Annotated in this window: 46 protein-coding genes, 2 tRNA genes, 1 pseudogene and 1 riboswitch; of the genes and pseudogenes, 7 read left to right on the top strand and 42 right to left on the bottom strand. The window is 45.6% G+C overall.

Features of this window, described 5'->3' with window-relative positions:
• Positions 1-58: 58 nt before the first annotated feature.
• On the bottom strand, positions 59-745 hold the full coding sequence (locus D081_RS11180; protein WP_085024253.1) for a flagellar brake protein: 687 nt from the start codon (positions 743-745) through the stop codon (positions 59-61).
• A gap of 378 nt (positions 746-1,123) precedes the next feature.
• Between D081_RS11180 and D081_RS11175 the strand changes: the two genes are divergently transcribed.
• Complete coding sequence (locus D081_RS11175) at positions 1,124-2,062, top strand: hypothetical protein (protein WP_085024252.1); 939 nt, start codon at positions 1,124-1,126, stop codon at positions 2,060-2,062.
• A 68-nt stretch (positions 2,063-2,130) separates the two neighbouring features.
• Here D081_RS11175 and D081_RS11170 read toward each other — a convergent pair whose 3' ends face one another.
• From D081_RS11170 to D081_RS11110, 13 genes are all read right to left on the bottom strand, one after another.
• A complete protein-coding gene (locus tag D081_RS11170; RefSeq protein ID WP_085024251.1) occupies positions 2,131-3,402 on the bottom strand; it encodes a hypothetical protein in 1,272 nt (423 codons plus the stop codon).
• A 135-nt stretch (positions 3,403-3,537) separates the two neighbouring features.
• On the bottom strand, positions 3,538-4,152 hold the full coding sequence (locus D081_RS11165) for a TetR/AcrR family transcriptional regulator (RefSeq protein ID WP_085024250.1): 615 nt from the start codon (positions 4,150-4,152) through the stop codon (positions 3,538-3,540).
• A 142-nt stretch (positions 4,153-4,294) separates the two neighbouring features.
• The gene (locus D081_RS11160) at positions 4,295-4,909 is read right to left on the bottom strand and encodes a 4'-phosphopantetheinyl transferase superfamily protein (protein WP_085024249.1); all 615 of its coding nucleotides are present in this window, start codon (positions 4,907-4,909) and stop codon (positions 4,295-4,297) included.
• A gap of 101 nt (positions 4,910-5,010) precedes the next feature.
• A complete protein-coding gene (locus D081_RS11155; RefSeq protein WP_085024248.1) occupies positions 5,011-6,696 on the bottom strand; it encodes a methyl-accepting chemotaxis protein in 1,686 nt (561 codons plus the stop codon).
• Between the two features lie 228 nt (positions 6,697-6,924).
• Positions 6,925-7,848, bottom strand: coding sequence for an RluA family pseudouridine synthase (locus D081_RS11150; protein WP_085024247.1), 924 nt, complete (start codon positions 7,846-7,848; stop codon positions 6,925-6,927).
• Positions 7,849-7,852: 4 nt separating this feature from the next.
• Entirely contained in the window at positions 7,853-9,859 is a 2,007-nt protein-coding gene (ligA, locus tag D081_RS11145) for an NAD-dependent DNA ligase LigA (RefSeq protein WP_085024246.1), read from the bottom strand.
• A 3-nt stretch (positions 9,860-9,862) separates the two neighbouring features.
• Positions 9,863-12,229 (bottom strand): DNA helicase PcrA, encoded by a 2,367-nt coding sequence (gene pcrA / locus D081_RS11140; RefSeq protein ID WP_085024245.1) that lies wholly within the window; start codon positions 12,227-12,229, stop codon positions 9,863-9,865.
• Positions 12,230-12,317: 88 nt separating this feature from the next.
• The gene (locus D081_RS11135) at positions 12,318-13,244 is read right to left on the bottom strand and encodes a manganese-dependent inorganic pyrophosphatase (RefSeq protein ID WP_085024244.1); all 927 of its coding nucleotides are present in this window, start codon (positions 13,242-13,244) and stop codon (positions 12,318-12,320) included.
• Positions 13,245-13,277: 33 nt separating this feature from the next.
• Positions 13,278-13,760 carry a tRNA (uridine(34)/cytosine(34)/5-carboxymethylaminomethyluridine(34)-2'-O)-methyltransferase TrmL gene (trmL, locus tag D081_RS11130; RefSeq protein WP_085024243.1) on the bottom strand — a complete coding sequence of 161 codons (483 nt, stop codon included), beginning with the start codon at positions 13,758-13,760 and terminating at the stop codon, positions 13,278-13,280.
• A 16-nt stretch (positions 13,761-13,776) separates the two neighbouring features.
• A complete protein-coding gene (gene ilvD, locus D081_RS11125; protein ID WP_085024242.1) occupies positions 13,777-15,435 on the bottom strand; it encodes a dihydroxy-acid dehydratase in 1,659 nt (552 codons plus the stop codon).
• Between the two features lie 111 nt (positions 15,436-15,546).
• Positions 15,547-16,083, bottom strand: coding sequence for a cob(I)yrinic acid a,c-diamide adenosyltransferase (cobO, locus tag D081_RS11120; protein ID WP_085024241.1), 537 nt, complete (start codon positions 16,081-16,083; stop codon positions 15,547-15,549).
• Positions 16,062-17,426: an MATE family efflux transporter gene (locus D081_RS11115; RefSeq protein WP_198941999.1), complete on the bottom strand. Its 1,365-nt coding sequence runs from the start codon at positions 17,424-17,426 to the stop codon at positions 16,062-16,064. The genes cobO and D081_RS11115 overlap by 22 nt, the downstream gene beginning before the upstream one ends.
• Position 17,427: 1 nt before the next feature.
• On the bottom strand, positions 17,428-20,727 hold the full coding sequence (locus D081_RS11110; protein ID WP_158087663.1) for a DNA translocase FtsK: 3,300 nt from the start codon (positions 20,725-20,727) through the stop codon (positions 17,428-17,430).
• 188 nt (positions 20,728-20,915) lie between these two features.
• Here D081_RS11110 and D081_RS11105 point away from each other — a divergent pair, with 188 nt between their 5' ends.
• Positions 20,916-21,869 carry a metallophosphoesterase gene (locus D081_RS11105; protein ID WP_085024238.1) on the top strand — a complete coding sequence of 318 codons (954 nt, stop codon included), beginning with the start codon at positions 20,916-20,918 and terminating at the stop codon, positions 21,867-21,869.
• A 62-nt stretch (positions 21,870-21,931) separates the two neighbouring features.
• Here the strand turns inward: D081_RS11105 and D081_RS11100 are convergent, their stop codons facing one another.
• The 6 genes from D081_RS11100 to D081_RS11075 form a co-directional block, all read right to left on the bottom strand.
• Entirely contained in the window at positions 21,932-25,114 is a 3,183-nt protein-coding gene (locus D081_RS11100) for an efflux RND transporter permease subunit (RefSeq protein WP_085024237.1), read from the bottom strand.
• Between the two features lie 13 nt (positions 25,115-25,127).
• Positions 25,128-26,327 carry an efflux RND transporter periplasmic adaptor subunit gene (locus D081_RS11095; protein WP_233127482.1) on the bottom strand — a complete coding sequence of 400 codons (1,200 nt, stop codon included), beginning with the start codon at positions 26,325-26,327 and terminating at the stop codon, positions 25,128-25,130.
• A 3-nt stretch (positions 26,328-26,330) separates the two neighbouring features.
• Positions 26,331-27,677, bottom strand: a complete 1,347-nt coding sequence (locus D081_RS11090) for a TolC family protein (protein ID WP_158087662.1) — start codon at positions 27,675-27,677, stop codon at positions 26,331-26,333.
• 194 nt (positions 27,678-27,871) lie between these two features.
• The gene (locus D081_RS11085) at positions 27,872-28,453 is read right to left on the bottom strand and encodes a viroplasmin family protein (RefSeq protein WP_085024235.1); all 582 of its coding nucleotides are present in this window, start codon (positions 28,451-28,453) and stop codon (positions 27,872-27,874) included.
• A complete protein-coding gene (locus tag D081_RS11080; RefSeq protein ID WP_085024234.1) occupies positions 28,453-29,736 on the bottom strand; it encodes an amidohydrolase in 1,284 nt (427 codons plus the stop codon). The genes D081_RS11085 and D081_RS11080 overlap by 1 nt, the downstream gene beginning before the upstream one ends.
• Before the next feature lie 14 nt (positions 29,737-29,750).
• A complete protein-coding gene (locus D081_RS11075; protein WP_198941998.1) occupies positions 29,751-30,377 on the bottom strand; it encodes a M15 family metallopeptidase in 627 nt (208 codons plus the stop codon).
• Between the two features lie 233 nt (positions 30,378-30,610).
• Between D081_RS11075 and D081_RS12975 the strand changes: the two are divergent.
• Both D081_RS12975 and D081_RS11065 read left to right on the top strand, forming a co-directional pair.
• Positions 30,611-32,185, top strand: a pseudogene (locus D081_RS12975) (peptide ABC transporter substrate-binding protein).
• A gap of 6 nt (positions 32,186-32,191) precedes the next feature.
• Complete coding sequence (locus D081_RS11065; protein WP_085024233.1) at positions 32,192-33,328, top strand: amidohydrolase; 1,137 nt, start codon at positions 32,192-32,194, stop codon at positions 33,326-33,328.
• A gap of 69 nt (positions 33,329-33,397) precedes the next feature.
• Here the strand turns inward: D081_RS11065 and D081_RS11060 are convergent, their stop codons facing one another.
• From D081_RS11060 to D081_RS11000, 13 genes are all read right to left on the bottom strand, one after another.
• Positions 33,398-34,216 (bottom strand): M15 family metallopeptidase, encoded by an 819-nt coding sequence (locus D081_RS11060; RefSeq protein ID WP_085024232.1) that lies wholly within the window; start codon positions 34,214-34,216, stop codon positions 33,398-33,400.
• 55 nt (positions 34,217-34,271) lie between these two features.
• Positions 34,272-35,237, bottom strand: coding sequence for an ABC transporter ATP-binding protein (locus D081_RS11055; protein ID WP_085024231.1), 966 nt, complete (start codon positions 35,235-35,237; stop codon positions 34,272-34,274).
• Positions 35,230-36,219: an ABC transporter ATP-binding protein gene (locus D081_RS11050; protein ID WP_085024230.1), complete on the bottom strand. Its 990-nt coding sequence runs from the start codon at positions 36,217-36,219 to the stop codon at positions 35,230-35,232. The genes D081_RS11055 and D081_RS11050 overlap by 8 nt, the downstream gene beginning before the upstream one ends.
• Before the next feature lie 17 nt (positions 36,220-36,236).
• Positions 36,237-37,112 (bottom strand): ABC transporter permease, encoded by an 876-nt coding sequence (locus tag D081_RS11045; RefSeq protein WP_198942000.1) that lies wholly within the window; start codon positions 37,110-37,112, stop codon positions 36,237-36,239.
• Between the two features lie 44 nt (positions 37,113-37,156).
• Positions 37,157-38,086: an ABC transporter permease gene (locus D081_RS11040; protein WP_158087661.1), complete on the bottom strand. Its 930-nt coding sequence runs from the start codon at positions 38,084-38,086 to the stop codon at positions 37,157-37,159.
• 22 nt (positions 38,087-38,108) lie between these two features.
• Complete coding sequence (locus tag D081_RS11035; protein WP_085024228.1) at positions 38,109-39,389, bottom strand: serine hydrolase; 1,281 nt, start codon at positions 39,387-39,389, stop codon at positions 38,109-38,111.
• A 13-nt stretch (positions 39,390-39,402) separates the two neighbouring features.
• Positions 39,403-40,080, bottom strand: coding sequence for a L,D-transpeptidase family protein (locus D081_RS11030; protein ID WP_085024227.1), 678 nt, complete (start codon positions 40,078-40,080; stop codon positions 39,403-39,405).
• A gap of 80 nt (positions 40,081-40,160) precedes the next feature.
• A complete protein-coding gene (locus D081_RS11025; RefSeq protein WP_085024226.1) occupies positions 40,161-41,402 on the bottom strand; it encodes an adenosylhomocysteinase in 1,242 nt (413 codons plus the stop codon).
• 65 nt (positions 41,403-41,467) lie between these two features.
• Positions 41,468-42,241, bottom strand: a complete 774-nt coding sequence (gene surE, locus D081_RS11020; RefSeq protein ID WP_085024225.1) for a 5'/3'-nucleotidase SurE — start codon at positions 42,239-42,241, stop codon at positions 41,468-41,470.
• Between the two features lie 64 nt (positions 42,242-42,305).
• A tRNA-Lys gene (locus tag D081_RS11015) sits at positions 42,306-42,381 on the bottom strand.
• Positions 42,382-42,418: 37 nt separating this feature from the next.
• A tRNA-Lys gene (locus D081_RS11010) sits at positions 42,419-42,494 on the bottom strand.
• A gap of 92 nt (positions 42,495-42,586) precedes the next feature.
• Positions 42,587-43,384: a molybdopterin-binding protein gene (locus D081_RS11005; RefSeq protein WP_085024224.1), complete on the bottom strand. Its 798-nt coding sequence runs from the start codon at positions 43,382-43,384 to the stop codon at positions 42,587-42,589.
• Between the two features lie 14 nt (positions 43,385-43,398).
• The gene (locus tag D081_RS11000) at positions 43,399-44,289 is read right to left on the bottom strand and encodes an AraC family transcriptional regulator (RefSeq protein WP_085024223.1); all 891 of its coding nucleotides are present in this window, start codon (positions 44,287-44,289) and stop codon (positions 43,399-43,401) included.
• A 129-nt stretch (positions 44,290-44,418) separates the two neighbouring features.
• Here D081_RS11000 and D081_RS10995 point away from each other — a divergent pair, with 129 nt between their 5' ends.
• Positions 44,419-44,616 (top strand): hypothetical protein, encoded by a 198-nt coding sequence (locus tag D081_RS10995; RefSeq protein ID WP_085024222.1) that lies wholly within the window; start codon positions 44,419-44,421, stop codon positions 44,614-44,616.
• 189 nt (positions 44,617-44,805) lie between these two features.
• Here the strand turns inward: D081_RS10995 and D081_RS10990 are convergent, their stop codons facing one another.
• The 9 genes from D081_RS10990 to D081_RS10950 all read right to left on the bottom strand — a co-directional run bounded on the left by D081_RS10990 (position 44,806) and on the right by D081_RS10950 (position 54,124).
• Positions 44,806-46,851 (bottom strand): TonB-dependent siderophore receptor, encoded by a 2,046-nt coding sequence (locus D081_RS10990; protein WP_085024221.1) that lies wholly within the window; start codon positions 46,849-46,851, stop codon positions 44,806-44,808.
• A 93-nt stretch (positions 46,852-46,944) separates the two neighbouring features.
• Positions 46,945-47,937, bottom strand: a complete 993-nt coding sequence (locus D081_RS10985) for an ABC transporter substrate-binding protein (protein WP_085024220.1) — start codon at positions 47,935-47,937, stop codon at positions 46,945-46,947.
• Positions 47,938-48,124: 187 nt separating this feature from the next.
• A riboswitch (cobalamin riboswitch) is annotated at positions 48,125-48,310 on the bottom strand.
• Positions 48,311-48,450: 140 nt separating this feature from the next.
• The gene (locus tag D081_RS10980; protein WP_085024219.1) at positions 48,451-49,479 is read right to left on the bottom strand and encodes an iron ABC transporter permease; all 1,029 of its coding nucleotides are present in this window, start codon (positions 49,477-49,479) and stop codon (positions 48,451-48,453) included.
• Positions 49,476-50,330 (bottom strand): ABC transporter ATP-binding protein, encoded by an 855-nt coding sequence (locus D081_RS10975; protein WP_085024218.1) that lies wholly within the window; start codon positions 50,328-50,330, stop codon positions 49,476-49,478. Before D081_RS10975 ends, D081_RS10980 begins: the two co-directional genes overlap by 4 nt.
• A 198-nt stretch (positions 50,331-50,528) precedes the next feature.
• Entirely contained in the window at positions 50,529-51,452 is a 924-nt protein-coding gene (locus tag D081_RS12845) for a YgcG family protein (protein ID WP_085024217.1), read from the bottom strand.
• Positions 51,452-52,009 (bottom strand): LemA family protein, encoded by a 558-nt coding sequence (locus tag D081_RS10965; RefSeq protein ID WP_085024216.1) that lies wholly within the window; start codon positions 52,007-52,009, stop codon positions 51,452-51,454. Before D081_RS10965 ends, D081_RS12845 begins: the two co-directional genes overlap by 1 nt.
• Before the next feature lie 260 nt (positions 52,010-52,269).
• Positions 52,270-53,082, bottom strand: coding sequence for an ion transporter (locus D081_RS10960; protein WP_085024215.1), 813 nt, complete (start codon positions 53,080-53,082; stop codon positions 52,270-52,272).
• Between the two features lie 120 nt (positions 53,083-53,202).
• Positions 53,203-53,403 (bottom strand): hypothetical protein, encoded by a 201-nt coding sequence (locus D081_RS10955; RefSeq protein ID WP_085024214.1) that lies wholly within the window; start codon positions 53,401-53,403, stop codon positions 53,203-53,205.
• Positions 53,404-53,470: 67 nt separating this feature from the next.
• The gene (locus D081_RS10950; RefSeq protein ID WP_085024213.1) at positions 53,471-54,124 is read right to left on the bottom strand and encodes a lipoprotein; all 654 of its coding nucleotides are present in this window, start codon (positions 54,122-54,124) and stop codon (positions 53,471-53,473) included.
• A gap of 248 nt (positions 54,125-54,372) precedes the next feature.
• On the opposite strand from D081_RS10950, the gene D081_RS10945 reads away from it, so the two are divergent.
• Complete coding sequence (locus D081_RS10945) at positions 54,373-55,713, top strand: GHKL domain-containing protein (RefSeq protein WP_085024212.1); 1,341 nt, start codon at positions 54,373-54,375, stop codon at positions 55,711-55,713.
• Positions 55,707-56,600 carry a hypothetical protein gene (locus D081_RS10940; RefSeq protein ID WP_085024211.1) on the top strand — a complete coding sequence of 298 codons (894 nt, stop codon included), beginning with the start codon at positions 55,707-55,709 and terminating at the stop codon, positions 56,598-56,600. The genes D081_RS10945 and D081_RS10940 overlap by 7 nt, the downstream gene beginning before the upstream one ends.
• Positions 56,601-56,628 lie beyond the last annotated feature (28 nt).

Here is a 56,628-nt window from a genome sequence, read left to right as displayed (position 1 = left end):
TTTTACCAAAAACAAATAAAAAAGCACCAGACTAATTAAAGCCCAGTGCTTAAACAAATCAATGTCTGATTGTATGCTTGGAAGCCTTCCGCTGCAAATCAAAAATGAAATTAACAATCTTATCCTGAATCTTTGGGTTAAGACGGGTAAACTTGGCACCAATATGATACCCGATGTTTCCATTGTCCTCAAATTCTGCATATCTGACAACTGATGCTGTGGATCTGAATAATCCTATCCCCGGGATATCATCCAATTCAACAGAAATCTGTTTGCCCACCTCAAGCGGCTTGTCAAGAAGGAAGCATATTCCGCCACCACTTAAATCCACGGTGGTCGTGAACAGCATGGATTCCTTGGTATCCTCCTCATCCACAAGGTGGACAACCAGTGGCTGTTCAATCTTCATACGTACAAATTCCCTGTGCTGAATTTTCTGCACCTTTAACGGCTTATCAGTATGCCATACAGGTATAACCTCATTTGCCCGACGCTCCAGATTTACCACAAACTTATAATAACTGTTCCCATCAAAGAAATTACAGGTCAGGTTTGTTCCCGGAGAAATAATCAGCGGGCATCTGTCCTCATCATAGGGTACTGACAAAACCAGACTGCAATCAAAAATGTCTTCAATTTTAGTGACGAAAGTCCTATCGTCATCCGGCAATGAAATGTTCATTTTCTGTCCCAGCTTCAGGATACTATCCGATCTGACAAAAATCTCCTGTGATGTATTTTTCATATATTCAACGCACCCCTTCTATCTCTGCATATAGTTTTCCCCAACAACAATATGCCATATTTTGAGATTTTTTTCAATAGTTTGACAATTACAGAACAAAATTCCATGATTTTTTATGAGGAATTAGTACTAGTTTATCAAGTATTAATCTAATTTTAATATTTCACCTTAAGATGAATGGTAAAATAATCCTATTTTATTACTCCATAAATATTATTTTTTAAAAACATATACATATTGTCCTATTTTTTACTCTCCAGAAGGAATTTGGAAGGCTATATTGAATACTTTACACCGTGAGGTGATGTTTTATATACAGGGGAAGATATATGGAGCATCACAATATTTACTTTTTTATTAGTTTGGAGGGGTTTTACAATGAAAAAGAAAGCATTAACCGCAGCAGTGTTAGGACTGGCATTGAGTGTGTCAGCAACAGCCATGGCAGCCACCGGCATGTCCGGACTGTCACCTTTGGAGGGCCGTCCTGAGACCAATGCCAAGCAGATGCTGCCAAAGGCTACCTACACGTTGGAGTCTGTACATCAGGTTGAAGGCCGTCAGGGTGTTGCTTCCGAGGGTGATTTCTTCTGGGTTTCCGGTTCCAAGACTCTTGCAAAATATGACAAAAACTGGAATCTGATTGAGATTAACAAGAATCCATTTGAGGGCTACAGCATTCCATCAAATCATATTGGTGATATTGATGTTTACAACAATGAAATCTATGTGGGCGCAGAGAACTTTATGGATGGTGTTGGCAAGGACATTCAGATTGCCATTCATGATGCTGATACCCTGAAGCTGAAGAGAACCTTCTCCTTTGAGCCTGCATCCGGGCAGGAGGAATGCTCCGGCATAGCTGTAAATCCAGATACCCAGACCGTGTGGATGTGCTCCTGGGTAGGTGAGGAATCCGGACGCTATCTCTATGAATATGATTTAAAGACCGGCAAATATCTCCGCAAGGTTCATCTCCAGTGTCCTCCACAGTGGGTACAGGGTATGGCATACTATAATGGTTCCTTCTACCTTACTGCTGATGATGGTACTGCTGACGAGGTTGAGCCGGATCATGTTTATCGTGTAGACATTCAGCCAGGTGTGTCCAATGCCACCGTTGTTCTTGAGAGAACCTTGGATGACGTTATCTTCCAGGGCGAAATTGAGGGCATTACCTTCAACAAGGCCAAGAAGCAGATGCTGGTTCACTACAACCGTGGTTCCCGTATCGTACTCGGTATGGTAAAGGGCTTCTATCCAGGCTACGACAAGGAAATTTCCGAAGTATTCTGCTATGACATCAAGAAAAAATAAGCACTAAAAAAACTATGGGAGTCGCATGGCGGCTCCCATTTTTATTGGCATTATGAATTTGTTATCCCTTATACAGCAATTTTGGCTTCACCTATCACTTCACCCCTGCCATCCTTTATGATGCCGTCCATCTGATAGGTGCGAATGATTTTATCATCAGTGGTGACCAATATCTTGTCACCATTGGCATTTTCCCGTATACGGGCCATGAGCTTGCCGTTGCTGTCCACTATGGTGCCGGTCATATTATTAAAAATCAGCTCCGTACCGTTTTCCAGCAGAATCCGTTCAGTATCGCTGTCAGCATCGTAGTAGATTTCAGAGATATTTTCTCCCATTTCGTTGGTAATAACCGTATGCTCCTCTTCCTCTTTGGTAATGGTCTGCACTCCACCCTTAAACAAGGTCTGGAAGCCTGTCTGGCCATCAAACCGCTCAGCACCGGCATATACGCCCCGTACCGCCACCGTAGCTATTGATGACTCGATGGCCGGGGATAAGCCGGCAGCATTTTCCACAAACCATCCGGATACATCCAAATTGGCTGCGTCAAATACTGTAGTTACCTGACTTGGCAGCTCTACTGTAGGAACATTAATGGTGTTATTTACCCCGTCAATTCCGGCAACGCCGTCTGTCCCGTCTGCCAAAGAACCGGCAAACAGGGTATCTCCCGCCAAATCGATTTTCAGGAATGGCAGCAGCATGGCCATAATTACCAATGGTGTCAGGCCAATAACATAAAAGGCCTTGTCCGTAGTATAGCCGTGGTCATAGAGCCACCCAAGAAGCCTATGGAAGAAGAAGGCCAAAAACAGCGGCAATACATAGGAGCCAACATGAAGGGCCTCCTTGACGAAGCCTGTGGTGGCATTTACGGCGTCCACACCCTGCTGGCCAAAGGTTTCTACTGCGGTTTCCCCACCGGCATTGAAGAATTCCACGACTCTGAGGGTGGCCTGCACTACAACTGTTTCATAAAAGAAGGAGTTAAATATTACCACCAAAAGATATATGCCGTAGGCGTACAGGCCCACTGCAATGGCCCGCCAATTATCAATGACAAAGGTTATTCGCAGCAGGAAAAATATCAGGGCCAAAAAGGCCACGGCCAGTCCCAGTGGCGGAAAAATGGCTGTCAGTATAAATACCGCCAGCATGATAAGAATGGATTTTTTCAATACATTCATGGCTGTCAGGGCAAAGAACACAAAGCTGAGTACCAGGCCCAAAAGGGCTGAATTGGTATCCAGGGTAAAGCCCAGGGAAAGCCACCATACCAGCAAAAATAAATAATGCTTGAGAGTAAAGGTTCCGGATTGTTTTGCACTATCCTCCATTTAAGTCACCTCACATAAAGTTGTTTGGATTATTCTTAAATTATAATATTAGGCAATTACCGGACTTTTTCCTTCTTTTCAAACAAAAAGACCGGTACAACGTGACCATTGTACCAGCCTTTAATAATTATTAAGTTAGTCAAAATAAAAAATCCAAAATTGATGCAGATGCTCACGCAAAAAATTCAAGCCCTTTTTTTCATAGGTAGGATCACAGTAACACTTGTTGATAACATTGGTAGCAGGGTGTGTTAAAACATTCGTCATGTAATCAATATCCACGTCTCTTTTTGGATTTCTCAGTTTAACAAGACGTTCCACCAGATGACGGGTGTGCTGCTCCGGTATCTCATAGCATTTTTCAAGATACATGAGGCGCATACGCTCGTTGCGGAACTGTTCAATGGTAAGCAGCTTCTTGATACTCTTTAAAGTCTTGTCGTGAAGCACATTCTCCACAAAAGGCATCAGATAATTGACAAAGGCATCCTCGTCCATTTGTTCAATATCTATATCATCCAATTCAGCGACAGAAAGGCTATGCTCCTCGTAGAGCTCCTCAACCATATCGCTGATAGCCTCAACAATTTCCTTCTTGCCGGAAAAATGTTTATATAAAGAAGGCGGCGTTACCTTGACTGCCGCAGCAATCATTTCCACACCAACTGCTTCATAGCCGAATTCCGAAAATAGCTTTAAAGATTCATTTAATATTCTTTGTTTTGTATCCGTGCGTCTTATGATAATCAAACCCTTTCATAAATTAATCACAAAAAACAAACAAAATTTAACAAATTATTACTATTAAATTATACTTTAGTAAATTAAATAACACAAGGAAAATAACAAAAAATATTTATTAAAGGTAAAGGGTTTAACTATTAATTTTAAATTATTTTGTAAAATCGATAATTATCATATTTTCAGAAGGTACTTTAGTACGGCAACATACATTATATTTATAGTTGTCATCCAGCTCCGGATGAGAAAAAATAAAACCAGGAATAACAGAAGCACTGCCATAAAATAGACTCTCCATATCAGATTGGGTAGCTTTGGCATAGCTTTCCAGTCTTGTCCACATATCGGCAGTCATATTATATTCATCAAGATACTCAGCCAGCTCCTTGGTGTTTTCCTCCACGTCACAGCCTATTTCAGCCCCCAGTGGACCATCTGCCACAGCCAGGGCACACATCGCCCTGTCCCCGGAATAAGCCAGACTAAAATCCAGCTCCGGATGCTTTGCAAAAAAAGGCTTGCCGTTATTATTAAACTGCAAATCCAATTCAGATTCTTTATAGCCAGCCTCTGTTAAAGCTCTGCTTAACAGGGCACCGGCTGCCAATACAGCCTGCTTTTCCCGCTTCTCTTCCGCCTTGTCTACCTTCTCTCTGCGGTAATTGGTGGCGGTATCATATAAACGCTGAAACAAAGCCGCATCACTGAGCTTGGAGCTATCCGCAATATATACCTTTACATTAAGATTATGAACCATATCTGACATTATCAAATCCCCCGCTTAATTTAGTTACCTCAACATTAAGTATTCTACCACATTATAATACGCCTGGGCAAAAGCCCAGGCGCATCAATATACTTAAAATCTTAAAGTTTAAACTTGGTAACGTAATTCTGCAGGGACTGGGAAAGCTCAGCCAGGGATGTACTTGCTCTGGCAATTTCATCCATCATGGCTGCCTGCTCCTCGGTGGAAGCACTTACACCCTGTGCTTCATCAGCGGAACGGTTACCCAGCTGAACCACATTTTCCATTATACCCTGAATATCGTTGCAGACAACACCAGTCTTTTCAATAGCCTTCAGGGAAACATCAATCTGATTGTTCATATCGTTAATCAAATCAGAAATCTGATCAAAGGCTTCGCCGGCCTCGGATACAATCTTTGTACCCTCCTGAACACCCTCGTTGTTTTCCTTCATGGCCTGAACTGCCTTGATGGTATCAGCCTGAATGGTGGTAATCATTTCAGAGATACTCTGAGCGGCAATCTCAGACTGTTCAGCCAGCTTTCTAACCTCCTCGGCTACTACGGCAAAGCCACGACCGGCCTCACCGGCACGGGCAGCCTCGATAGCAGCGTTGAGAGCCAGCAGATTGGTCTGGCTGGCAATATTGGAAATGGTTTCAATAACCTGCACAATGCTGGCAGAACGCTCACCCAGGGCTTCCACAATAACGGAGGAAGCATCTATCTGCTGGGACATATTGTGCATGGTATCAATAGCTTTACGAACGGTTACCTGACCATTGGAAACACCCTTAAGACTGTTATTGGCTGCAGTCTTCATCTCATTGGAGCAGTGGGTCAGTTCGCCCATATCGTTGTTCATATCGCTGACCTTGGTATGAGTGTTTTCCAGCTCCATAACCTGACTCTGATTATTTTCTGCCATCTTAACAGCACTGTTTGCAACTGCACGGATACTGTCACCGGTCTGGTTGGCAGTGGCAGTCAGCTCCTCACTGGCTGCAGCCACCTGCTCAGCCGATTGGGCAATGTTGGACATCAGGGTCCTGATGGCATTCTTCATGCCATTTGTATCATGGGCCAAAAGCGCAATCTCATCAGAACCATCAATCTCCAGATCAGGAATACTGAGGTCACCGTTTGCTACATGCTCCAGTGCACTCTGAACCTGCTTGAGTGGTCTCAAGGTACGACGTACAGCAAGGGTCACTACAATACCCATTATTATGATAAGGATAACGGTAGCCACAGCCTGATAAGAGATAAATATGCCGGCCATAGCCTCCAGCTCTGTAGCCGGAACACCTACGAACAGCATACCAATAACGGAGCCGCTGGCATCCTTGATTGGCTTATAGCAAACAAAATAAGGCTTGCCCAATACCTGGGTCTGCATATTAACCTGCTCACCCTTGTTAAGAACCTTATCAGCTACCTCAGGAGTAGACTTGGTGCCTACAGCACGGTTGCCATCATCCTTTTTCAGCGTGGTGGTAATACGGGTATCTCCCTGGAATATGGTAATGGCATCTCCGGTCTTTTCACCCAGCATATCGATGGTAGTAGTCTTGCCATTGATAAGTGTATCGCCCTTGTAGAGCTGGTCATTCTTGATATGCCAGTCCCCTGGATATCTGTTGGCCAAAACCTCTTCCAAATAGCAGGCATCACCTTGAACCTGATCGGTCAAGGCATTACTGAAGCCAGATACAGCATTCCTGTAACCGATAAAGCCCATAGCCACACAGACAACTATCAGACAGATACTGAAAAATAAAATTGCCTTTTTTTGCATGTTCATAAATTACCACTCCCTTTAATCTATTCTCCTCCTCAACATGCCTAAGAAAAAGTCAGATTGCAATTTGCTTAAAATTCCTTTGCTTTACAACTTATTCTAATTCAAGTTAAGTTTTCTACACAAATAATAAAAATCCTTTTTTTTACCCTAAGAAAATTATATTTTTAATAAACGACCGCCATTTATATTTTTATCGACAAAAAAAGACTGCCAAAACAGTCTTTTTTCTTATTTCCAATATGATTTTAATTTTTCCATGCACTCCTGCATATCCGCCGGCATAGGTGCATTAACCTCCACCATTTGCCCGGTAACAGGATGCTGGAACTGTATGCCGCTGGCGTGAAGGGCCTGACGGGTAATTAATCTTGATGGAGTGCCATACATCTTGTCCCCCAGTACAGGGTGTCCCACATAATCCATGTGAACCCTTATCTGATGGGTGCGTCCTGTTTCCAGCCATAACTCCAGCAACGTATTGGGACCCATTTCCTCCACCAGCTTAAAATGAGTCACCGCCGGCTGTCCCTTGGTATCCACCCGCCGCCTGTTGGCCATGCCTGGCACCTTGCCAATATTTTCCCGAATACAGCCATCAGGATATACCTCCATAATTCCGGTCCCCATAACAATAGCCTGATAAAACCGATGCATGGTATTGGCCTTTAGCTGGGCCTCCAGCCTGGTCTGATACTCCGGCTTTTTGGCAAACAGCACACAGCCTGTGGTATCACGGTCAAGACGATGCAGGGGGCGGATAGTAATTGTCTGCCCCTTCTCCTGAAAATATCCCGCCAAAAAATTGGCCAGGGTAAAGCTGTCTGTCTGACCCGCCGGATGTACCAGCATACCCGCTGGCTTGTTCAGCACTATAACTGCATCATCCTCATACAGCACATCCACCGGTCCAATCTGTGGCTTTACCCCATAGGTATCATCGGCAAACTGGCGAATAGCCACCATGTCACCACCCTTGATCCGTTGCTTGGAATGAACCGGACGGCCGTTTACAAAGACATTCTTGGAGCGAAAAAGGCGCTGACGGTTGCGGCTGGACACCTTCATCACAGACTTTAAATAGTCCTCTGCAGACATATCACCATATTTGTCAGCCACTATATATTTTTTTAGACTGTTTTGATTTTTCTTCATTAAATTACTGTCCTATCATTTTCAGGAACTCTGCCTCATCAATAACGGTTATGCCCAGCTCCTGGGCCTTGGTCAGCTTGCTGCCGGCGGCTTCTCCTGCCAAAACATAATCAGTTTTCTTGGACACACTGCCTGCGGCCTTGCCACCGTTGGCTTCAATAAGATTTTTGGCATCGTTGCGGCTGAGGGTTGGCAGGGTACCGGTAACCACCACTGTTTTGCCCGCAAGAATATCACTGGTTATGCCCGTATCCTCCAGCACCATATTTACGCCCTGTGCTTTCAGACGTTCCATAATACCAATATTTACTTCGTCAGCAAAATAATCACAGATAGCCCGGGCACTTATATCACCAATGTCCCGTACTTCCTTTACTGCCTCAAAATCAGCTGCAGCCAGCTCATCTATACTGCCAAAGTGCAGCATAAGCTCACGGGCAGCCGCCTTGCCGATACCGGAAATGCCAAAGCCTGTCAGCAGGCGCTGTGGCTCATTGTTTTTGGCCTCATTAATGGCAGCCAGCACCTTGTCGGTGTTCTTCTCCTTACCAATAAGCCCCTTTTCAATAAGCTCATCACGATACTGTTTCAAAGCGAAAATATCGGCAATATCCTTGATATAACCAGCTTCAATAAGGGCCTTGATATTCTGCTCACCGATGCCCTTTATGTTCATGGCATCACGGCTTACAAAGTTAATGATGTGATTTTCCAGCTGTGCCGGGCAGGAAGGATTAATGCACTTGATATCGGAGGTATTTTCCTCGCGAATTGCCCTGGAACCGCAGGCCGGACATATATTGCCTATGGCAAATCTGGTAGCCCCGGCAGGACGCTTGGACTTCACTACCTCACGGACCTTCGGGATAATCTCCCCGGATTTAAATACCTTGATAGTATCACCAATGCAGATATCCAGATCATCAATATAATCCTGATTATGAAGGGTAGCCCGCTCCACTTTGGTACCGCAAAGCTGCACCGGCTCAAAGATGGCTGTTGGGGTGATACGGCCAGTACGGCCTACGGACAGCTCAATTTCCTTCAGGACAGTTTCCTTTTCCTCCGGTGGATATTTATAGGCCACGGCCCACCGTGGAACCTTGGAGGTTGCGCCCAGCTGTTCACGCTGTGCCAGGCTGTTGAGCTTTACCACTGCGCCATCAATATCATATTCCAGCTCTCCCCGGGACTCACCAATGGCATCAATGGCGGCAATAACCTCTTCTTCAGTATGACACACCCGATAATTGTGAATGACCTTGATGCCCTGCTTCTTCATAAAGTCGTAGGCTTCTGTATGGGTGGCGAACTCAATTCCCTCGGCAGTCTGCAAATTAAAGACAAACATGGAAAGGTCCCGCTCCTTGGTAATACGGCTGTCCAGCTGTCTAAGGGTGCCGGCCGCACAATTCCGGGGATTGGCAAAGGTCTTCATGCCCAGCAGCTCCTGCCGTTCATTGACCTTTTCAAAGGCAGAGCGGCTCATATAAACCTCGCCCCGCACCTCAAAATATGGAATTGGCTCCTTTAATTTCTGCTTTATATCCTTAATCACACGGGCATTTTCAGTTACGTCCTCACCCTGCACCACACCATCACCTCTGGTAATGGCCTGGGTAAGCTCTCCTTCACGGTAGCGAAGGGCAAGGGAAAGTCCGTCTATCTTTTCCTCCACCACAAACTCAGGATTATCCAGCTGCTCCTGCAGGGAGGTCACAAAGGATGTAACCTCTTCCTTGGAAAATACATCCTGCAAGGACAGCATTGGCACATCATGGGCCACCAGCACACCAGCCTCACGCTTGGCCATACCGCCTACCATCTGGGTTGGTGATGTCTTGGTAATAAGCTCCGGATATTCAGCCTCAATTTTTTTGAGCTTCAGCATGAGCTGGTCAAATTCATAGTCGGAGATTTCCGGCGCATCGTTATTATAATAAAGGTTGCTGTGATATTTAATTTCTTTTCTGAGAGCGGCCAGCTCTTTTTTTATTTCCTTAATATCCATAAATCAACCCTTCTTTAGTGGAGCGTATTTCAGCGCAAGGCTCTTTACCCCTTTATTTGGAAATGCGATTTTTAGCTGGGTGTCATCACCGCTGCCGGTAACCGCCACTACGGTGCCTGTACCAAACATGCTGTGTACTGCCTTGTCACCGGCCTTCCAGCTGATGCTGGTATCCGGCATAATAACCCCACTGGATCTATTTGTAGCGGCTGAAGCGGTGGAATTGGTTACAATGCGGGCTGGACCAGTGGTTCCCCGCACAGTTTTAATCGCGTCCATGGCTGACATAGCCTGTCCCTGACGGCCACTTTGACTGCTGCCCTGGGAGAAGCGCGGCATATAAGTACTGCCTGGCCCCCGTTCACTGCTATAACTGCCACCATAACTGCCCGTATAGCTGCCAACCCCGAAGGTCCGTCTGGCAGACAGCTCCTCTTTATATTGGGCCGGTATTTCCTCCAGGAAACGGGATGGGTCGTAGGCTCTGGTCTGACCATAGATAGTACGCATAATTGCATAGGTCAAAAACAGCTTTCGCTCTGCCCGGGTAATGCCCACATAGCAGGTGCGGCGTTCTTCCTCCAGCTCCTCCTGACTTTCCAAGGTACGGGAATGAGGGAACATGCCCTCCTCCATGCCAGCGATAAATACCACCGGGAACTCCAGTCCCTTGGCGGCGTGCAGGGTCATCAAGGTAACCCGGTCAGTGGCCTCAATGGTCTTGTCCAAATCCGTAATCAGCGAAATATGCTCCAAAAAGTTTTGCAGACTAGGTTCTCTTTCCGTTTTTTCAAAATCCTTGGCCACACCCACAAATTCCCGTAAATTCTCTATGCGGGAGGTATTGTCCTCCCCTTTCTTTTTATCTGCCTTTAAGGCCTCAATATAACCAGTTTGGTCTATAATGGCCTCCATCAGCTCCGATACAGACATAGAATCCTGCTGATTCATAAGATTTAACAGCAGCGTTGAAAAGGCACCCAAGGGATTCTTGGTCCGGGCCGTAAGCCCCGGGATTTCGTTAAGAATATCCGGGCTGCCAATGACCTCAAACAGACTTATTTCCCGTTCATTGGCATAAGATGACAGCTTATTGACTGACGTATCACCAATACCACGGCGGGGCACATTGATAATACGGGAAAGGCTGACCGAATCAAATGGATTGGACAGCACCCGCAAATAGGCAATAATATCCTTTACTTCCATGCGTTCATAGAATTTTAGCCCTCCCACGATGGTATAGGGCATGCCCTGACGCATAAAAGCCTCCTCCAAAATACGGGACTGGGCATTGGTACGGTACAGTACCGCCATATCACCATACGGAGTATTAAAGATGGTCTTTTGCTTGACGATGTTATCCAAAATAAAGCGGGCCTCATCCCGTTCGTCGGAAGCCAGATAGGTGGTGATAGGGTCTCCCTCGGTATTATCCGTCCACAGCACCTTTTTCTTGCGGTTGGCATTGTGCTCAATAACCGCATTGGCCGCTGCCAGAATCTTCTTGGTGGAGCGGTAATTCTGCTCCAGCATAATGGTTCTGGCCTCAGGATAGTCGCTTTCAAAGTTCAGGATATTCCGCATATCAGCCCCACGCCAGCCATAAATGGACTGGTCTGCGTCACCTACTACGCATAAGTTGTGATGGCCCCCGGCCAGCAGCCTGGTCAGCTGATACTGGGCTCCATTGGTATCCTGATACTCGTCCACCATGATATAACGGAACCGACGCTGATAGCGGGTGCGTACTTCCTCATTTTCCTCCAAAATGGACACCGCCACCAGCAGAAGATCATCAAAATCCAGGGCATTGTTGTCCCGCAGCTTTTTCTGATACAGAGTATAAATCTCAGAAACCTTCTGATCGTAGAAGGTGCCATTGGCCCGCACATGCTGGGCAAAAGCCTGGGGCCCCATCATCTGGTTTTTGGCACTGGAAATCGCCCCCAGCACCCCGCCGGGAGTATATTGCTTATCATCCAGATTCATTTCCTTCAGACACTTTTTAATTACGGACTGGGTATCACTGGTATCATAAATAACAAAGTTTTTCTGATATATTCCCGATGCCTCAATTTCCCGGCGTAAAATACGGGCACAGAAGCTATGGAAGGTGCTGAGCCAAATATCCCTTGAGCCCTCACCAATCATTCTGTCCACACGGTCCCGCATCTCTGCAGCCGCCTTGTTGGTAAAGGTAATGGCCAAAATGCTGTATGGCGATACACCATGAGCCAGGAGATTTGCTATGCGATGGGTCAAAACTCTGGTTTTTCCGGAACCGGCTCCCGCCATTATCAGAAGCGGCCCCTCAAGGCACTCCACGGCGTCACGTTGGGCCGGATTTAATCCACTGAATATATCCAAGGTTATCCTCCTAATTATTCCTTAAAAGAAATAACCCCTCCAGCGCCCCAAAAGGGCAATATAAACGTGCTGAAGGGGTAAAAATCACTTAGAACTTTGCAGCGGCCTCAGTAAGTGGAGGTACAATCTGCTTTTTGCGGGACATTACACCTGGCAGATGGATGCAGTCACCGGAAGCATCCTGCTTGAAGGCATCAGCAATGAGCTTCTTTGGCTCACCGTAGAATACCAGGTCAGTAGACTCCTCGATAATATCGGTAACCATGAGCATAATCAGGTTATAGCCTTCCTTGTCGCAGATATCCTTCATAGCTGCGGTAATGTCAGCCTTCATATCCAAAACTTCAGCAGTATCCATTACGGAAATCTGGCTTACAAGAGCCTTGTAGTTGCCGAAGCTGAATGGCTTGGAATCAGTCTTGGCAATCTCTTCAGGAGTCTTGTCACCAACACCGGCACCAGCCTTGAGCATAGCCATAGCATATTCATGAAGATCAACCTCAGCCAGCTCAGCCAGCTTCTCAGCTGCATCATGATCCTTGTCAGTGCAGGTTGGAGACTTGTAAAGAACGGTATCGGACATAATGGCAGACAACAGCAGGCCTGCAATATCCTTAGGAATAGTGATGTTGTTGTTCCAGAACATATTGGCAATAATGGTGGAAGTACAGCCAACCGGCTCAGTGTGAACGAAAATAGGGCCGGCAGTGTTCAGGCCACCAAAACGGTGATGGTCAACAATTTCAATAAGCTCTGCATCAGCAAGGCCATCGATAGCCTGGCCTACCTCGTTGTGGTCAACCTGGATAACCTTCTGGCCAGCCTCAACCTTGGTAGCCAGAATAGGTGCTGCCACATCAAAATAATCCAAAGCGTACTGGGTTTCCTTATTAATCTCACCACAACGGATAGCAGTTGCATCCTCGCCCATAGCCTGCTTGAATGCTGCATAGCTGATAGCAGCGCAGATGGAATCGGTGTCCGGATTTTTGTGTCCTACAACATAAATACTCATTTAATATAATCCTCCTAAAATATATGAATTGTGTCAGCTCCGTGGGCCTGGTCCAATTTGCTGAAGATTTACATAATCTAGCTGACGCATGGCCTCATAGGCTACAATGGCCACTGCATTGGACAGATTCAGGGAACGGGCACCATCTATCATTGGAATACGAATACACTTTTCCCAGTTGGCCTTTAAAATAGGCTCCGGGATACCAGCAGTTTCCTTGCCAAAGACCAGCATGTCATCCAGCCCGAACTGAGCCTCCGAATGAGCCCTTGGTGCCTTGGTGGAACAATAATGGAAATTATTGTCCGGATATTTATCCAGAACCTCCTGGAAATTTTCATGGACATGAACCTTGACCAAATGCCAATAATCAAGGCCAGCCCTTTTTAAGTGCTTGTCATCAATGGAAAAGCCCAAGGGCTTTACCAAATGAAGCTCAATACCGGTTGCCGCACATAACCGTGCGATATTTCCGGTGTTGCCGGGAATTTCCGGCTCAATAAGAACAATATGCATTACAAAACCTCAAAATTTAATCAGCTGTTACCACTGCACCCTTTGAAGCAGAGGTTGTCAGCTTGGCGTAGCGGGCCAGATAGCCATGCTTAATCTTTGGCTCCGGCTTAACCCATGCAGCCTTACGCTTGGCAAGGGTTTCCTCATCTACACGCAGCTCCAGCTTACGGTTTGGAATATCAATATCAATAATATCCCCGTCCTCAATAAAGGCAATCGGACCACCGGCCATGGCCTCCGGGGATACGTGACCGATGCAGGCACCACGGCTGGCTCCTGAGAAGCGGCCATCGGTAATAAGACCAACCTTCAGGCCACGGCCCACAATAGCTGCGGTAGGATTCAGCATTTCCTGCATACCAGGACCACCCTTAGGGCCCTCGTAGCGGATAACCACTACATCACCATCGTGGATGTCACCATCCATAATGGCATTTACAGCATCCTCCTCAGAGCTGTAGCACTTGGCCTTGCCGGAATATACCAGCATGTCCTCAGCCACTGCAGAAGCCTTGACAACTGCATTTTCCGGACAGAGATTGCCGGAAAGAATAGCCAGACCACCCTCCGGACGATATGGCTCCTCAACAGTCTTGATAACATCAGGACGAAGGATCTTGGCCTTGGCAATGCGTTCTTCCACTGTGCCGCAAACAGTCAATGCATCAGTATGGATAATGCCCTTCTTGGCCAACTCCTTCATAACAGCGGAAATACCGCCAGCCTCATTCAAGTCCACAATATGGTGATGGCCGGCCGGACTCAGGCAGGCAATATATGGAGTGTTGTGGCTGATTTCATCAAACTTCTGGGCTGGCAGCTCAATGCCTGCTTCATGGGCAATGGCAGTAAGATGCAGAACTGTATTGGAGGAACCGCCAATACCCATATCAACGGTAATGGCATTCTCAAAGGCCTTCTGGGTCAAAATATCCCGTGGCTTAATATCCTGCTTTACCAGCTCCAGAATACGCTCACCGGCCCTCTTTGCCAAAAGCTTACGGGCACCGGTATATGCAGCTGGAATTGTACCATTGCCAGGAAGGCCCATGCCCAGTGCCTCAGTGAGGCAGTTCATGGTATTGGCAGTAAACAGGCCCGCACAGGAACCACAGCCAGGACAGGCTGCTGCTTCAATATCAGTCATATCCTCTTCACTGATTTTGCCGGCAGCAAACTCACCGGCCGCCTCAAAGGACTGGCTTACGCTGATGTCCTGCCCCTTATAACGGCCCGGCAGCATAGCGCCACCGCTTACCACGATACAAGGAATATTAAGACGGGCGGCGGCCATAATCATGCCTGGAACAATCTTGTCACAGTTAGGAATCAGCACCAGACCGTCAAAACCGGTGGCTGTAGCCACTGCCTCAATGGAGTCAGCTATCAGCTCACGGCTGGCAAGTGAATATTTCATGCCGGTGTGACCCATGGCAATACCATCACATACACCAATAGCCGGAAACTCCATTGGAGTACCGCCGGCAGCGGCAACGCCCAGCTTGGCAGCCTCAGCGATTTCCCGCAGGTGAATGTGACCCGGAATTACCTCATTGAAGGAATTGCAGATACCAATCAATGGCTTCTTCAAATCCTCTGGGCCAAAACCCATGGCATTAAACAGTGATCTGTGGGCACAACGGGTTGCGCCTTTTTTTACAACATCTGATCTCATAATATACACCTACCTAAATATATTTCCTTAATCGGATATTTACACAGTTACACGCATTTAATTTTACCGCAAATCGAATAAATATACAACAAACATTCGATTTAGACAGTATTAAAATTCAATTCCTTTTTGAGCCTTTATCCCCTGCTGATATGGATGCTTTATTAGGGTCATTTCCGTCACCAGATCCGCCATGTCAATAACTTCCCGGGCTGCCTCCCGGCCGGTCATTACCACATGCAAATCCTTGGGACGGTGGGCCAGCAGCTCCTTAACCTCGTCAACAGTAATAAGACCGAATTTAACGGCATAATTTATTTCATCCAAGATAATTAAATCGTAATTATTGGACTCCATGGCTGCTGCGGCCTCCTTTAAAGCCTCATGACAGGCCTCAATATGCTCCGTCTTATCCTCTGCACCACGCTGAAAGCCCTTGCCCAGCCTGCGAAGCTCCATCCGTCCGTCTATTTCATTTAACTTATTAAGTGCAGTTATTTCACCATACTTCCACTGCCCCTTAATGAATTGCAGTATTAGTACCCGCAGGCCATCACCCCAGGCCCGGATTGCCAGCCCAAGGGCAGCAGTTGTCTTCCCCTTGCCATTTCCAGTATGGACAATGATTAAGCCATTCTTTTCTTCCATAGTATTTTTTTCTCCACCCGGTTAAATACATAGATATACAACCCGACTATTACAAACACGGTAACGCTCCAGCTGATCGGATAAACCGCCATCAGCACCTCAAAGGTTGGATACTCCGCAAAGATGGTATAAACATAAAATACTCTAAATACACAAACACCCAGCATACAGGCAATGGCCGGAACCAGAGAATAGCCCACGCCACGCATGGCACCGCTGAGGGTTTCTATAAATATGTTGATTACCTCGAAGGTAAGGATATATCGAATACGGATAGCGGCATATTCCAGCACCTCCGGGTCCACCGTAAAGATTTCCGCCAATGGGTAGGCAAAAATGGCAAAGGCAATACTAATAGAACCGGTTACCAGGGTGCTTATACCAAGGGTTACCTTGATAACCCTACGGCAACGGGCAATATTCTTGGCCCCGTAATTCTGTCCCACAAAGGTGGTTGCCGCCTGGGAAAAGGCCTGCAATATAAAGAAGCCCGCAAATTCAAAATTAAGGGCGACAGCCGTGGCCGCCACCACCTCTGCCCCCAAATTATTCAAGGCAACCTGAATTACTACGTTGGAAAAGGAGAATACCATACCCTGAAAGCCTGTAGGCAGACCCACCTTGCAGATGTGAATCAGTACGGATTTATCCACCCACAGCTTGTCGAAACGCAGCTGCATAGGCCCCTTTTCATTGTGAAGCCAATAAACCATCAGGCTGGCACTGGCACAGCTGGCCATTACAGTAGCAATGGCTACACCCTCTACTGCCATCCCCAGCTGGGTAACAAAAAACAGGTTCAGCAGCACATTGATGGTGCCGGCACAAAGCATGGCATACAGTGGCCGCTTGGTATCACCCTTACTGCGCAACAATGACGCGCCGAAATTATACACCAGCATAATCGGCACGCCACCCATGAGTATACGCAGATACAATACCGCACTGTCCATAATATGCTCCGGCGTATCCACCATTTTCAATATATCAGGGGCAAAAATCACCCCGAAAACAGCCAGAATAATGCCACTGCCAACAGCCAGCACAATGGATGTATGCACGGTCTTTTTTATCCGCAGATAATCCTTGGAGCCGATACGCATGGCACATACAACATTGGCACCAATGGACAGACCAATAACCAGATTCAGCATCAGATTAATGACAATGGCATTGGCACCAACGGCGGCCAGGGCGTCCTTACCAACGAACTGGCCAACAACAGCAACATCAGTGGCATTGAACAGCTGCTGCATAATACTGGTGCAGGCGAGAGGAATAGCAAATTTCAGTATCTTATCCCAAATGCTGCCCTCCAGCATATTTATACTTCCTAAAGCCAAATTACTTCTCTTCCTTTAAATGCTCTTCTAACTTATCCATAATTTCAAAGGCCTGATCCTCTGTTACAAGGATTTCCCGCGGCTTGCTGCCCTGTGGTGGGCCCACAATCTTTAACTGCTCCATGGTATCAAGGAGTCGTCCCGCACGGGTAAAGCCTATATGATAACGGCGCTGGAAGCTGGATGCAGAGGCATTGCCGGTCTGCATAACCAGCTCCACAGCCTGACGAAGCAGCTCATCTACGCTGCTTTTAACCTTGGAATCATCATCACCGGCCTCAGCATCCTGCTCGGCCTTGTTGGTAAAGTCAATAATTTCCTGATTAATCTCAAGCTTATGTCCCTGCTGCTTAATGCGCTCCACCAGCAGCTCCACATCAGCATCACTGACAAAGGCCCCCTGAACACGGGTAGCCTTTGGCTCCGTCTGTGGCTTAAAGAGCATATCGCCCTTGCCCAGCAGCTTCTCGGCCCCCGCAGAATCCAAAATAGTTCTGGAGTCTATCTGGGAGGTTACGGCGAAGGAGATACGGGACGGAATATTGGCCTTGATTACACCAGTAATAACATTTACAGATGGACGCTGAGTAGCCAATACCAGATAAATACCGGCAGCACGGGCCTTCTGGGCCAGACGGCAGATGGCATCCTCCACATCGTGAGGTGCAACCATCATCAGATCTGCCAGCTCGTCAATAATAATCACCACTGAGGACATCTGCTTGTCCTTTTCCTCAGCGTAATACTTGTTATAGGTTTCAATGTTCTTGACACCGGCCTGGGCAATGAGTCCATAGCGTTTTTCCATTTCCTGGACAGCCCAATTAAGCACCGAGGCAGCCTTTCGGGCATCGGTTACCACCGGAACCATCAAATGTGGAATATCATTGTAAACTGACAGCTCCACCATCTTCGGGTCAATCATAATGAACTTAACCTCATCCGGCTTTGCCTTAAAGAGAATACTGGTAACAATTGTATTGATACATACGGATTTACCGGAACCGGTGGCACCGGCCACCAGCAAGTGAGGCATATCAGCCAGATTACCGAAAATAGCCTTGCCACTGATATCCTTGCCGAAGCCTACGGTAAGTCGTGATTTTGCTTCCTCAAAGGCAGGATTTTCCAGTACCTCCCGCAGTGGCACACTTTCCAGCTTGCGGTTTGGAACCTCAATACCAATGGTGGAACGGTTTGGAATCTGTTCAATACGGACTGAGGTTGCCGCCATGCTGAGAGCAATATCATCAGCCAGGCCGGTTAGCTTGTTGACCTTGACACCGGGAGCCAGCTTAACCTCGTAGCGGGTTACTGCCGGGCCGTGGGTGGCCCCTAAAATAGTTGCATTAACCTTAAAATCCTTCAGTGTCTGGGCAAGGACCTTGGCCTTGGACTGGATTTCAGACTCCAGCTTGTCGTCCTTTTCCTTGACAACCTCCTTCAGCACATCCTTTACATCAGGAACCTCATAAGGTGGCAACTCTTCCTTTTCCTCCTGGGCCTGGGCACTTAATGCTGCTGCCTGGGCCAGCTTGTCAACCTCTGCCGCTGCTGCAGCTGCTCCGGCAGCCTTTGCAGCTTCTGTATTAACGGCACTATCAATAGCTGCAGCCACAATGTCATCCTCGTCCTCCGGCAGACTTTGGGTAAAGGAGGACTCACCCTTATGGTCAGAGCTGAAATCAATCTTAAAGTCACTGTCTACACTGTCATCAGAAGCCTCAGCCTCTTCCGCAGCTTCCACAGTGTCAGAGTCTTCACTGCTGTCATTATCCTTAAAGCTGAAGGTTTCAGCTGTAGCATCATCCTCATCAACGGACTCATTCTCTTCATAGAGCAGCTCATCAATGGAAGCGACTACCATAGGCTCGTCCTCATCCACGTTTTCTTCCGCTGCTTCCAGAACAGTATCGGTCTTTTCCGGCTCCTCGGTGGAGGCCTTAACATTTTCCCTCTGCTCCATGAGGAAATCAAGATCTTCCTCAGATTCAGGGGCATCAGCTACTGGCAGAATTTCCTCTTCCCCGTCATCGTCAAAATCTGCTTCCAGATTGCCCTTAAGCCGCCAATTATCAAAGGTCTTTGGACCGATTTTATTGGTCTTGATATTCACATAGCCGGAGGTATCCAGCTTCTTCAGATTTCTGTCCAGCTTGCCCGCCGCCTGATAAGCAAACTCACTGATGTATTTCTCGCCATTGGCAGATGTAATAGTCGTTGCAGCTGTACTTGAGGCTGCTGCCCCACTGCCCTTCATATCAGGCCCGTCAAAGGTGGACTCATAGAGACCTGTACCATTGCTGTTTATCTCAACATTTACTGGCTCGTTATAGACAGGTGCGTTATTGCCCTTATCATTGAAATCAGGCCCATCAAAAGGCTGCTGATTATTCTTTGGAGATGGGGCCTGCCAGGTAGGAGCATTATCCCCCTTATTCAGCTGAATAATCGGCTCGATTTCGTCCACAGAAGCAAAGGAAGTCGCCTGAGACTGACCATAGCTGTTCCCCTCCATATCCGGACCATCCATAAAGGAATCATCTCTTGTCTGATCGTAGAAGGAATTGCGATTTTTGAATTTCTGCACCTGCTCCCCTACGTGCTCCTGAACCTTATTGGTCACCCTGCTGCCCACGGTTTTGGCATTGTCATAAACCACTTCCGCCATATCCATGGCCACATCAGCGCCCTTTTCAGATACTGCCTTGGTGGTAAGAATACCCTGGGCCAGAGACCATGGGGTTGCCAACAAAACAGAACCAATGATGGCCGCAATAAACACAATAACCGTACCCGCATTGCCCAGTGGCTTATGTAAAATAAAGGCCAAAACACCACCAAGCAGTCCGCCACCTTCGGCCAGACTGGTTGGAAGTATCTCAGAGCCCACCGGAATAACCATGTGATGGTATAACCCCAAAAGGGAAATAAGAAGCAGTGCAACACCAATGGAGGTCTTGTTAAAGCCCACCCGCTTATGCTTCATGATATTATAGCCACCCATTACCACAAACAGCAGGGCGGTTACAGCCGAACCAATACCAAAGAAATACTTCAAAAAGCTGGCTACATAGTGGCCAATATAGCCCACATTTAATCCAGCCAGGCCGCACAGGGCAATCAGGCCAAAGGCCACAAATACAACACCCAAAATCTCTGATTTTCTGGTGGAAGGCTCCGCTTCTACAGCCTCTGTTTCAGGGTTCTGCTTCGTAGTTGTTTTCTTATTTTTAGCTTTATTTTTAGTATCCTTTTTCTCCTTCTCCTTGGAGGAGCGTTTAGTTACTTTTTTCTGCAAAATTTTCACCTCATTAATTTGAAACACTAGTTTACATTATAGCAAAAAAAGGCAAATATTAAAAGGCTTGGTTGCCATCAGGCCCTGTGTCTTACAGTAAAAAGTATACGCAAATTCATAATTGCAGGATTTGTATATCCTTATGTCTAATATACTTCGCATAGGCGAATGAAAGCGAGGTTTATTCAATGAAACGCAGAGAATTTTTAAAATCAATAGTGGCCTTGATAGGCCTGGCTACAGTTGGATGTATGCCAACCAAAAAGGAAAATGGGCGGGACTATTACCATATTCTGCTCATCAGTGACCTTCATCTGCCAGTGCGTTCCAAAGAGTTCCCTGACCAGGCGGTGCAGGATGAGATTTGGCAGAAAAAGCAAAACCTTATAAATAATGTAAATGCATGGGGCGATGTGGATGAGGCGGCCCTATTGGGTGATTTGGCGGCCCGCTATGGTAATGAAACAGAATATCGTGTAGTGGACGGATATGTGGGCTCCTTAAACTTCCCCTACTATGCTGTTGCAGGCAATCACGACTACATGTATAGAGACGAGCCTAAGAAAAGTGGTAAAAAGAAAAAGCTTTCCCTGGAGGAAAAGAAGGCCAAGCTGGAGGCCTTTACCAAGCGTTACAAGCTTCCCGCTCTTTATTATGCCCGTACTGTAGAAAACTGCCGTCTGCTGTATATTGCTCCTGATGCCTTTGGAAGCGATGTGGAGCTGTCACAGGAGCAGCTTGATTGGCTGAAAAAAGAAATTGCCGAACATAAAAACGGACCGATGCTTTTCTTCTGTCATGCACCCCTTTACGGAACCCTGCGCCCTTATAACGACGAAATCAACACCGTGAACAGAACGGCCCAGCCAGCCCAGGCCTTGTCAGAAATTCTGGCTGAGGTTCCGCCGGGAAGCCTTTGGATATCGGGCCATACCCACACACCACCTACCAATGACAGCTTCGCGGATGACAGCGTCAACCGGGTGCATAAAAATCTGGTGAACATCCACAACCCAACAATAGATTCCAGGAATACCTACACCAATTCCCTCTACATCTACAAGGACCATATTACCATCCGTACCTTCGACCACAATGCTGAAAAGTGGCTTACTGATTTGGAAAGAACCTATACATTCTAAAATCCAACTAAAGTACACAAAAAAGTTGTCCCAGCCAAATTACTATGGCTGGGACAATTTTATTATTCTGTTTTATCTGTGATAGTATCCTTTTTCTTCTTCAATCTGTCAGACAGCCATACTACACAGCAATAGAGTACAGGAATAAGGAATATTCCCAGACAGGTGGCGAAAAGCATACCGCCAACTACTGCCGTACCCATACTGTTTCTGGCAGCAGCGCCGGCACCGCTGGCCAAAGCCAGTGGCAGACAGCCGATGATAAATGCCAGGGATGTCATGAGTATTGGTCGCAGTCGAAGTCCCGCTGCCTCAATGGTAGCCTTTACAGGCTCCATTCCCGCATCTACACGGGCCTTGGCGAACTCAACTATAAGTATGGCGTTCTTTGCCGCCAGACCCATAAGCATAATTACACCAATCTGCATGTATACACTGTTCTGAAGTCCTCCGTTCAAATGTCCAAAAAGGGCTTCAATATTCAGCAGACCATACTGTACAAAGAAGGCTCCAAATAGTCCGGTAGGTACAGAAAGAAGAACAGCAAATGGTACACTCCAGCTTTCATAAAGAGCAGCCAGACAAAGGAATACGAACACAACAGACAACAGCATAATCTGACCAGTGGAACCAGAGGATTTTTTCTCCTCACGGCTCTGGCCGGACCATTCAACCATAAAACCAGCCGGTGCCTTTTCCTTTACCAATTCCTCCATGGCAGCAATGGCCTGTCCGGAGCTGTAGCCATCTGCTACAGCTCCCTGAATACCAATACTGCGGGCACCATTAAAGCGAGTGATTACTGAAGTGGATGTGGAAAGCTTCGGCGTCAGAAGACTGTCCAAAGGTACCATGGCCCCGTCTTTATTATTAACAAAGCAGAACTTCAGGGCCTCAGATTCACTACGATACTGGGCATCAGACTGCATCATTACCTTGTAGGTTCGACCAAACTGAACAAAATCGTTCACCTGGGTACCACCATAGTTCACCTGCAAAGCAGTAAACACATCTGAAAGATTTACACCCATCTGCTTAACCTTTTCTCTGTCCACATCATATTTGCAAATAGGAGAATCAATAGAAAAGGTACTATATACTTGGGCCAATTCCGGCCTTTGGTTAGCCGCTGCCAAAAGTTCCTTTAAGATAGCATCCAATTCCTGATCTGTGTGGCCCGTAATATCCTGCAGCTGCATACTCCAGCCACCAACCATACCCAAACCAGGGAGAGAAGGAGGAAGAAAACCCATAATTTTGGCTTCTGGATGCTTTCTGCCCGTAATATTGGTCTTTCTGATAATAGAACCAATAGAAAGATCATCAGAGGTACGTTCTCCCCACTTATTAAGACAAACAAACAATGTACCAGCATTGGACTTGGTACCAGATGAAAGTACATCATAACCGGAAACCTTCATAATATGTTCCACACCTGGAATTTCAGCAACTTCCTTGCTAAATTCATCCACGGCATCAAAAGTACGATTTAATGATGTACCCTCTGGCATGGTTAAGGAAACGATGTAATAACCCTGATCTTCGTCCGGAACGAAGGTGGATGGCAATACCTTGAAGAAAAATCCCGCCAATACGGAAATTATCAGCAATGAAGCCAAGCCTACCTTGGCATGATCAATAACCCATGCAACACCACCAGTATAGCGATTTTGGGTGCGTTCAAACCAGTCATTGAAGCGGTCAAAATATTTATCCAGGAAATTTTTCTTGTGTTCATCTGGATTATGTGGCTTCATTATTGTGGCACACAGCGCAGGTGTCAAGGTCAGTGCAATAAAAGCCGACAATGCCATGGACACTACAATGGTCAAGGCAAACTGACGATAAAGCACACCCGTTGTACCCGAAATGAAGGCAACTGGAATAAATACTGCAGACAGTACAAAGGCAATTGCCACTACAGGCCCCTGCACCTCATCCATGGCCTTTTCTGTGGCTTCCACAGGTCCGAGACCATCCCGCTGCATGTGGGATTCAACATTTTCTACTACTACTATGGCATCATCTACAACCAGACCTATGGCCAGTACCATAGCAAAGAGGGTCAGGGTGTTAATAGAAAAGCCTAAAATTATAAAGCTGGCAAAGGTTCCGACAAGGGATACCGGTATAGCCAAAACTGGAATAAGGGTTGCCCGCCAGCTCTGTAGGAAAATAAACACGATGATAATAACCAGTGCCAGAGCCTCTTTAAAGGTCTCAACAACCTCACCGATGGACTCGGAAATAAATTCCGTGTTATCGACGATAGTAACATAAGTCATATCATCCGGAAAATCCTTGGAAGCCTCCTCCAACACTTTTTTAACGGAGCCTATGGTTTCCATGGCGTTGGCATCATCAGTAAGTTTAATACCAAAACCAGCTGCAGGGGCACCGTCAGTATCGCATATTACAGAAGTATACTGGGCTCCAGTCTCTACCCGTGCCACATCCTTTAGATATACACATGAGCCGTCAGAATTTGTTTTTATAATTATGTTCCCAAACTGCTCCGGGGTTACAAGACGTCCTTCCAGGTTGCCCGTATACTGCTTTTCCTGATTGGCTGGGGCTGGAAGCTGACCAATGGTTCCCGCAGGAGCCTGCACATTCTGCTCCTGAATTGCAGCTCTAACATTTGTTATGGTTAAGCCCAATTCAGACAGCTTATCAGGATTAAGCCAAATACGCATGGAATAGGTAGAACCAAAGGTGGAAACCTCACCTACACCAGGGATACGCTTGAGACTATCTACAATGTAGATATTGGCATAATTCATCAAAAAAGTACGGCTAAAGGTACTATTGGGAGAAATCATGGAAAACATGTAGGACATATCACTGGATGATTTTTTAGTGGTAACACCCATGTCCTGTACATCAGATGGCAGATCCGCATTGGCAATGGATACATTATTCTGTACCAATACGGAATCCATATCGCCGTCAGTTCCCAAATTGAACATTACGTCCAAGCTGTATTTACCGCTATCATCGGAAGTGGAATTCATATAATCCATTCCCTGGGTACCATTAACCTGCTCCTCAATAACCTGGGCCACTGTCTGGTTTATGACACTGGCATTGGCACCAATATAAGTGGTACTTACATTGATGGTTGGCTGGCTAATCTGAGGATATTGGGCAACAGGCAGACTTAAGCCCGCCAATGTACCCATGATAACGATTATAAGGGCAATAACAATGGCGAAAATTGGACGATGTATAAAAAATCGAGCCATAACTCCCGCCTCCTTATGACTTGTTTACAACTTCAGTAGATTCTTTCATGGAGAAACCCATATCATCAGCTGTTACCATAGTAACATCCAAATCCTTGCCGGACTGGAGATTGGTCAAGCCTTCCACGATAACAGTATCATCCTTTGTCAGACCCTTTTTAACGATATAATAGCTACCTACTTTCTCACCCAAAACAACATTCTTGGATACGGATTTGCCGTCGTCGCCTACCACCAGCACGAAGGATTCATCCAAAAGCTGCTGCACAGCACGCTGAGGTACAAGAACAGCATCCTTCACAGTAACATCCAAAAACTTTACACGGGCAAACATTCCCGGCAGCAACGCACCATAAGGATTGGAAAACAGTGCCTTTATGGTAAGGGAACCGGAATTATCATTAAAGGATCTGTCAGCAGCAGTGATTTTGCCAACAAGTGGATATTCAAAGCCATTGGAGAGAACAATTTTAACTGGAGGAGTTTCCGCACTCTCATCCTCCTTGCCCAATATACCTTCTTCCATTGCCTTGGCCAAAATATTCAGATACTCTGTCTCACTGACATTGAACTGAGCATAAATAGGGTCCAGGGAACCAATGGAAACCAGCTTGGTGCTGCCTGCTGTAGCGTAGGTGCCCACAGCCACATCATCAACGGAAAGTCTGCCGCTCATTGGAGCATAGACGATAGTATCATCGAGATTTTCCTTGGCTTTTTGTACAGCAGCTCTCTGGGATTCTACAATAGCCTGATTGGCAGCTACATCCTCCCGCTGATTAAAGAGTTCCTGCTCGGAAATAGCCTTTTCAGAAAACAGCATCTCATCTCTGGACAACTCGTCCTTGGCATTTCTAAGGTCTGCCTCTGACTTATGAAGATTGGCCTCTGCCTCTATTACTGAAGATTCATATTGTCTGGAATCAATTCTGTACAAAGGCGCACCAGCCTGAACCGTATCGCCACCCTTAAAATATTTCTCCATAACACTGCCGGAAACTCTGGAATGAACCTCCACATCATCAGTACCCTTTAACTGACCAGGATAGCTATAAGATACTGGTGCATCCTGCTGGAGTACCTTCATGGCCTTAACCGGAACCTTTTGGGAAGCTGCCTGTTCATTTCCCCCACAGCCGGCAAATAAAATACTCGTTGCTAATACAAGGGTGCCTATAATAGCTCCCGCTTTTTTCCCATAAAAACCTGTCACCGGTTATTCCCCCTTCTTCTCGCTGTTTTCGATACTCTGACGATAAGGTGACACATCCAGATCAACCGGAACCCCCATCGCATAATCTAAACTTGCTTTGCTGGTATTGTAGTTAAACAGTGCATTGATAAAGTCGGCCTTGGCGGATACCAGCTTATCCTGTGCATCCATAACTTCAAGGTTGGTTCCTACACCGGCATTATAACGAACAACTTCTATACGATAATCCTCCTGGGCTTTGGCCAGGGCTTCCTTCATGGTTCCTATATTTTCCTCTGCGGCCCGCATATTGAGATATGCAGTACGCACATCCAGCTTTACGATATTTTGCTTGTCCTTCAATTCTGCTTCAGCACGATGTACTGCAGCTTTCTTCTTATTCACTTGAGCCGCCGTTATTCCACTATCCCAAATATCCCAGTTTAGGGTAACTCCGGCACTCCAGCTGTCTGAGGTATCGCTGTCAGTTTTGAAAGGAGAGCTGCCACCAATATTTCTATTCACTGATGCATCCAGCTTCGGCCGCATTCCGGATTTTGCAGCCTCCATCTCTGCTTTTTTCTGTCTGAGATTGAATTGCTTTTGGAAAAGGTCCGGCCGATGAAGCCGGGCATATTCATCGCACTCAGGCAGGGTTATATCGTATGGCTCGTATGAAAGCTCTTCCTTGGCATGGGTTTCTGCTTCCGTTGGCAGGCCCACATCATTATTAAAGGTTGCCACTGCAACATTCAAATCATTAATGGCATTTACCAGCTGCTGTTTTTCCTCAGCCAGGGAAACCTCAGAGCTGAGAACATCCTTTTGTGCCACTACTCCTGCCCTTAATTTGGCATTTACATCATCCAAATGAGCCTGCAGATTGTTGACGGATTCCTGATAAACCCCCACCTGGCTGCGGCATTTTAAAATATTGTAGTAGTCACTTGATACAGTATTGCGAATATTTTGCTTGGTCCGTTCAAGGTCCAGCTCCGCTCCGGAAAGCCCCATTTCAGCAGCTTCGATATTATGCTCTATTTTTCCACCGGAATAAATAGGCATGGACATGGAAAACAGGTTGCCATACAGACCATCATGCTGCCACATCCCATAGGCTTTGCCTCCTACACGATTGGCTGTACTGTTCCAGCTTACCTTAGGTCCACCATTGCGCCGGGCCTCTCTTAAGCCCCAATAAGCACTGTCCAAATCAGCAACACTTTCTTCAATGGTATAGTTCCGTTCAAGGGCCATCTGTATTCCTTCATCAAGAGTCATATCCACACGCTCTGCCGAAGAAGTACCACAAACTGCAAGCATCAAAAGCCCCAAAGCTACAGCTCCTGCCTTTTTCCTTCTGGATTTCATATATAACATCCCCCCATGTTTGACCAGGCAGAATAAAAAGCTTATTACTCCTACCTAAAATAAAATAGAAAAATCCATTTTTTATATTTCTACAGTAAAAAAAATAAATCCTGCAATATTTTGAAAAAAAACAAAAAAAGGCCCAGCTCTTCAGCTGGACCTTTTTCGAAATTCAATGATAAAACAATATTATTTTAAATTTCCAAAGCCGCCTTGGCCAGCCTGTCAGCCAGCTCGTTGCCCTCTACGCCGGTATGGCCTGCTACCTTTACAAAGGTAACCAGCTTGCGCCGTTCCTTCATAAAGGCCGCATATTGGGTGGTAAGAGGCGTATTGGTTTTCCAGTGACCAAGAGCCCACTCGGAAATTCCCACATAATCATGACAGATAGTAATGTGGTCTATACCCTGGGCCTCAGCCCACAGCACTGCCTCCATGGCTCCTGCCACTTCGCCGGCCACATTGTGGAGCTTGGCCGCCTCCTCGGAGGTCCCCTTGCCATTGGCCTTAAATATCAGCTGGTTGTTTTCATATATGGCCATCCCCCAGCTGTATTCCCCGTTAAAATAGGAGCCATCCACATAGGCTACTACACCTTCCGCCGGAGCCAGCAAAATTTCCTCGTCGTTCAAGTATGCCTCAGCCTCTGCCCTGGTGACGAAGCCCTTGAACTTGGCCCCCTTAAAGCCTACTGTCTGCTTCTGGCACTCAGCCCAGGTGGTATATATCCCCGGCTGACGCCCCTGCTTTACTGCATAAAATTTCTTCTGGGCCATTATCTGTTCACCAGATCCATGGCTACATCCTGAGCCTCACGAAGGATTCTTTCCTCATCCATGGTCAGCACACTGCCCTTCTCCATGATGACCTTGCCATCACAGATAACCCCGTCAACAGAGCTGGAGCTGGCAGAATATACCAGCAGTGATACCAAATCATGGCGTGGGCACCAGTCTGCCCGGTTCATGTCATAGAGAACGATATCTGCCTTATAGCCAGGAGCCAGCTTGCCCACCTTATCCAGGAGCAGGGCCTTGGCACCATTTTCAGTACCCAGCTTCAGGGCCTCCTTGGCAGGAACCGCCAATGGATCCAGCTCGTTAACCTTGTGGAGCATTGCTGCCAGACGAACCTCCTCCAGCATGTCCAGATTGTTGTTGCTGGAAGCGCCATCGGTACCCAGGGCCACATTTATGCCCTCCTTAAGGAGGCGAGGCACCGGAGATACACCGCTGGCCAGCTTCATGTTGGAGCCCGGGTTATGGATAGCGGAAATATTGTGCTTCTTCATAATGGCAATATCTTCATCGTCCAGCCATACACAGTGAGCCGCAACGGTTGGCAGCTCAAACAGGCCGGTGTCCTCAATATACTTGAACGGACGCTTGCCATACTGCTCCTGAATCTGCTTGATTTCCGCCTGGGTTTCATTCATGTGAATATGAATCGGGATATTGTGCTTTACAGCCAGCTCTCTGGCATATTCGCAAAATTCCGGTGGACAGGTATAAGGTGCATGAACACCCATCATAATGGTAATAAGGCCATTGCCGGCACCATTATAATTTTCAAATAACTGTACATTGTCCTCCAAAATCTGACGGCCGGCCGGGAACAGGCCAATGGCACCGCGGGCAATAATACCACGAATACCCGCCTTGATGGTGGCTTCAATAACAGACTCCATATGCGGTCCGTACATATCTGCATAAGCTGTGGTACCGGACTTGATCATTTCCAACAAAGCCAGCTCACCGCCAACACGGATATCCTTTTCCACCATCTTGGCCTCTGTTGGCCAGATGCGGTTGTTGAGCCAGTCCATCAGCTCCATATCATCGCCATAGCTTCTCAGCATGGTCATGGAGGCATGGGTGTGACCATTGACAAAGCCTGGTGCAGCAAAGTGATCCTTACCCTCTACAGTACGGTCAGCCTTAAAGTCAGCCGGAATATCGCCAATAGCCAAAATCTCCGTATCCTTTACAGCAATATCTGCTACCTTGACCGTATAATCCTCCATCAGGACGTGAGCGCCCTTAATCAGTAAATTACTCATTCTTTATCCCCCATTCAAATATTCGCCTCAAAATCCGGATACCACTTTATTATCTGTGACGCAGGAATTTCAAAATGCTGGTAATCCTTCTGTTCCTCCCAGTCACCGCCCCATTCAAAGCCGTTATCCTCAAACAGGCGGCAGCAAAGGTCATCCTTGACTATCTTATATGGAAAGTCCTTCTCCCGGTCACAATATTGCCTGCCATTTTCCGGCACAATATACATCCCGCCATTCAAAGGCTTCATATAAGGATTATACAATGGATTAACATCCACCGCCAACCCCAGCCCGTGTTTGGAAATGCGATTTGTATGGGCTATCACACGAAAATTAAAGCTGGAACCGTTATTATCCGCCATGGATAAATCATCATCACCATTGTATTCATCAATAAGACGGAATTTCTCCATAGGATACCCCGCCTCATAAAGCTTTTTAAAAATATCCATAAGCCGCTCCGCAATATGAAAGTTGCAGACCATTTCTCCTTCCAGGGTTTCCCCCGCAAGATTCTTATGCAAAAAATGTAAATACTTAAGCTCTGTTACCGGCAAGGGACAGCCTTTGGAAAAGGATTTTCCTTCCATTTTGGCAAACAGCTCCGGCGATATGTCGCTAATATAAAAATTCTTATCCATATTCCACTCTTCCTTAGATTCTATTAACTGGATACATCCAGCATTTTTTATTTATTGGAAACCCAGCATTATAATAGCTCTTAACTATTATTAATAGCAATAATAAATTTATTAATTGCCCCAAAGAACCCCATCCAGATCTGAAATATCTATCCATCATGGACTAATAAGGAAAGATATATTAGAATTTAATAGTATTTCGAAATAATTACACTTTGAAAGGGGTGTGGAATATGAAGTTCAAATCCGTTTTTATACTACTTATATGTCTCACCTTGCTATTAACGGGCTGCGGCAAGGAAAAGCAATATAACCCTGACAGCACTATTTCAATGGCTTTGTCCACTGAACCTGCAACGCTGGATCCGGGTATGACCTATGGCTTGTCAGAAAGCAATGTGGAGCTGCTACTGTTTGAGGGCTTGACCCGTATCGATGAAAACAGCGTGGCCCAGCCCGCTTTGGCAGACAGCTGGGAGGTATCTGCCGATGGTCTTACCTATACCTTCCATTTGCGTAAGGATATTAAATGGTCCGATGGTACCCCAATTGTGGCCGATGATTTTGTGTATTCCTGGCTGCGGGTGCTGGATCCTGATGTAGGCTCCAGCAATGCTTATATGCTCTTTAATATCAAGGGTGCTGAGGATTATAACAGTGGTGATGCCCAGGCAGAGGAGGTAGCTCTGAAAGCCCTGGATGCTCATACCCTACAGGTGGAGCTGTCAGAGCCGGCGGCTTATTTCATTGATCTTACAGCCTTTCATGCTTTTTATCCTGTACCACGGCATATAGTGGATGGACAAAGTGACACCTGGGCCAGCAACCATAGTTCCATTGTAGGCTGCGGACCATTTAAGATAGTTAAGTGGGCTCATTCCAGTGAAATCATTTTGGAGAAAAATGAAAATTACTGGAATCCTGGTGTAGTGGCCTCTGAATGTATAAAGCTGCCTATCAGTGAATCCAAAAGTACCCGTCTTACTATGCTGGAAAGCAAGCTGACGGATATGATCGTGGACCCACCACCGGCTGATGAAGACCGTCTAAAGGCGATGGGGCTATATAAGGTTGAACCACAGCTTGGTACGGCTTATTATGAATTTAATGTCACCAAGCCGCCATTTGATAATCCTGAAGTACGCAAGGCCTTTGCCATGGCTGTTACTCGTAAGGATTTAATTGAAAAGGTAATCCGAAACGGAAAGCAGGCGGCTACAACCTTTGTACCACCGGGAATTGTTTATAATGGCAAGGATTTTGCCGCTTAAACCGGTTCATTGGTGGTTGAGGACCCAATTCAGGCCAGAAAGGTATTGGATGCTTCCGGTTATAAGGGCGAAGCAGTAACGATTTTATATAATACCAACGAACAAAATAAAGCCATTGCCGAATCAATACAGACCATGTGGAGCAACGCTTTAGGGGTAAACGTGGACTTGACCAATCAGGAAACCAAGGTCTTCTACGACACAAGAGAAAAAGGCGAATACCAGGTGGCCTGTGCCAACTGGATAGCTGATTTTGCCGATCCAGTGAACTTTTTGGATGTGTTTACCACCAAGGATAATGACGCCCAGTACCATAAGCCGGAATACAATGCTTTGGTGGCGGCCGCCCACAAGGAAGTGGACCCATTGAAGCGGTGGGCTATATTGCATGAGGCAGAAAAGATGCTCTTTGACGACTATGTAATCATTCCGCTTTACTATACCACGCAGGTTTTGGTGGTAAATCCGAAGTTTAAAGGCTATTTCTGTTCTCCAATGGGAACCATTGACCTCATTAAGGCATACAAGGAGAAGTAAAAAGTTATGTCTGATTTGAAAGAAAAAATCTGTCAGCTGGCAGATGACCATAAAGAAAGCTTAAATAATATAGCTGATTATATCCATGCCAATCCTGAATTGGGCTGTCAGGAAGTAAAGGCCTCTGCTTATCTCCAGGAGCTTTTAAAAAACGAAGGCTTCACGGTGGAGGATGCACTGAAGGACCAATTCCCCACTGCCTTTAAGGCTTCCTATGGAAATGGTGATATTCATATTGGCTTTTTGGCAGAATACGATGCCCTGCCGGAAATCGGTCACGGCTGTGGCCACAATCTTATTTCTGCCATGAGCACTACCGCGGCCATAGTCTGCGGAAAGGCATTGAGAGATAAGATTACAGTTCATCTCTTTGGCTGTCCCGCTGAGGAAACTATTGGCAGCAAGGTTATGATGAGTGAACAGGGAGTTTTTGACGGGCTGAAGACGGCTCTTATCTGCCATCCTGGCAGTGAAACCTCCTTTGGAGGTACCTCCTATGCCACCCATCCCCTGCAGTTTACCTTCAAAGGCAAACCCGCCCATGTGGCAGATCCGGATTATCATGGAATCAATGCTTTGGATGCCCTGGTGGATTTTTATCAGCAGCTTAAAACATTGGAACATACCTTTACTGAACCATATATCCTGGGAAGAATAATCACCGAGGCTGGTACGGCGCCCAATATAATTCCCGACAAGGCAGTGATGAAGGCCACCATCCGGGCCCTGCGGGTGGAATATCTGGAAGAAACCATGCTGCCACAGATCAAGGAGCTGGCCCGAAAGGTATCTGACCGGCACGGCACTGAATTAGAGCTTTTCCACTACGAGCCATTATTCAAGAACATGCTTAATCATAAGCAGCTGCAAGCATACGCCATGGACAATTTTCAATCACTGGGTATGAATGATATAAAAACCTACCCGGATGACTATGCTGATGGCTCCACTGATGTGGGCAATGTAAGTCATGTGGTCCCAACCATTCAGCCGGAAATCAAAATCGGTGATGATATTGCAGCCCATACCCCGGAATTTGCCGCAGCTGCCGGCAGCCAATACGGAAAGGACATGGCCTTAAAAGCAGTAAAAGGCATGTGCATGACTGTTATTGATATACTTGAACGCGGCTTACAAAAATAACAAAAAATATACTATCCAAAAAGAGGGATATGACCCCAGTGGTCATACCCCTCTTTTAATATTTACACATTATTTTTTCATATCATCAATAGTGAAGTTGAAATAAGTCTTTGGATATGGCTCATTCTTCAGGAAGAAATGCCACCACTCGGTATCAATAGGCTCAAAGCCATGCTTCATCATTACTTTACGCAGCTTCATTCGGTTATCAAACTGCTCTTTGGTAATCTTTCCCTTTTTCGGTACTGATTTCCCTTCAAATTTTCCGGTGTATTTGCCCGTATCAGGGTCACCGCACCAGGTTGGATGGCTTTCCAGCCCGAAGTGGTCAAAGGTGCCGCCCATGTCCACTTCCTTGCCCGTTTTCATATCAAACAAGGTCAAATCAATAGCAGACCCACGGCTATGGCCGGATTTGGCATCAATATAACCATCCTTAAAGAGTCTGTTCTTGTTCACTTCAGGATAAAAATAATCCTTCATGCGCTTATCATCTAAATTCTCAGCCCAGGCCACAAAATTATCTACGGCCCTCTGCGGACGATATGCATCAAATACCTTCAGGCGATAGCCCTGCTTAATTACCTCGTCGGATACCTCCTTTAAGGCCTCCGCAGCTTCTCTGGACATTAAAACACTGGGCTGGGTATAACCATTTATGCGGTTTCCCACAAAATTATAGGTGGAAAAATAACGTACCTCCTGGATAATATCAGGCACCACATCAGAAAGCACCACAAATCCTGTCGGGTCATTTACATCCACACTTTTGGCAGTATTTGTGGCCACCTGACCTGCATTCACATCAGCAGCCTGACAATGAAGCGGCATAAATACAGTGGAAGCCAACAGCATTCCACCCACAAGTCCTAAAAGCTTTTTGTTCATGAAAATCCCTCCTGATGTACTCTTATTCTATATTTATATCATTTTTCCTTCACAATCAAATTAAATGACAGGCGATTTGATGATCCTCAACATTTTTGATTGCCGGCATTTCCTTGAAGCATTTATCACTGGCCTTATTACACCGCGGAGCGAAAGGACAACCAGTCATATCACCGGCTCCAATTTCTCCCTTGATGATGGAAATATCCTGACGAACATCCGGATCTGGCACCGGAATAGCCGCCAACAGTGACTTAGTATATGGATGCAATGGATTCGCATAAAGCTCTTCTGCAGCTGCCAGCTCCATAATAGCTCCCATATACATAACAGCCACCCTGTCACTGATGTATTTTACCATGGCCAAATCATGGGCAATGAAAAGATATGTCAGTCCCAATTCCTTTTGTAATCTTCTCATAAGATTAACCACCTGGGCCTGAATGGAAACATCCAAGGCTGAAATAGGCTCATCGCAGATTATAATATCCGGATTTACTGCCAAAGCTCTGGCAATGCCAATTCGCTGTCTTTGCCCGCCACTAAATTCATGGGGAAAGCGATTAGCCTGCTCCCTGCTAAGGCCCACCAGCTCCAAAAGTTCATACACCCGCTGCAGCTTTGCCTTGTTATCATCATAAACATGATTAATTTCCAGTGGCTCACCGATGATTTCACCCACGGTCATGCGGGGATTAAGGCAGGCATATGGATCCTGAAAAATCATCTGAATACGTTTCTCCGGCCCCTTGGATAAATCCAGCTTCTCACCATGGAGATAAACCTCGCCGGCAGTAGGCTTGTATATACCCATTATAGTTCTGCCGGCTGTTGTTTTGCCACAACCGGACTCGCCCACCAGTCCCAGGGTCTCACCCTTATTAATATCAAAGGATATACCATTTAATGAATAGGCGTATTCCTTTGGATGACCGAAGAAATTCTTCTTGGTAACAAAATGCTTCTTTAAATTTTTAACAGAAAGCAGGGGCTCGTTATTTGGGATTTCTATATTATTCATGGTGCCCCTCCTCTCTGTCACGGGCTGGAAGCCAACATTCCACACAATGCTCCTTACCCATATTTTCATTATTTGGGCGACAGGCAGCACAAACCTTCATAGCATCGCCACATCTAGGGGCAAAGCTGCACCCCTTAATATCATATAGCAAATCAGGAGGATGCCCCTCAATAACAGGCAGCTCAGTATCATCCACCTTATCCACTCTCGGCAGGGAGTTTAGAAGTCCTCTGGTATACGGATGCTGTGGGTTATGGAAAATTTCATCTACCGGGCCGGACTCCACAATACGGCCAGCATACATAACATTCACCCTATCACAGATACGGGCAATAACTCCCAAATCATGGGAAACCAATACTATGGACATCTTCATTTCACGGCGAAGCTCATCCAGTAATTCCAATATCTGGGCCTGTATTGTTACATCCAGGGCTGTGGTTGGCTCATCTGCAAACAACAATTTTGGCTTACAAATAAGTGCCATGGCTATCATGACACGCTGACGCATACCACCGCTGAATTCATGGGGGTAAGCCTTCATCCGCTCTTCCGCTTTGGTAATCCCAACACGCTTTAGCAGAGTAACGGCCTCCTCATATGCCTCCTGCTGACTGAGTCCTTTAATATGAATAATCCCCTCAGTCATCTGCTGACCAATAGTCAGTACAGGATTAAGGGAAGTCATGGGGTCCTGAAAAATCATGGACATGTCACTGCCCCGATACTGTCGCCGCTCTTCATCAGACAGATGGGTAATATCCTGGCCCATAAACCTTATGCTGCCATCCTTGATAAAGGAATTGTCCTTTGGCAACAATCCCATGACTGCATGGGCAGTCACACTTTTTCCGCAACCGGACTCGCCAACAATGCCCACAATTTCTCCTGCATCAACACTGAGACTGACGCCCCGTACCGCATTAACAGCCCCACGGTAGGTGTGGAAGCCTACGGACAGATCACTAATTTCAAGTATCATCGTAAAACTCCCCCCTCTTAATGACGCATCTTAGGGTCCAGAGCATCCCGCAACCCATCACTAAAGAAATTAAAGGCCAGCATGGTCAAGCTGATAGCCACTGCCGGGAAAAACAGCTGAAATGGAAAAGCCCGGATAGAGCTAATGCCATCGGAACACAGCACACCCCAGCTGGCCATTGGTGCCGATACACCAAGACCGATAAAGCTCAAAAATGCCTCCGTAAATATAGCATCCGGAATGGATAAGCTTAAAGATACTATAATAACTCCCATGGAATTTGGAATTAAATGCTTAAACAGAATACGGGCCGAGCTGGCACCCATGCTTTTGGCCGCCAAAACAAATTCCTGTTCCTTGATTTTCAGCACCTCACCCCGCACAATACGGGCCATTTGCAACCAATAGCTTATTCCAAGAGCAATGTAAATATTGGTCAGCCCCGGCTTAAATACCACCATGAGCAAAATAACATACAGCAAGGCCGGTACACTGTAGAGTATATCTACAATATTCATCATAATACGGTCCGTGCGGCCACCAACAAAGCCGGAAATACCGCCATAAACAACTCCGATAAGCAGATTAATCAGGCTGGCTACCACACCAATGGACAGGGAAATACGGGCACCATACAGCACACGAATAAACATATCCCGGCCCAGATTATCCGTACCAAATAAATGGTCCCAGGACGGAGCCAAATTAGTCTGGTTAAAATCCTGATCCGCGTAGGAAATGCTGGAAAACATCGGGATAAAAATAGCCGCCAGCATCATAAGCACAATAAAGCCTAAGCCCAGCATGGCAGCCTTATCCTTTTTCAGCCGAATCCAGGCATCCTGCCAATAGCCCATGGAAGGTGCCTGTTCTGACTCCACAGCCACAGCCATCCCGAATTTGCTCAGAGGAGAAAAATCATATTCCTTGTTCATCCTTAATCCTCCTTCTCCCCTAATTTAATACGTGGATCCAGCATAGGATAAATTATATCCACCAGCATATTCATAAAAATAATAATGGCACTGTAAAATACAGTAACGCCCAATATAACCGTATAATCCCTATTATATATGCTGGTAACATAATAGCTGCCCAAGCCCGGAATAGCAAAAATGGTCTCTATAACAAAGCTGCCGGTCAGAATACTGGCCACCATAGGACCAATATAGGTTACTACAGGAATAAGGGCATTTGGCAAAGCATGTTTAAACAATATATAGCTTGTAGTCAAGCCCTTGGCCTTGGCTGTTTTAATGTAATCCTGTCCCAGTACCTCCAGCATACTGGAGCGGGTCAGGCGGGTAATAAAGGCCATTGGCATGGCCGCCAAAGCAATAGACGGCAACACACGGCTTGACCAGTTATCCCACATGGCCGCCGGAAACAGTCCCAGCTTCATGGCAAAAACATCCACCAGCAAGGCAGCCAGCACAAAGCCCGGCACAGCTATGCCCAAAGTAGTGAGCAAATTAACCGTTCTATCCGGCCAATTATTTCGTCGATAGGCCGCCAATACGCCGGCTGGAATCCCCACCAGCAAAGCAATTATAATGGCCTCCATGCCCAACTCAAAGGACACAGGAAAGCTTTCACCGATAATATCATTTACAGAACGGCCCACATACTTGAAGGATGGCCCCAAATCGCCATGAAGTATGTTGGTTACATAATCCATATACTGGGTAGACAAAGGGTCATTTAATTTATAGCGGGCCTCAATATTGGCCTGAACCGCCGGCGGCAGGGATTTTTCTGCCGTAAACGGTCCGCCGGGAATAGCATGCATGAGGAAAAAAGTCACTGTCATGACTATCCACAGCACGATTATGGAATTAATTAGTCTTTTAGCAAGATAATTAAGCACGTTAGCTTCCTCCCCCTAAAGGTCAGCTCAAATAACGACAAAGAGCGTTCATTACCTTTTCTTCCCAGATAAAATTATTGCTGAACTCGCCATGGCTGCGTTCATCTTCCTCGGCCATGCCCTCACCATTCATAATATACACAAAGCCATCCTTGGTTCCCGGTACATAAAACATTCCGGAATAAAGGCCAAAGGCCTGTCCGGTGTGTCCCACCAAAAAAATGTCCTGATGCTCGCACACTCTGGCCGGCGAATCACCCCGCACCTGATAAAGCCCCAAGCCATAGGACAACAGTGTATCGTCACCGGTGTCGCCATTGCTGCCGTCGTAGCTCCACTGGGCCTTGGTCATTTCATTAATAGAGTATTCCGTCAAAAAGGTCTGGCCCCTAAAGCTCCCCTTATTCATCAGCATAATCAAAGCGTTGTACATCCCCTCAAGAGAAATACGGAGCCCCCCCTGAGGGGCAAAAAAGGTTGCATTGGTGCCAGGCTTATAATTCTCCAGGGAATACACCATAGGATCGTCATGAATGGCATAAGGATTTTGCATGGTGACAGTATCCCAGTCTGGCTGCACATCGCCAAAATTATCCATAACAGGCCGCCATGGCATATCATCCCGCCAATTTCCCTCAATGTCCTTTTTCTGATAAAGGGTACTTAAGCTGGCAAATGCACCTGCAGATAAATTACCCGGCAAATAGCCTCCATCCATATCCAGAGCACTTAAAATATGCTCCTGCATATAATTGTCAAAGCGTTCTCCCGTTACTGCTTCAATAATAGTCCCCAAAAGACCATAATTTAAATTGCAATAACAAAAATATTCTCCCACCGGTTCATTGGCCGGAGAAAAATGGGCTCCATCCTCATAAAATTTCCCCTCAGGAACAAAAAAGGCCCTTACGGAATAATCCGGCGGAATACAGTAAACTATCCCGTCCCGCAACCCGGAGGTATGATTGGCCAGCATTTTTATAGTGATTTTACGGTCCGGAAAATCCGGATGCCGTAATTTAAAGCCAAGATAATCACTTACATCGTCATTAATGTCTAGTTTTTCAGCTTCCAACAGCTGCATAATGGCATAAACAGTAAACTGCTTGGACACTGAAGCAATACGAAACAAGGAATCAGCCTTGAAAAGCTTTGGTTGTGCACCAAAAGCCGCATAACCGCCGCAGTAAGAAAAAACAGGCTTGCCGTCTTTAATTAATACTGCGCCCAATCCCGGCACCTGAGTATGATGATTCCCCACCATATTGCTTAATTCTTCTTTTAATGCTTCATATTCAACCATTAATTACGCCTCACTACATAGGATAAATGCAAATACGCACGTTATTATCCACCCGGCGCATAATATTGACCATATCCGCTTCACTTACCGCCACACAACCATGGGTATAATCAGCATCCCCGGTGCAGTGCAGGAAAATATAGGAACCACGTCCACGAATACATTCCTTATTATAATCAATAAACAGACCATAATTGAACTGAGGAGCTCCATCATTCATAGGATCCAAATTCAAGGTCTTTAAAAGCTCATGAGGGATTTTTCTATCATCGATTAATTTGTTATAAAACTGTCCATCTGCACAAAAAACATGCTCATCAAACAGCAAATAACTGGCCTTGGTACCTGGATTTGGCTCAATACCGCCGGCGGTAAAAATACCAAAATCACCAACAGGGGTTTTCATATCCCCCTCCACAGTCTTTCCCAGGCCAGCCTTTCCCACGTAACCATCACATTCCAGGGTCAGCTGCCAGCTGCGGGCAGAATCCTTTTCGTAGAGCCGTACCAGAGCATCGCTGCCCCCCTGATACTGGACAAAAATTACCTGCTTGACCCGATTGTTGGCACTATATTCATTTAGTTTTTCCTGCCAAATAGGATTGGAGGCCGTTGTAATTGCCGCATGAGCAATATTTGACCCTTTGGTCAGCGTCAGCAAAAAGCACATTGCTAAAATTAACAGCTTCATGAAAACTTCTCCTTTAAATATGACAAACAGGCTCCTAAAACGCCTTAGAAGCCTGTTATTGTCTTCAAACTATATTACAATTAGCACTGATGCAGATAAGCGTACTGCTCAGGAGTCAGCTCATCAATCTCGATGCCCATGGCTGCCAGCTTAATCTTGGCAATCTTTTGGTCGATTTCCTCAGGCAGAACGTATACCTTGTTCTCAAGCTTATCATGGTTTTCCAGAATGTACAGAGCGGAGAAGAACTGAACGCCCCAGGAAAGGTCCATAATCTCAGCTGGGTGACCATCACCACAAGCTAAGTTAACCAGACGGCCCTCACCAAGAAGATACAGCTTCTTGCCATCAGCAAACTTAAATTCCTCAATGCCTTCCTTCACCTGAGTGCGGGACTCAGTCATGGCCTCCAGCTCAGGAATGTTGATCTCTACATCAAAGTGACCGGAATTGCACATTACGGCGCCATTCTTCATGGAAGCAAAGTGACGCTCTCTGATAACATCCTTGTCACCGGTCAGGGTCAGGAAAATATCACCGATTTTGGCAGCCTCATCCATAGGCATTACACGGAAGCCATCAAATACGGCCTCAATAGCCTTGATAGGGTCAACCTCAGTAATGATTACATTGGCACCCAGGCCCTTGGCACGCATTGCACCGCCCTTGCCGCACCAGCCATAGCCGGCTATAACTACGGTCTTGCCGGAAATTACCAGATTGGTGGCACGCATGATGCCTTCCCAGGTGGACTGGCCAGTACCATAGCGGTTATCGAAAAGATACTTGCAGTATGCATCATTGGCAGCCATCATAGGGAACTCCAGCTTGCCGGCGGCCTCCAGAGCCTTGTCACGGATAACGCCTGTGGTAGTTTCCTCGGAACCGCCGATAATCTTTGGCAGCAGCTCACGACGGTCATTGTGGAGACGATAAATCAAATCGCCGCCATCGTCCATGATAATATCAGGCTCAGAATCCAGAGCCATGTCGATGTACTTGTCATACTCTTCCATGGAGCAGCCATGGTGAGCCAATACAGTTACGCCTTCCTCTACCAATGCAGCGCAAACATCGTCCTGGGTGGACAACGGATTGGAAGCAGTGGCAATAACCTCTGCACCGGCATTCTTCAATACCAGGGCCAGATATGCAGTCTTTGCCTCAAGATGCATGGTCATAACCATACGCTTGCCGGCAAATGGCTTGGAAACAGAATATTCATCGTTTACAGCCTTCATAACAGGCATAAAGTTCTTTACCCAGTTGATTTTATCATGACCAGAAGGTGCTAATTTAATGTCCTTAATTTTAGATTCCATAATAGGCCTCCTAATATATATTTACAAATTTCGCTAACAATTTATTATATCATGCTAAAACTGAATTATAAAGCCTTGCCCGCCACATCGGAAAGGAATTTATGGTCAGCAACCTTAAGACGGATCGGGGTTACAGTTATATTGCCCTGATTACAGAGAACCACATCAGAAATCGGACTGTTCCCCTCATCAATTATATTGCCCTCCACAATGTAGTAGGTGCGTCCATCATCATCTTTTCTTGGAATATAGGCATTTTCGTAATTTCTTATACCCTGATATGCCCACAGCCACTGATAATCCTTGGCCAGCTTCACCGGGAAATTAATATTGAGAAGGTACTCCTTTTCCTCCCTTTCCACACTCAAAAGCTCAGGCAGCTTTCTCACCAGCTCACTGGCGGCCTCACCAAAGGTCATAACTGGATTATAGCTGAGAGATACGGCAATGGAACGGATATTATGGATAAAGCCCTCCTTGGCTGCCCCTACAGTTCCGGAGTAAATCAAATCCGTACCCAGATTGGAGCCATCATTAATGCCGGAAATAACCAGATCAGGAAACTTCTCCTCATCATTCTGCAAAATACCCTCCAGATACAGCTTCACGCTGTCAGCAGGAGTGCCGCCAATACCATAGGCCTCAATGCCATAGGCCTCCTTCAGGGTCTCATATTCATCAATATAAATACGCTGTCCCACAGTAATGGCATGGGCCTTGGCACTTTGCTGGCTGGCCGGAGCCGCAACCACCACATCATGCTCCTTATATAAATGCTTCACCAGAGCCTCAATGCCCTTGGACTGAACACCATCATCATTGGTAATCAAAATCTTCATAATAAACACCTTTCTCAATATACAAAAAACAGGTTGGAAATATTCCAACCTGTATAGTTCACAATGGTGACCCACCGGGGACTCGAACCCCGAACCTGCTGATTAAGAGTCAGATGCTCTACCAGTTGAGCTAGTGAGTCATAAAAACAGGCTGAAAACAACCTGTATAGTTATCAATGGTGACCCACCGGGGACTCGAACCCCGAACCTGCTGATTAAGAGTCAGATGCTCTACCAGTTGAGCTAGTGAGTCATTTGCTTTACGCAACAATTGATATTATAGTCATTTCATATATTCATGTCAACAAAAAATATGAAAAAAAGGAAAGTTTTCCAAAACTATTGCTACTTGTCCTCGGAAATATCCTTAATATATTCTTCACCCAGAGCAGCCTTGCACTTCTCCACCATAGGAGCAATTAACTTAAGGCCCTCTTCTCTGTTGTGGGCCGCTGCAGTAATTCTAATTAGACAGCCATCCTCCTTGGCATAGGTTGCCACTGTAGGATTTTCATTGTCACAAAGGTCCCCCAGACGCTCCGCACACGGGCCCTCACCTACGATGGTAACAGAAACCTCCTGCCGGCTCATCATTTTAATATTCATGGACACAAAGACCCTGTCGCTGAATTTCTGCAGATATGGTACACCATACGCCTTAAACATCGGCTGCATTTCCTTTGGAGGGCCCGGAAACAGCATACAATATTTGCCATTATTCTCCATGATACAGCCGGGAGCAGTACCATTGTGGTTGTACATTATAATGGAATCCTTGGGAACATAAGCCTGCTTCTTCTGGCTGTCACTGAATTCAGTAAAGCCGCTGCGGGTCATGCGTTCCTTCATCATTTCCCAGGCTTTTTCGTCCAGCACCACTTCCTTATGGAAATAATCCATAAGCATTTCCTTGGTCAGATCATCCTTGGTTGGTCCCAGGCCACCGGTGAGAATAACCATATCACCACGGGAAAAGGCAACATCAAGGGCACCTTTTATACGGTCAGGATTGTCACCCACCACCGTCTGGTAGTAACACTCCATTCCCAGCTTTGCCAGCTCCTTGGATATAAACTGGGCATTTGTATTTACTATATTTCCCAAAAGAAGCTCAGTGCCTACACTGATGATCTCAACAACCACACTAACATCTCCCTTTAATTGTTTTGCTGTCTAAATTTATGGGGGCTGCACCCCTTGTACATGCGAAAGGCCTTACTGAAATGACTAGGATTATAATACCCGCAGGCCATACCGATGGAAAGAATTGACTCATTGGATTCCAGCAGCATTTCCTCTGCCACCTGCAGACGATAGTTCTGAACATACTGGCTGGGTGACATATTAAAAATGGACTGGAAACAGCGCTGGGCCTCCCGTTCGCTTATTCCTGCCTGCAGGGCCAGCTCCTCAACAGTAATTGGCTCCCCATAATGACCGTGAATATAGTCCACCATTATCTTTGTACGCTCCATTTGGGGCGTAGTATAACGGATCATGGAAGCTGTTGGATGGTCACTCAATATGGCCAGTGCCTTGCCCACATGATACCGCAGGTCCAGCTCATAGCCAAACTGCTCCCTTTGAACTGCCAGACAGGCTTTTTTAATCCTGGAAATAACATCCCGCTCACGTTTTATGTCCATGTGCAGATACTTTCCGGAAAACAGCTCATCGGAAATAATGGGCTGTACATATTTCTTGTAAAATACATTCGCCACACCGCCGCTGATGAGCTTATCATCGAAAACTATGCAATACAGCTGGCAGCTTTCTCCCTCCAGCCTATAACGGTGAAGAACCCGTGAATTACAGAAAAAGCCCTCACCCTCAGGCACAACGGCCCTCTTTCCTGCATATTCTACCACAGCACGGCCGGAAGCCACAAACATAAACTCCAATTCCCTATGCCAATGCCATGGCAGGGACTGAATAGCACCCTTTTTCCATTCAATACAGTAAATACTGCAGGGAAATAAGGGATTATCATGCATCTGCTCTTTTTCCTTGTCAGCCGCCAGGCGGATTGTTGTCATCTTTTTAATCATAAAAACAGCTCATTTCTGTCGGATATAGAACATTTTTAGTCGGATATGGGGCAGAAAACCCACTAGCTGCAATATATACTATACTCACAATAAAGATATATTCAAAATGTCCAAAAGGAGGAACCGGCTATGAAGGCAGCAGTTAGACTTTCCGCTATAGAGCGCTTATTGATGAACGTGAACACCCATCATTACAGTTTCCTGGAAGGTGAGAATCTCCATTCTGCAAAGGAAGATGAAGTAAGCTATCGTCTGAAGATTCATGAGCTTCGCATTGGCACCTTTGCTGCATTGGTAGTAGCAACTGCTCTGGCTATTTGTCTCTGATATATAAGCAAATTATACGCCAAGCATACATATAATTCTACCCCCCACATATAAATAGTGTTCTAAAAACGACGGGATTGTTTTCTGCCCTTTTCGCAGAAAGCAATCCCGTTTTTTGGGGTGGTTTATATATAAAAAGGAACCTCTGACATTTAATGTCAAAGGTTCCCGTATGTTTTAATTATTCAATTAAAACTTCTGAGTGACGGAAAGCAGGAAGCTGATTGGTGCGCTGTAGTAAATAGAAGATGAGTGTGAAAGAATATCCTTGCGGTTAAGAAGATTGTCAATTTTCAGGCTGACATCACACTTATCTGTAGGACTATACATGAGATTTAAGCCAGTCAAAAGATATGGCTTAGTTTCAAAGGAGTGCTCAGAAGATGGAGTATTAACTCTATTACCTAAGAAGGAAGCATCCAGCACACCAGTAAATTTGCCTACCTTATACCTAATGGCACCAGTAAGCTGGATTTTACCATATTTTCTGTCCCAATAATCCTTTTTAGTAGATTTTACAACTGGGTTCTGCCAAGTTAAACCATAATCAAAAGAGAACTTACTGTTTTCTGGCTCTATGGAACAAGAAAGTTCAAGCCCCTCATTTCTGAAATCTTCATTTTTATATGAGTAAGATCTCTTTTTATCAGACCAGGTTGCAGAAATGTTATCCTCAATATCAGTTTTAAATAATGCCGCCTTCCAAGTATGGGCACCATGCTTTTGCTTCCACCCTATTTCATAATTTACCCCTTTCTGAGGCTTTAATCCAGGATTAGGCACGGCCATGTCACTTGCACCGTACATCTGGGCAAAGGTCGGTAAAATAAAGGACTGGTTAACGGCTGCATAAATATTATTTTCATTGCCTAACTTATAAGTATATGCCACAGAACCGGAGAAATTACTATAATTCAGCGCTGTACCACTAGTCCATGTTTCACGGGCACCAATAATAATATTATTCTTATCATCAAAATTGTAATCCAACTGAGCAAATGCAGCCCAAACATTTCTGGCATAACGTTCATTAGATGGATCATAGGCCGTAACACAAGATTCATAACTTTCACGCTGTGCATTAGCACCTACAATTACATTTGAACCCTTTTCAAGCTGCCATGTTCTCTGAATATCTGTACCTATGGTTGTGTTTCTCTCTTTGGTATTGTACCAATTCTGATTATCATTACTATACCAACCGTTTTTAGTATTGTAACTACCAGATCCATTGGAAGAAGTACCAAGGAAGAATGCACTAGGTCCAATAGATTCAAATGTACCCGTATTATAGAAGAATTTCAGTTTCCAGAGATTATCGGAATAGAGTGCTTGTGCATTATGCTGAGTAACAGTATACTTTCTTGAATTAAAGAAATCTCCAACATCAGCATGTAAGGTTGCACTATACTTATTGGTTGCAGCCAAAGAGGTAATGTATCTGTCATAAGTTCCTACAGACTGGTTATAATCGTACATCACGTTAAATCTGTCATTAAACTTAAAATTAAATCCTGCGCTGGTTTTTTCAATATCGCGCACCCAAGTATGGGTTTCACCTTTGAATTTGTTCTTATCAGTTTTTGCTGGTCCATTGTAATCAAAGTCAGAAACTGTTGCATCATGGCTACCGTTCCATTTTTGCTTATTAAAAAATACTGAAAAATTATCGGCAGTAGCATTAACATAGTATAACTGCTGTCCCTGGCTGCCAAAACCAATTGTTGCATCCCCACCAAACGGACCTTCAGGATTTTTGGTAATAATATTAACAACACCGGCCATAGCCTGAGAACCATACAAAGTAGTTCCTGCACCCTTAATTATTTCAATTCTCTCAATTATACTTGCTGGAATTGCAGAAATATCATACTTGGTACGCATGGAAATTGGCACACCATTCATCATGATCATAGTACCATTGTCAATTCCACGAATAGTAATCTCATTAATCATAGTACCCATAGCAGCATTTAGCTGACCAAAGGATTTGAAAGTTAAACCATTTACCTTAGAAAGTGCATCCGCGGCACTTTTAGCGCCCATTTCTTCAATTTGCTGAGCAGTAATTACCTCAGTAGAAGCAGGAACATCCACGTCCTTTTTCTCAGTACGGGTTGCAGTTACCACAACATCCTCATCGCCAAAGTCTGCAACCTCGGCTGCAAATACGCTTGAGCTGGCGGTCATTACTGCCAAGGCAATGGCCATGCTCAAATACTTACTTTTTTTCATTTTTCCTATCTCCTCCAAAAAGTTTTTTATATTAACAAAGCATTTACTTTGAAAATATGCCCATTATCTTTTCCCTATAAAATAATTCAATATCTATTCTGCAACAGACAAATGCTGCTGATCATCCAATTTAAAGGCATCCCCATAGGCGGCATAGGCTATTTCCTGAGCCCCGAAGCAAAAATCCTGTGAAGATGAATAAATATAGGCATCCCGTGGCTCCCGGATACCGCCTTCCTTTATGGCCTTCATCTGCTGCAAAGACGGGTCCTTGATGTACTGGTCCTTATAGGCCTGAATATCAAAGGAGCCGTGGGCGGAATAGCTCGGAAGCAAAATAATATCCGGGTCTATTTTTAACAGCATTTCCTTGGTGAGCTTTATTCCCCGATTAAGACCAGCTTCTGATAGACCATTAATTACACCGGCCCACTTACATTCATCATCATAAATGCAGTCCTTGCCACCATAATTCTGCACCACTGAAATTAAGGCCACTCTTTTTCTCTGGTCAGCCGGCACCAGCTGGTCTATCCTGGCTTTAAGGGCATTAAGGCGGTCTTCCATCATGGCAATCAGCTTATCACCTTTTTCAGCTTCACCTAAAGCGGCCGCTATAAGACGGATATTTTCCTTTACTTCATCTAAATTCTTGGCCCCTTTGACTACCACCACATTTATTCCCATATCCCGCAGGGACTGGACATAATCCAAGTTGCCCCAGTCCGCAGCTATTACCAAATCTGGCTGAAGGGCTACTATTTCCTCCAGCTTAGGGTGTCTCACTTTATTGGGAATCTGCTTGGCTAGCTCCACCACGTTGGAGCTGTTGGGATCATCAAGGTTGGTATTACAGGCAATCATGCGGTCCGGCTTCACAAGCCCCAGAACAATATTGTCTGTTCCAATGGTCATGGTAACAATGCGGGACGGCTTTTCATTAAAGTGAACCACAGTTCCATGACAGTCAGTAACCTCATATTCTCCGCTACCAGAAGTATTATCCCTGCCGCAACCAAACATAACCATTGCCAACAATACAATCAGCAATATAATCTTAAATTTAAAGTTAAACAGTACTTTCATCTAATATCTCTCCTGTTTATCTGCACTGCACGACAAAAATAGCAATAAAAAAACGGTCAGAAACAAATTCTAAACCGCTTTAAAAATGCACACAAAAACAAAAAAGCTTTTCATACCATAATGGCAGAAAAGCAAGACTAAGGCAGAAGCTGACCTTAAAATCCCCTTCCTGTCGCTCGCAGGTCAAAACGGTGATTTATAAACAGGCAGTTCTCCTGACTCGATTCATCGCTAGGCTACACCTTCCCAGATCACATTAATCGTAACCCAGTGGCACTTGCTATAGCTTCGCTCCTCTTACAGTGGCGGGACCGTGCTGGACTCTACCAGCTTCTCTATTAAGTCTTGCGACACCTGTTCTTAAATTATTAAATTTTCACAAAATTAAACCAACATCTATATACTATACATTATCGTTATATAAGTCAAATAAAATTACTAAAAATAATATATATTAACAATAATAGCTAATTATAATAATAATTAGCTATTATAACTGTAGATAATATTAAATTATCTTATATCCATATTCTTCCTCAACAAATAGAGAAAATAAGGTGTGCCCAATATAGCTGTCATAATGCCCACATTGATCTCACTGTTGGTCAGCAGCATTCGGCCTACTGAGTCACAGAAAACCAGGAATACTGCACCGCCAACCATACTGGCCGGCAACAGATGACGGTGGTTAGGCCCCACCAGCATCCGCATCATATGAGGAATAATCAGTCCCACAAAGCCAATGCTGCCAGTAATGCATACCCCGCTGGCGGTGGTCATGGTGGCTACTGCCAGTAGCAGAAGCCGATATCTGGTTACATTCATGCCCACGGCCTTGGCCTCTGCCTCACCCAAAGCCAATATGTTAAGATGTCGTGCCATCATAAGCATAATTATGATGCCCAGGCTTATAGGTACCACACCCATCAGAACATGCTCCCAACGGCGATAATCCAGGCTGCCGATGGTCCAAAAAAGATACTGCTGCACCTTGTGGTCATCCATTATAGTAAGCATAGCGGCGGTCAAAGCACTGAAAAGCATGCCTACCACCACACCTGCCAGCAGCAAGGTAAGAACCGGAATTCTTCCATGTCTGGTAGCCAAACCGATAGTAAGGGACACTGCAACCACGGCACCAATAAAGGCAGATATTGGCAGACCAATCAGGCTGGTACTGTTGATACCGATAATTATAGCCACAACTGCGCCAAAGGTAGCACCGCTGGATACACCGATAATACCGGGATCTGCAAGAGGATTGCTGAATAAGCCCTGTAAAACAGCTCCTGAGGCAGCCAGCCCTGCCCCCACCATCAACCCCACAGCGGTACGGGGGGAGCGTATGAACATCAGAACAGCTTCCTGCTGCTCAGTTACATTAATATCCGTCAAAAAAGGTATGCCCACCTTATGCAGGCACCAGGCCACCACCTGTATAAAATCCAAGTTGTACTGCCCCGCTGATAAGGACATACAGATAACCAAAAACAAAGCTACAAACAAAACTATGGAAAGCAGTCTATAATGATATTTCCTCAATTTTTACCGTCCTTTCCATGATGAATGTCACCAATTATGGTCTCAATCAGCTCCTTTTTATGCCCATCATCCGGAGCAGGAACCGTAAATATATCCACATGGCCGGTTTCCTTATTTACCAGGGAACGAATATCGACACCGTAGGCCTGGGTAAGCAGGCTGTCGGTCAATACCTCAGCAGGCTTGCCGTCAGCAATTATGGTTCCCTCTTTTAACAGCATAAGGCGTGAACAGTATCTGGCCGCCAGATTAAGTTCATGAACCACCATAATTACAGTCTTGCCATATCTGCACATTTCCTGACAAAAGCGGAATATTTCCTCCTGATAAAACAAATCCAAACCGGAGGCCGGCTCATCCAGGAACAGCACATGGGTCTGCTGGGCCAACACCTTGGCCAGATATACCCTCTGCCGCTGACCACCGGACATAGCCTTGATTGGCGTATCTGCCAGCTCCATAACCCCCGTATATTTCATGCAGGCATCAATTATTTCCTGGTCACGGTCACTGCTCTGCTCCCACCACTTCATATAAGGATAACGCCCTGCCATAACCATATCCCGGGCGGTGTAGTCAAAGGTCATTTCCACCTGCTGCTGAAGATAGGCAATCTGCACTGCCAGCTCCCGTTGTGAATAGCTCCTTATATCCTTATCAAACAGGCTGATACTGCCCTTTTCCAACGGCAAAAAGCCCCGCAGGGACTTCAGCAGGGTACTCTTACCGGCCCCATTTTTGCCAATAATACCAACAAACTCACCACTACCAACATCAAATGAAGCATCAGTTATTACAATATTTTTGTCATAACCAGTTGTTATGTTGCTTGCACTTAATATTTTTTCCATAAATTACTCCGCCATTGATAATAATGCTCTATATTAAACTTTAAAAATTCCTATGTAATTTACATCTAACCATTACAAGTATAGCATCTTAGTTATAGTTGTCAAATAAAGTCAAACATAATAACATATATTAACTTAAAAATCCCCTAAACCTGCTTAAGCAATATTGCTTAGACAGGTTTAGAGGAAATTATTACATTACCATCCGCCGGAGGAGCCACCGCCACCGGAGGAGCCGCCACCGTAGCCACCGCCTCCGCCACCTCCGGAACCGCCACCGCCGAAGAAGCCTCCGCCTCCACGGCCGAATATGCTGGAAAAGCCAAAGCTGCCAAAATGGCCAAGAGTTATAAGGTATAACACTGTCAACAGCAGTGAAAATACCAGATTCAACAGTAAAGTAACGGTAATGTCCAACAACGGGTAACCAACAAAGACAATGACCAATATAATAATGAGGAAAATGCCCCCATAGAGAATATCCTCCCACCATTCAAAGTCGTCCTCTGCCTCTGCGGCAGCTTCTGTGCCGGCTTTTTCTGCACTGGCTGGAGTTCCATCTGCCTGGCTGCCACCGGCGTTATCCGCCCCCTCAAAAACAAAGCCCTCCGGTGGAGCTGCCCCATATTCCTCATAGGTTTTTCCCGCCAGCATATAATAACCTTCAGCTATGCCTTCGGAATAATCGCCCTTTTTGAAATAAGGTACCATATTATCCAGTACCTCCCCGGTATAGCCGTCAGTCAGGGCCCCTTCCAGGCCGTAGCCCACCTCTATGCGGAATTTTCTGTCAGACTTGGAAACCAGCAGCAGCACACCGTTACTCTTTTTCCTGTCACCGATTCCCCACTTGCGAAAGAGCTCATTGGCATATTCCTCAATGGAGGCACCATCAAGGGAAACAACGGTTACCACCACCAGCTGGGCTCCAAAGCGCTTGTCCAAATCCTGACCCAGTGTTAATATTTGCTTCTTTTCCTCTGACATTATCATGCCGGCAAAATCAGCCACATATATTTCCTGCTTTGGCGGTGCAGGAATGTTGGCTGCGAAGGTGATTCCCTGAGTCACCAGTAAAATCAAAGCCAGCACCAAGGGCCAGAGTACCCGTTTCCCCCACATCAGAAGGCCACCTGCGGAACGCTGTGGGCCGATTCATCAGCCGCAAACTGATTAATTTTGCCATATCCCATCATACCCGCAAACATATTTCCCGGGAATGTGCTGATAATGACGTTATATTCCCTTATGGCCTCATTGTAGTCCTTCCGTGCCACGGCAATGCGATTTTCAGAGCCGGAAATTTCACGCATCAGCTCAGTAAAATGGGCATCAGCCTTCAGCTCTGGATAATTTTCTGCCACGGCAATCAGGCGTCCCAATGCACCTGTAAGAGCAGTATCCGCCGTTGCCATTTCCTCTGCGGACTTTGCTTCCATTACCTGGGCCCTGGCTGCCGTAACCTCAGTCAGAACCTTTTCCTCATACTTCATATAGCCCTTTACCGTAGCTACCAGATTCGGTATCAAATCAGCCCGTCGCTGTATTTGATTTTCCACCTGCCCATACTGGGCATCCACATTGATTCTTGCCTGCTGAATTTTGTTGTACGTGCCCACACCGGCAAAAATTATAACTGCCAATATAATCACTGAAAGAATTCCACTTACCCGTAGCATAATATCCCCCCATAAAATGAAAAATTATTCAGATAATATTATAACGCCATTGTTCAAATTTTTCTTCTTTAGAAGAAAAATCTTCCAATTAGCGTTTCCCTAAAGGACTAACTCACTTCGTTCGTGTCGCAACGAGCTGGGAGATATGCTCGCCAGCTGTTGTAGTTTGTTTCCCCCACCTAAAGAGGTGGGGGACATCTTAAAGCTCGTTATAGCCGAAAAACACCCGCCAGAAAATACTGGCAGGTGCTTTAATTTCATTACGATGAACGTCTTTCCCTCAGCAATTCTTCAATTTGTTCAAAATGCTTACGAATTTCTTCTTCCACCTCATCGGCTTCATATCCTGCGGCCTTTGCCTCTTCAGCCTCCTTGGCAGCCTGCTTTTTCTTGGCGGCCTCAGAAATAGTACCCACAGCCTCTACCACGATACCTACCATTACATTCAGCAAAGTAATGGAAGTAAGGAGAATGAATATCAGGAAGTAAACCCATGCAAAAGGATGTATTTCCATTATCGGTCTGGCCACTGCGGTTGCCCAGGATTCAAAGGTCATGACCTGGAACAAGGTGAACATGGATCCGCCAACACCACCAAACAACTCAGGGAAGGTGTCACCATACAGTGCGCTGCCGAAAACTGCAAAAATATAAAATATAATAAACAAAAGTACCAATGCCCAGGACATACTAGGTATGGCCTTTAACATGGCGGAAACCAATATCTGAAGCTCTGGAAATTCTGCCAAGGCCTTCAACAATCTAAAAATACGAAATGCTCGTATAATAGATACATTGGAAGAAATAAAGATTATGGAGCTGGCCACAACAACAAAATCAAAAATATTCCAGGCATCTGACCAGAAATTCCGCCGATAGACCAACAGCTTGGCCACCAGCTCTATTACAAATATTACCAAACAAGCCTTATCCACGGCCTCCAGAAGATAAACCTGTTCCGCTGTCAATGACCTGTCTGTCAATATACCCAATACAACTGCATTTAAAATAATAACAAAGGTAATGATTTTCTGGGTATGCTTCCAATCAAGTGCTTTCTGTAGCATTTCCATTCTGGTATACTCCTCAAGACAAAAGGCGCGACAAAAATTCGCGCCTTTATTTTATAACCTCCGAGCTGTATGACTCACCATTCCTGATGGACCATTCAACTCAACAAGAAGGGTAAATTTTTACTGTACTTCCCAAACGCCGCCATCCTCATCAACGAGAATATCGCCGGACTCTACAGGCTCATCAACAATAAGGGTAACCTCTTCATCCATCAAAGTGTAATTGGAAGTAGTTGCACTGCAGTCCAAGGAAGCTGCACTTACCATCTGAGTTCCCAAAGCAAAAACCATAGCTGCCAAAATCATACCAAACTTTTTCATATCATTATCTCCTCTCAATTATCAAAAAATTTTCCTCACTTACATACCATGATAGTGTCTCACAGAATTACAAACCGTTTACAAACTTCTTCAGGCCATCAACATCAACTGGTGCCCAATAAGTCTTTCCATCGTCACCCTTAACGATTTCACACTTGCACTCATAGGTCTGGCCCATCTTAAGTGGAATAGCGTTGATGTAGTTATCAATGCACTCAATAGTAGCCTTCTGGAAATCAGGATCCTGCTTGAACTGCTCTACAGTATAGCCATTAGCCTGCAGGGCACCCAATACAACACCAAGAGCAATAATATCCTCACTAGTGCTAGCCAGCTTATCAGCACCTGCCTGATCAATAACATTGGCAGTGACCTCAACTACAGGATGCTCAGCATCATCCTTCTTAACCTTGGTCTGGATCTGCATAGCTGCCTTCATCTTGGTGATATATGAAGCAGTTACATTTTCAACATTTGCATCATTCAGTGGGAACTGGGCAAAGGACTTCAACAAATCGCCAATTACCGCCTCCTGAATTTCTTCCTCCTGCTTCTTGGTCATACCAGTAGCTGCCATGCTATCTGATACACCGTAGGCCATTATCTCGGAATAACCTAAAACAGCCTTGTCTGCGCTGTCTTTTGGTTTCTCGGTGCCACATCCTGCGATAGCGAAAATGGCAATCAAGGCCACCAACCCTAACAGCAATTTTTTCATCATTTTGTTTTTCCTCCCTGAACTTGAATATTATCTGCCATCATGGTATTGTCTACTAAGGGGAAGAATATTTTCCCCCTCATTGGACAACTCCATTCTATAAAAAAATTCAGTCAATTTCAACGACTTTGCAAAAAGTGGTCGATTTTTGCAAAAAGTGGTCGATTTTTAGACCTTTTGACTTTTCTAATATAACTTTTTTGTTATAGTATCCGTATATTTCGGCTAATTATTTTTAAACGAGGTTCCCGATGAATAACCTTATTATTCCAATATGTATTTCCATCGCAGTGCTCCAGAGTGCCCATGCATATCTCCGTTTTTTGGCCTTCAAAAAGGAAATGAACAGCGAGGATATTCAGCGTCTATGGTGCTCCGTAGCAGGCTTTGCAGCCCTCAGCTGCTTTATATATTATGATATTTTAAACGATTTGGTCCTTAGCACCATTACCTATAAAACCCTGCTTATTCTAGGGTGGATTCCCTACTTCCTCATATTTCTGCTGGCCATCCCCCGCCATATTTCCCTTCATGTCTTTGTACTGGGAATGTCGGGCATCTGGAGCTTTTTCCTGTATACTCTCAGCAGCTTTATTCTGGTTACTTTTTTCAATGAAATGCATTATATACTGACCACACTTATTTTTACCTTGATGAATATACTGCTGTTTATTCTGCTGCTTCCAATAGAACGGCACTTTTTCTCCCGTCTGCTGCCTCTTGATGAGTTCTTTCGGGATAAAAACATTGGCCTCTATATTGCCAGCCTGCCCCTGTCCATTTTTATTGCTCACATAGTCTTGACCATTGACAATACCCTGTTATCCTCGTGGGAGCAAAGGCTGTCCCGCTTTTATCTTCCTCTGGTTTTCCTGTGCTGCTATCACTATGTACAAATTGCAGCAAGGCAGTACAAGGACAAAAAGCTGCTTCTTATGGATAATCAGCAGCTGTCCAACGAGATGGTTTCCTTGGTGGAGCACCGCCTTATGCTGCAAAAAAACAGGACCATGATCAAGAAGTTCCGCCAAACTTTCCTTGCCAGCTATGACCGTCTGCTGGACCTGATTGAGGCCCAAAAGGGTGACGAGATAAAGGCATTTCTTCAAAAGCAGGAGCAAAAGTTGCCCTCTGCCGCCATTCTTTCCTATTCCGACTCACCGATTATCAACACGGCTATTTCCATTTATAATTCCCGTACCCAAAAGCTGGGAATAAATTTTTCTCCCAAGGTAAATCTGCCATCCAATTTCACTACTGATGAAAATGACTTGAGCATATTGCTGTCAAATCTGCTGGAAAATGCCCTTCAGGCCTGCATTAAGGAGCAGGATAAAGGCCATGAGGATTTGGAAATAACTTTGAAAATACAGCATAATGGCCAGCAATGTGTAATATCCATAACCAATCCTTGCTCCACGCCTATTGATCTGGATGAGGAAGGACTGCCCCGTGCCACCAGACAGGGCCACGGCATTGGCATGGTTTCGCTGAAATTGTTTTTGGAAAAATACCATGGCTATGCCACCTTTACCCAGAAAAATAATCAGGTTAATCTATTCTTGTACTGGAGGGATAATAAGTCATGCTAGCTTTCTCCTACGCCCTTTTAGTCACCATAATACAGCTGGCTGGAGCCTACCTGCGGTATTTGCCCTTCAGCCAGGTTATTGACCCAAAAGATTCTGTTGCCATGTGGCGTAATTTACTTATATGGAGTATTTTCGGCCTGTCGATTAATTTTGCTGTCACGTATTCATTGGGAATAACCATGGTTACATACAAGCTTCTCTTTTTCTTTGGCATGACACCATATCTGATTATTTCCATAATTCATATACCCCATCGCTTGCCGCAGCACCTCTTTGTATTGGGTATTCAGGCTCTCTACGCCTTTATGCTCCATTCCACCTCCGGAATTATCCTTACTGTGATGCATTCTACCATGACAGCCATATTGCTGCCCCAGGAGCTTGTTATATGGATATTCCTCTTTTTGCTGATATATCCTTGGGGAAACCGGCTCTTCACCAGCCTCTTGCCTGACGACCAGCTGGTTTCCGACACCAAGCTCCGCTGGTATATAGCCGTTTTGCCTCTTTCCGTCTATGTGGGCTGTATCATTTCCATCTCCAATGTTACCTTCCTGCCGGAATTAAGCGACCGATTAAGCCGGCTGGCCATTCCTCTGTTCTTCTTCGTTATATACTCCATCGTTCATTACAACTCCAATGAAGAACAGCAGCATAAAAAGCTGATGGAAAACAGGGAACGACTTACAAGGCAGCGTCAAAACCTGAAGGAGCATACACAGATAATGCAGGAGAACGAAAAGGCACTTTCCGTACTGCGCCACGATATGCGGCACAGCTACCGCCTGATATACGCCCTGTTGGAAAAGGGTGACTACGAAAGCATAAAAAAACATATTACCGCCCAAAAGGCCCTGCTGGAAAATGCCGTCGACAACCAAAAATGATATAAAAAAAAAAGACCTTATTTGCCAA

Origin of the sequence: Anaerovibrio sp. JC8, assembly GCF_002100115.1 — a bacterium.
In the GTDB taxonomy this organism is placed as follows: Bacteria; Bacillota; Negativicutes; order Selenomonadales; family Selenomonadaceae; genus Anaerovibrio.
This window is presented reverse-complemented; position numbering and strand designations above follow the sequence as displayed.

Coding starts and splice junctions, on each gene's coding strand:
- D081_RS11180 (WP_085024253.1), bottom strand. CDS start 745: ATGAAAAATACATCACAGGAGATTTTTGTCAGATCGGATAGTATCCTG.
- D081_RS11175 (WP_085024252.1), top strand. CDS start 1,124: ATGAAAAAGAAAGCATTAACCGCAGCAGTGTTAGGACTGGCATTGAGT.
- D081_RS11170 (WP_085024251.1), bottom strand. CDS start 3,402: ATGGAGGATAGTGCAAAACAATCCGGAACCTTTACTCTCAAGCATTAT.
- D081_RS11160 (WP_085024249.1), bottom strand. CDS start 4,909: ATGTCAGATATGGTTCATAATCTTAATGTAAAGGTATATATTGCGGAT.
- D081_RS11155 (WP_085024248.1), bottom strand. CDS start 6,696: ATGAACATGCAAAAAAAGGCAATTTTATTTTTCAGTATCTGTCTGATA.
- D081_RS11150 (WP_085024247.1), bottom strand. CDS start 7,848: ATGAAGAAAAATCAAAACAGTCTAAAAAAATATATAGTGGCTGACAAA.
- ligA (WP_085024246.1), bottom strand. CDS start 9,859: ATGGATATTAAGGAAATAAAAAAAGAGCTGGCCGCTCTCAGAAAAGAA.
- D081_RS11135 (WP_085024244.1), bottom strand. CDS start 13,244: ATGAGTATTTATGTTGTAGGACACAAAAATCCGGACACCGATTCCATC.
- trmL (WP_085024243.1), bottom strand. CDS start 13,760: ATGCATATTGTTCTTATTGAGCCGGAAATTCCCGGCAACACCGGAAAT.
- ilvD (WP_085024242.1), bottom strand. CDS start 15,435: ATGAGATCAGATGTTGTAAAAAAAGGCGCAACCCGTTGTGCCCACAGA.
- cobO (WP_085024241.1), bottom strand. CDS start 16,083: ATGGAAGAAAAGAATGGCTTAATCATTGTCCATACTGGAAATGGCAAG.
- D081_RS11105 (WP_085024238.1), top strand. CDS start 20,916: ATGAAACGCAGAGAATTTTTAAAATCAATAGTGGCCTTGATAGGCCTG.
- D081_RS11100 (WP_085024237.1), bottom strand. CDS start 25,114: ATGGCTCGATTTTTTATACATCGTCCAATTTTCGCCATTGTTATTGCC.
- D081_RS11090 (WP_158087662.1), bottom strand. CDS start 27,677: ATGAAATCCAGAAGGAAAAAGGCAGGAGCTGTAGCTTTGGGGCTTTTG.
- D081_RS11085 (WP_085024235.1), bottom strand. CDS start 28,453: ATGGCCCAGAAGAAATTTTATGCAGTAAAGCAGGGGCGTCAGCCGGGG.
- D081_RS11080 (WP_085024234.1), bottom strand. CDS start 29,736: ATGAGTAATTTACTGATTAAGGGCGCTCACGTCCTGATGGAGGATTAT.
- D081_RS11075 (WP_198941998.1), bottom strand. CDS start 30,377: ATGGATAAGAATTTTTATATTAGCGACATATCGCCGGAGCTGTTTGCC.
- D081_RS11065 (WP_085024233.1), top strand. CDS start 32,192: ATGTCTGATTTGAAAGAAAAAATCTGTCAGCTGGCAGATGACCATAAA.
- D081_RS11060 (WP_085024232.1), bottom strand. CDS start 34,216: ATGAACAAAAAGCTTTTAGGACTTGTGGGTGGAATGCTGTTGGCTTCC.
- D081_RS11055 (WP_085024231.1), bottom strand. CDS start 35,237: ATGAATAATATAGAAATCCCAAATAACGAGCCCCTGCTTTCTGTTAAA.
- D081_RS11050 (WP_085024230.1), bottom strand. CDS start 36,219: ATGATACTTGAAATTAGTGATCTGTCCGTAGGCTTCCACACCTACCGT.
- D081_RS11045 (WP_198942000.1), bottom strand. CDS start 37,112: ATGGCTGTGGCTGTGGAGTCAGAACAGGCACCTTCCATGGGCTATTGG.
- D081_RS11035 (WP_085024228.1), bottom strand. CDS start 39,389: ATGGTTGAATATGAAGCATTAAAAGAAGAATTAAGCAATATGGTGGGG.
- D081_RS11030 (WP_085024227.1), bottom strand. CDS start 40,080: ATGAAGCTGTTAATTTTAGCAATGTGCTTTTTGCTGACGCTGACCAAA.
- D081_RS11025 (WP_085024226.1), bottom strand. CDS start 41,402: ATGGAATCTAAAATTAAGGACATTAAATTAGCACCTTCTGGTCATGAT.
- surE (WP_085024225.1), bottom strand. CDS start 42,241: ATGAAGATTTTGATTACCAATGATGATGGTGTTCAGTCCAAGGGCATT.
- D081_RS11000 (WP_085024223.1), bottom strand. CDS start 44,289: ATGATTAAAAAGATGACAACAATCCGCCTGGCGGCTGACAAGGAAAAA.
- D081_RS10995 (WP_085024222.1), top strand. CDS start 44,419: ATGAAGGCAGCAGTTAGACTTTCCGCTATAGAGCGCTTATTGATGAAC.
- D081_RS10990 (WP_085024221.1), bottom strand. CDS start 46,851: ATGAAAAAAAGTAAGTATTTGAGCATGGCCATTGCCTTGGCAGTAATG.
- D081_RS10985 (WP_085024220.1), bottom strand. CDS start 47,937: ATGAAAGTACTGTTTAACTTTAAATTTAAGATTATATTGCTGATTGTA.
- D081_RS10975 (WP_085024218.1), bottom strand. CDS start 50,330: ATGGAAAAAATATTAAGTGCAAGCAACATAACAACTGGTTATGACAAA.
- D081_RS12845 (WP_085024217.1), bottom strand. CDS start 51,452: ATGTGGGGGAAACGGGTACTCTGGCCCTTGGTGCTGGCTTTGATTTTA.
- D081_RS10965 (WP_085024216.1), bottom strand. CDS start 52,009: ATGCTACGGGTAAGTGGAATTCTTTCAGTGATTATATTGGCAGTTATA.
- D081_RS10960 (WP_085024215.1), bottom strand. CDS start 53,082: ATGGAAATGCTACAGAAAGCACTTGATTGGAAGCATACCCAGAAAATC.
- D081_RS10955 (WP_085024214.1), bottom strand. CDS start 53,403: ATGAAAAAGTTTGGTATGATTTTGGCAGCTATGGTTTTTGCTTTGGGA.
- D081_RS10950 (WP_085024213.1), bottom strand. CDS start 54,124: ATGATGAAAAAATTGCTGTTAGGGTTGGTGGCCTTGATTGCCATTTTC.
- D081_RS10945 (WP_085024212.1), top strand. CDS start 54,373: ATGAATAACCTTATTATTCCAATATGTATTTCCATCGCAGTGCTCCAG.
- D081_RS10940 (WP_085024211.1), top strand. CDS start 55,707: ATGCTAGCTTTCTCCTACGCCCTTTTAGTCACCATAATACAGCTGGCT.